This window comes from Mesorhizobium sp. BHscii (assembly GCF_053848065.1).
The window spans coordinates 166,853-222,805 of record NZ_JBSPKW010000008.1; the positions used below are offsets into that span (position 1 = coordinate 166,853).

The following is a 55,953-nucleotide window of genomic DNA, read 5'->3' on the forward strand; positions in this document are numbered from 1 at the left end:
CTCGGCGCTCGGCTCGTCGGGCGGGAAGCCGCTCATGCGTGCCGCAGGCCTCGTTCGATCATCTCATAGGCCGCGTTGATCGCCGCTATCCTGCTCGTTGCGATCTTGATGAATTCCTGCGGCAGCCCGCGCGCGATCAGCCGGTCGGGATGGTTGTCCGAAACCAGCTTGCGATAACGCCTCCTGACCTCCTCGAACGTTTTTCCCCGCTCGATGCCAAGCACGACATAGGGATCGGCCGCACCCAGGTCGACGTGCCGGGCCAGAATGCTCTGGTAATGCGCCTCCTCAATCCGGAAGATCTCGGCAATACGATGCAGGAACTGCCCTTCGCGCTCGTGGACCAGCCCGTCGGCCTTGGCGATGTGGAACAGCCCGTCGAGAATGTCCTCCAGCATCTTGCAGTTCGAATGACCGGAGCCGCAAAGCTGCGCCATGCGCGCGGCATAGGTCTCGAACCCGGCAATGTCGCGCTTGGCCAGATCGTAGAGCCGCGCCACATTGCGCGTTTGGTCCTTCGGCACTTCAAATATCTGCTGGAAGGCGCGCACCTCGTCCTGCGTGACGATGCCGTCGGCCTTGGCCATCTTGGCCGACAGCGCGATCATCGCTACCGAGAAGGCGACGCGCCGGCGCAGATCCGGGTCGCCGGAGAAAACCGTGCGCACAGCCTCGACCACGTCGGCGACGCCGGACGAGGTTGAGGACGAAACGCGCGTGATGAAGTCGCCAAGGCGATCCCAAATCGACATGGGCACCTATTAGGGCTAACTGGCCACCGCTATCAAGCGAAGACAATGCCGCAGGGCAGCCGATTTCGCGGCCGCCTGACCAGCTGGCGTAACCGTCGATCATGGAAAATCAGCAGGCGGCAGCAGCGGCCACAGCGAGCGAAACTGCCAGCCTTCGTCGCCTTGCCATTCGGCCCCTTCTGCTGGGCGAAAAAGTAACGGGCGAAACTGCGCTTGCGGCGGCGGCCGCGAGGAGCGTGTCCTGAAGTCAGAAGGCCGGCATAATGCCGGCCTTCTGTTCATCACCTGAGAACTACTGCGCCGGCGCAGCCGGAGCCGGCTCGGCCGGCTTCGTCGCGTCAGGAGCTGGCTGCATCGGCTGTTCGTTCGCCGGCGGATTGGTGCTCTGCGTGGTTGTGGCGTCCCCGCCCGTGCCGCTGTCGCTGCAAGCCGCAACGCCAAGCAGGGCAAGCGCCGAAACCGACGCAAGAATGAGTTTCTTCATGACATCTCTCCTCTAATCACGCCCCCCGCTACCGGGTGACGAGCGAGGACAGAATGCATCAGGCGCTTATGAGTTTCATAACGTTGCGTTTCCGCATGTAACATCATCTGCTTTTGCCGTTGCCGGCGAAGCCCTGGCGAACTAACACCAAGCCATGGCGAATTAACATATTGAATCAATAAAATGCCTGGGAGAGCTACCGTGACCGCCAAATGGGATTTCTGGATTGACCGCGGCGGCACCTTTACCGATGTCATCGGCCGTGATCCGGAAGGCGGGCTGCACCCGCGCAAGCTGCTTTCCGAAAATCCTGAAGCCTATACCGACGCCGCCATCCAGGGCATTCGCGATCTGCTCGAATTAAAATCCGGCGCGCCGATCCCGTCCGGCCTGATCGGCGACATCAAGATGGGCACTACCGTTGCCACCAACGCGCTTCTGGAGCGCAAGGGCGACCGCGTGCTGCTGCTCATCACCAGGGGATTTCGCGACGCGCTGAGGATCGCCTATCAGGCGCGGCCCGACATCTTCGCCAAGGAGATCATTCTTCCCGAACAACTCTACGAGCGCGTCATCGAGGTCGACGAGCGCGTGCGCGCCGACGGCTGCGTCGATCGGCTGCTCGACATCGCCGCCGTGCGCCCAGCCATCGAACAGGCCAAGGCCGACGGCATCGACGCCGTGGCGATCGTCTTCATGCATGCCTGGAAATATCCCGACCACGAAAAGGCGGTTGCAAAAGTCTGCAGAAAACTGCGGTTTCGCCAAGTCTCGGTCAGCCACGAGGTCTCGCCACTCATCAAGCTGGTCGGCCGCGGCGACACCACCGTGGTCGATGCCTATCTGTCGCCGATCCTGTCGCGCTATGTGCAGAGGGTGGCGGAAGAGCTGGGCGTTTTCTCCCCCCTCGAGGGGGAGATGGCCGCGAAGCGGCCAGAGGGGGTCGCCCAAGGCAGCGCGAGGCCTCAAGGAACGTCGAGCACTGCCGCAACGACCCCACCCGGCGGCTTCGCCGCCACCCTCCCATCGAGGGGGAGGGAATCCCCCCGCCTCATGTTCATGATGTCGTCGGGCGGTCTCACCGCCGCCGATATGTTCCAGGGCAAGGACGCGTTGCTGTCCGGTCCGGCCGGCGGCGTCGTCGGCATGGTCGAGACGGCGAAACTCGCTGGTTTCGACAAGGTCATCGGCTTCGACATGGGCGGCACATCCACCGACGTCGCCCATTATGACGGCGACTATGAGCGCGCCTTCGACACCGAGGTTGCCGGCGTGCGCATCCGCGCGCCAATGATGCGCATCCATACCGTCGCCGCCGGCGGCGGCTCAATCCTGCATTACGAGGCCGGCCGCTTCCGCGCCGGGCCAGATTCTGCCGGCGCCAATCCCGGCCCGGCCGCGTACCGGCGCGGCGGCCCGCTGGCCGTCACCGACGCCAATGTCATGCTGGGCAAGCTGCAGCCTGACTTTTTCCCGGCCATTTTTGGACCCGGCCAGAACGAGCCGCTCGACGTGCAAACCGTGCGCGAAAAATTCGCAGCACTCGCCGCCGAAATCGGCGACGGCCACACGCCGGAGGCGGTGGCCGAAGGGTTCGTCACCATCGCCGTCGAAAACATGGCCAACGCGATCAAGAAGATTTCCGTGCAGCGCGGCTACGACGTCACCGAATATCTCTTGAACTGTTTTGGTGGCGCCGGCGGCCAGCACGCCTGCCTCGTTGCCGACGCACTCGGCATGGAAGCGGTGCTGATCCATCCGTTCTCGGGCCTGCTGTCGGCTTATGGCATCGGGTTGTCCTCGACTTTTTCGTCGCGCCAGCAGGCGCTGCTGAAACCCCTGGCGGAAGACTCCAAGCCGGCGATCGACGAGCTTATCGCGACATTGCGCAAAGCCGTCATCGACGAGCTCGCCGCACAAGGCATCGCCGAGGACACCGTCGCCTCGAAACCGGTGCTGCAGGTCCGCTATGACGGCACCGACACCGCACTGCCGGTGAATTTCGAGCACCGCTCGATTTCACGAGCCAAGAGCGATTTCGAAACGGCCCACAAGGCGCAGTTCGGCTTCGTCTATGACAGAAAGCCGATGATCGTCGAATCGGTCGGGGTCGAAGGCACCGACACCGGCGACGCCGGCTGCGAGGAAAGCGATTCAGTTCTTGAGGACATAACCCCAAGCCCTTCGGAGAAACGGCAAATCTTCGCCGACGGCATCTGGCGTCACGCCGGCATCTTTCGCCGCGAGGCGCTCAAGCCGGGGCACAGCGTTGCCGGTCCTGCCCTGGTCATCGAACCGAACCAGACCATCGTCGTCGAACCGGGCTGGCAAGCCGAAATCACCGCCAAGAACCATGTGCTTTTGCGCCGCGTCGAGAAAAAGCGCCGGCAGGCAGCGCTCGGCACCGAAGCCGATCCGGTCATGCTGGAGGTCTTCAACAACCTGTTCATGTCGATCGCCGAGCAGATGGGCGTGACGCTGCAGAACACCGCCTACTCCGTCAACATCAAGGAAAGGCTGGATTTCTCCTGCGCCGTCTTCGACCGCAATGGCGCGCTGGTCGCCAACGCGCCGCACATGCCGGTGCATCTCGGCTCCATGGACCGTTCGGTGGAAACTATCATCCGGCTCAACTCGGGCGACATTCACCCCGGCGACGTCTTTGCATTGAATGCGCCTTATAATGGCGGCACGCATCTGCCTGATATCACCGTGGTGACGCCGGTGTTTGAGGAAGAGCGACCAATCTCCCCCCTTGTGGGGGAGATGTCGGCGAAGCCGACAGAGGGGGGCGCTGCCCCGCCAACGCCTCCAATTGGCGAGGCGGCGTATCGCGAAGCTGAGCGCTCGACGTTGCCCCCCTCTGCCCTGCCGGGCATCTCCCCCCCTGGGGGGGAGATGGGCCAATCGCCAAAAATCCTCTTCTACGTCGCTTCACGCGGTCATCATGCCGACATCGGTGGCACCGCGCCTGGCTCGATGACGCCGCTCGCCACCACGGTCGACGAGGAAGGCGTGCTGTTCGACAATTTCCGCATCGTCGATCGCGGCCGGTTCCGCGAGAAGGAACTGGAGACGCTGCTCACCGACCACCCCTACCCGGCACGCAATCCGCATCAGAACATCGCAGACCTCAAGGCGCAGATTGCCGCTAACGAAAAGGGCGTCGCCGAACTGCGCAAGATGGTCACGCATTTCGGCCTCGACGTAGTTGAGGCCTACATGGGTCACGTCCAGGACAATGCGGCCGAAAGCGTGCGACGTGTACTGGAGCGACTGCCCGACAGTTCCGTATACGAGTATCCGACCGACACCGGCCAAGTCATCAAGGTGAAGATCTCGGTCGACCGGAAAAAGCGTGAGGCGACTGTCGACTTCACCGGTACCTCGCCGGTCATGAAGAACAATTTTAACGCCCCCGAGCCGGTCGCCCGCGCAGCCGTGCTTTATGTCTTCCGCGTCATGGTCGAGGACATGATCCCGATGAATGCCGGGTGTCTGAGACCCATCAACATCATCATTCCCGATGGCTCGATGCTGAAACCCGCCTATCCGGCGGCGGTCGTCGCCGGCAATGTCGAGACCTCCCAGCATGTCACGAATGCGCTGTTCGGCGCCATGGGCGCGATGGCCAACGCGCAAGGCACGATGAACAACCTCACCTTCGGCAACAAGCAGTACCAGTATTACGAGACGATCTGCTCCGGCTCGCCGGCAGGCAGGATGAACTCCGGCCGCGGCTTTGCCGGCACCTCCGGCGTCCACACCCACATGACCAATTCGCGCCTGACCGATCCGGAAGTGCTGGAATTGCGCTTTCCCGTCCTGCTTGAGGATTTCCACATCCGCGAAGGCTCCGGCGGCAAAGGCAAATGGAGTGCCGGCGACGGCACCAAGCGCACCATCCGTTTCCTCGAAAAGATGGAATGCGCCATCCTGTCCTCGCACCGCGATCGCCCGCCGCAAGGCCTGGATGGCGGCGGCGATGGCGAGGCCGGCTCGACCACGGTCCGCCGCAAGAATGGCCGCGTCGAAATCCTGAAGGCGTGCGACCAGACGGTGCTGGAAGCCGGTGAAGCCGTCATTGTGACGACACCGACGCCAGGCGGATTTGGCGAGGCCTGAGCTCATCTCAACAAGCTGTCACCCGCCTGTCATCCACCTGCGCTACCCGCTTGCGCCAGAGCAAACAGGAATCGCCTTGTCATGACGGATCTTTCCGGAGAACTGGTTTTTCGCCGCGGCAAGGAAGTTGGCAAAGCCGTCTACCAGAACCGCCCGCTGTCGAAGGCCGGCCTCTCCGAACGGCTCTTCGCGTTGCTGTTTTCCGGCCTCGTCTATCCGCAGATCTGGGAAGACCCCGATGTCGACATCGACGCGATGCAGCTTGGCCAGGGCCATCGCGTCGTCACTATCGCCTCGGGCGGCTGCAACATCCTCGCCTATCTCACCCGGTCGCCCGAAAGGATCGACGCCGTCGATCTCAACGCCGCCCACATCGCGCTGAACCGGATGAAGCTCGAAGCGGTGCGCCATCTGCCGTCCCAGCGTGACTTGTTCCGTTTCTTCGGCGCCGCCGAGACCCGTCACAATTCGCAAGCCTACGACCGCTTCATCGCGCCGCATCTCGACCCGGTCAGCCGCCATTATTGGGAACATCACAACTGGCTCGGCCGTCGCCGCATCGCCGTCTTCGACCGTAATTTCTACCAGACCGGGCTGCTCGGGCTGTTTATCGCCATGGGTCACCGCACCGCCAAATTCTTCGGTGTCGATCCGGCTGGCATCATGCAAGCCAAAAGCCTCGCCGACCAGCGCCGCTTCTTCGACGAGAAACTGGCGCCGGTCTTCGAAAAGCCGTTGCTGAAATGGGCCACCTCCCGAAAAGTCTCGCTGTTCGGCCTCGGCATTCCGCCGGCCCAGTACGATTCGCTGATCACCTCGGGCGACGGCACCATGGCCAGCGTCCTGAAGGCCCGGCTGGAAAAGCTCGCCTGCGATTTTCCGCTACAGAACAACTATTTCGCCTGGCAGGCTTTTGCCCGCCGCTATCCCAACCCCGGCGAGGCGGCGCTGCCCGCCTATCTCGAAAAGCGCAACTACAAGACGATCCGCGACAATGTCGACCGCGTCGCCATTCGCCATGCTAATCTGATCGAATTCCTCGCCGGCAAGGATGCCGGTTCGGTCGACCGCTTCGTCCTGCTCGACGCACAGGATTGGATGACCGACGACCAGCTCAATGCGCTGTGGGCCGAGATCACCCGGACCGCGTCGACTGATGCCCGCGTCATCTTCCGCACCGCGGCCGAACCCAGCCTGTTGCCCGGCCGAGTCTCGAATTCGCTGCTCGACCAGTGGAATTATGCGGACGAGGCGTCGCGCGAATTCTCGGCCCGCGACCGGTCGGCCATCTATGGCGGCTTCCATCTCTATGTGAAGCAGGCCGCATGAGCACGACCGAACTGCCGGCCAGACCCGCCGAACCGCCGGCTAGGCACGCCGAGCTGATGGACGGCGTCTACCGCTGGCAGCGCCACATCTACGACCTGACCCGCAAATATTACCTGCTCGGCCGCGACCGGCTGATCGCAGGGCTTGATGTGCCCGCAGGCGGCGCCGTGCTCGAACTCGGCTGCGGCACCGGCCGCAACATCGTCCTCGCCGCCCGCCGCTATCCCGACGCCCGCTTCTTCGGTCTCGATATTTCGGCCGAAATGCTGGAAACGGCCACTGCTGCCATTGCCCGCGAAGGCCTGTCCGGCCGCGTCAAGCTGGCGCGCGGTGACGCCACCGATTTCGACGCGAAAGCGCTGTTCTCTATCGAAAGTTTCGACCGCATTTTTGTCTCGTATTCGCTGTCGATGATCCCAGGTTGGCAGAAGACGGTTTGCGCGGCTCTTGCAGCCCTGTCACCTGGCGGCTCGCTGCACGTCGTCGATTTCGGCCAACAGGAGGCCCTGCCCCGCTGGTTCCGAACACTGTTGCGCGGCTGGCTGAGAAAATTCCATGTCGAGCCTCGTGAGGCCCTGCGCGCGGTTATGGCATCGGAATCCGAGCGGATCGGTGCAAGCTTTCGATTCAGAACACTGTACCGCGGCTATGCCTGGCTCGCAGTGATTGGACCGCGCAAATAGCAGCTAATGCAGCGCCTTCACCAGCGCTGCCACCATGATCTGCGGCCGATAGCCGAACTTGGCCGGCGTCAGGCCGAGCCGCACCACCACCATCTGCTCCGAGGGAATGATGGCGACCGTCTGTCCGTCATGGCCTTCCATCCAGTAGGTATCCCTTGGCAGGCCCGCAGCGATGCCGGCGCCGGGGCTCTGCTCGTCGCCCGGCGCCTCGATCCACAGCTGGCCCCTGCCGTAGACTTTCGAGGCCGGTGCGGCTTCCCGCATCCAGGCGACGAAGCCGCCAGGCAGGATCTGCTGGCCGTTCCATACACCATCCTGCAGCAGGAACTGCCCGAAGCGCGCCCAGTCGCGCGCGGTGGCGTAGAGATAGGACGAGCCGACGAAGGTGCCGTACTCGTCGGCCTCCAGCACCGCGCTCTGCATGCCCAGCGGGTCGAACAGCGCAACCCTCGGCCACGCCAGCGCCTTGTTCTTGTCGCCGATCGCATCCTGCCAGAGCCGCGACAGCATCACTGCCGTGCCGCTCGAATAGGAAAAAATTTTGCCTACCTCGCCGGTCAGCGACTTGGATCCGGCAAAGCCCGCCATATCAGGCTCGAGGTAGAGCATCCGCGTCACGTCTGTGACGTCGCCATAATCCTCGTTGAACTCCAGCCCGCTCGACATCGCCATCATGTCGGCGAGACTGATGGCGGCGCGGCCGTCCGCTTTCCAGGGTCCGAACAGGCCCTGGTTCGTCATCACCATCTTACCGTCCTTGATCACCGTGCCGACGATCGCGGCATTTACCGTCTTGGTCATCGACCAGCCAAGCAGCGGCGTCTTTTCGGCAAAGCCGTCGCCATAACGCTCGGCGATGATGCGGCCGTTCTTGACTACTACCACCGCCCGCATACCGGCGCCGGTCATTGCAGGGTCGTCGAGGATTTTCGCGATTTCGGGGTTCTGCGAGGCATCGACCCTGTCGCCCTCCGGCCAGAGTGCATCGAGCGGCGGCGCCGGTGTCAGCGCCGGCCCGGCGACTGCTTTGGCCGTGGCGATGTCGCCATCCGGAACCGAAGCACAGCCGAGCCCGTCACGAACAACCGCGACGCTTTTGCCGAACACGCCGAACAGCCCGGCCGAGACGGTGCCCTGCTCCTTGTCGACGGAGACCCTCATCAGCCGCAGCAGCGGATGGCCCGGCGCCTGCACGTCGACGGCGAGCACCTGGTCGGCATCTCGTCCGGCGATAAAGACATTCGAGCAGACGATCTTGGCCGTATAACCCGAGCCGACGCGGATCAGTTCCGGCGGCGCGATGTAAAGCCAGGCGGCGAGTGCTGCGACCGCCAGCACGGCCAGCCCGAGCAGCCATTTCACCAGCCTCAGAACAATCTGCATTTTTCCGACTCCCCCCGGACGCTCATTTATGCCATCGATTTGCCGCCATTGCTTCGGCAAAATCGCGGTTCCTGTCGAGCGCCGTCAACGGAATATCAACCATGATCGGCGATCACTGATGCGTGTCGCCCAAAAGTGCGCAGCGGTTTTGGGATAACGACACGCATAAAAAACGAAGGTTAAAGCGCGTCGAAGCGCGCGCTTTAATATGGGAGCGGTCCTGTGGGGCGATCGCTTGGGGGTACGGTCGAGGGGCCCACCTGCAGCAACAACCCATCAGCGGCCGGCTGAAACCGGTTCAGGAGTAGCGATGCGCCGTTTCGCGGCTTTCTTCATGCTGACGCTGCTGGGCGCCTGCTCGACCGTCGACGATCTTGCGCCGTCGCTGCCGAGCGCCCCGACCGTTACGGTGCGCGCACCCCGTTTTGACGACTCCGACCCCCATAAGTGGGAAAGCGGGGCGCCGTGGAGCTATGCCGTTCACGGCACCGACGTCTCGAAGTACCAGACCTCGGTCGATTGGCCGGCGGCCAGGGCCAGCGGTATTTCCTTCGTTTTCATCAAGGCGACGGAAGGCGGCGATCGCTTCGACGAGTATTTCAACGAGCATTGGAGCCGCACGAAAGCCTCAGGAATCCCCCGCGCGGCCTATCATTTCTACTATTTTTGCACACCGGCCGCCACGCAAGCGCGGTGGTTCATCAAGAACGTGCCCAAAGACCGTTCGGCGATGCCGCCGGTTCTCGACATGGAATGGAACCCGCAATCGCCGACCTGCAAGCTGCGGCCCGATGCGGCCACGGTGCGCAGCGAGATGAGCACATTCCTCGAAATCGTCGAGAAACACTATGGCAAGAAGCCGATCATTTACACCTCGATCGATTTCTTCAACGACAACGGCCTATCGGCCTTCCGTGGCTATCCCTACTGGCTGCGTTCGGTGGCCGGCCACCCGCGCAAGAGATACGGCAGTCACCCGTTCACCTTCTGGCAGTACACCGGAACCGGTATTGTGCCGGGCATCCCCGGCAAGGCCGATATCAACGTGTTCAACGGCACGGAAGCCGCCTGGAACAAGTGGCTGCGGCAGAACACCCGTTGACAGCGGGCCTGCCGCCTGCTTTTCGACACAGCCAAATGAAGGATGCTTGCAACCGCTGGTGATCTTCTTGGGGGATGGCGATGCGATTGCGCTTGGAAATTCTCGCGGCGCTGCTTCTGGCCGCTACGGCGGCGCCGGCGGTGGCACAGCAATGCGGCGGCGATTTCGAGGCATGGAAGCAGGGTGTAGCGGCGGAGGCCAGGAACGCCGGGGTCGGCACTGCCGGCCTCGAGGCGCTGGAAAAGGCCACCGCCGACAAAAAGGTGCTGGCGCGCGACCGCGCCCAGGGCGTCTTTACCCAGACCTTCATCGAGTTCTCGAACCGGATGATTTCGGCTTACCGGCTGAAGCAGGGCGCCGCCAATCTGAAAAAATACGCCGACGTCTTTGCCCGCGCCGACCAGGAATTCGGCGTCCAGCCGCCGATCATCGCCGCCTTCTGGGCGCTGGAAACCGATTTCGGCGCCGTGCAGGGCGATTTCCACACGCTGAACGCGCTGGTCACGCTCTCGCATGACTGCCGCCGCCCGCAACTCTTTCGCCCGCAGATCACGCCGCTGCTGACCCTCATCGATCGCGGCGTCGTACCGGCCGATGTCACCGGCGCCTGGGCGGGGGAAATCGGCCAGACACAGATGCTGCCGTCCGACTATCTCGGCCGCGGCGTCGACGGCGACGGCGACGGCCTGGTCGACCTGCGCAGCAGCGCGCCGGATGTGATCATGACCACGGCCAACAAGATCATGTCGCGCGGCTGGAAACGCGACCAGCCCTGGATCGAGGAAGTCCGCGTGCCCGAGGACATGCCATGGGACCAGACCGGCCGCACCAACAAGCTGCCGCTGACGCAGTGGGCTCAGTGGGGTGTCACCAACCCCAGCGGCACGCCGCTTGTCGACAACGGCCTAAAGGCAGGCCTCGCGCTGCCCATGGGCCGCAAGGGGCCGGCCTTCCTCGTCTACGACAATTTCGACGTCTACCTCGAGTGGAACCAGTCCTTCACCTATGCGCTGACCGCGGCAAATCTCGCCGCGCGGCTGGCGGGTGCGCCGCAATTCGATCCGCGCAATCCCGAACCCGGCCTCAACGGCGATCAGATGAGGGCATTGCAGACAAAGCTCGAGGCCAAAGGCTATGACGTGGGAACGGTCGACGGCATCCTGGGCACCAATACCCGCGAGGCGATCCGCAAGGAGCAGAAGCGGCTAGGCTTGCCGGTCGACGGCTGGCCGACACCGGAGCTTCTGGCGAAGCTTTAAAGCGGGTCATCGCCTGGCAAGCAGGAAATCGATGAAGGCGCGCAAGGCCGGTGGAACATGCCGAGAGCTCGTATGATATAGGTAAAAGCCCGGAAATCGGGGTGACCAGGCTTCGAGAAAACGGATGAGCTTGCCGGCTTCGATCCACGGCCGAACTTGGTAATCCAGCATGTAAGCCACGCCGACCCCATCCAGGGCCGCCCTGATCATCAGTTCCGTGTCGTTGACCGTCAAACCGCCGTTGACGGCTGTTTCCAAAGCGCGTCGGCCTCGCGCGAACTCCCATCGATAGATGTTGCCGCCACCGGGCCACTGGAAATTGATGCAGCGGTGCTGATGCAGCTCTTGCGGATGACGAGGTATGGTCCGGTTCTCGAGATAGGCTGGAGCGGCCACCGCGGCCATTTGCAAATCCTCGCTCAGCTTCACCGCCACCATATCCTTCTCCAGCCGCTCGCCGAGCCGGATTCCGGCATCGAACCGCCCCTCGACAATGTCGGTCAGCATATCGTCGATGATGACGGTCAGCGCGATATCGGGATAGGCGCGCTGAAAATCGCCGAGGATGGGAGCAATGAAACGCATGGCAGCGGTGCGTGGAACGTTGATGCGCAGCGAGCCTGCCGGCCGATCGCGTGATGCATGAGCGTCGGCGACAGCGCCTTCGAGTTCGCTGAATGCCGGAGCGAGGCGGGCAAACAGCGTTTCGCCTGCTGCGGTCGGCGACACGCTGCGGGTCGTGCGGTTGAGCAGCCGGACACCGACACGCTCTTCGAGCCCGCGGATCGTCTGGCTGAGCGCCGGCGGCGAGATCCTGAGCCTGGCCGCGGCGCGGACAAAGCTGCCCTCCTCGACGATCGCTGCAAACGCCTTGAGCTCGGAAAACTCGGTTCCTCGCATTATGTACCTTCAGCTTAACGAGTTACTTAGATAATAGCCCATTATTTGATCAATAGCATGCTCCTAGCTTTCGACAGATGGAACCGTCGCTCTATTGAAGCGGCCGCAGCACCAGTCGAAAGGAATGCTTCATGTCTCATTCGCTTGAAGGCAAAACCGCGCTCGTGACGGGCAGTTCGCGCGGCATCGGCCGCGCCATCGCCGAGGGGCTAGCTGCAAACGGGGCGACCGTCGTCGTCAACTATGTCGGTAACGAGAAAGCCGCCCAGGAGGCCGTTGCCGCCGTCCGCGAGAGTGGCGGAAAAGCTCTTGCCATTCAGGCCGATATCTCCAGCGTTTCCGAGATCCGCCGGCTGTTCGATGAGACCGAAAAGCAGATGGGGGCAATTGACATCGTTGTCGCCAATGTCGGCGTCGCCGTCATAAAGCCGCTGGTCGAGGCCACCGAAGCCGACTTCGACCACGTCTTCGGCGCCAACGCCAGAGGCACCTTCTTCACGCTTCAGGAAGCGGCGCGCCGCGTGCGCGACGGTGGCCGCATCATCGCCGTCTCCACCGGTGGAACCAAGATGTTCTTCACGCAGACGGCCCTTTATCTCGGCAGCAAAGGAGCCGTCGAGCAGTTCGTCCGCGTCCTCTCGCGCGAACTCGGGCCGCGCCGCGTCACCGTGAATGCGCTATCGCCAGGCTTTACCGACACCGACCTGCTGCCCGAGCGAGATCGCGCGATCGCCGCCGGCATGTCGCCTTTCGGCAGGATCGGAGCGCCGCGCGACGTTGCCGATGTCGCGGTTTTCCTCGCCTCCGACCAAGCCCGCTGGCTGACCGGCGAGAACATTCAGGCCGGCGGCGGAGTGGCCTGACCTACATGGCCTAATCCGCCATCGTCTCCAGGCTGGCAAACCCCTGCGGCGCGTCCCCTTCGTCGAACGGCGTCGTCACTTCGACGAAGGTGTCGGGATAGAAGCCATTGAAGCGTGTCCTCAGCGACAGCGAATAGGCGCCGATATGGCCGATCTCGATCCAGTCACCGGTATCGACCGTTTCCGGCAGCCAGAACGGCCGCGACAGGATATCGACGGAATCGCAGGTCGCGCCGCAGACCTTGAATGGCACAATGGTCTTCTCCTCGCCATTGCGCGAACGGATCGCCGGGTCTGGGATGAAGCGCGCCGGCAGTGTGATCTTGCCGGTCCATGAATCCGACAGCGACGCCCAGATGCCGTCATTGATGTAGAGCCGCTTGCCCTTGCGCAGCAGCACGCGCACGATCAGCGACAGGCAGCGCGCCACGATCACCCGGCCCGGCTCCGCCACCAGCGGCATCTGGTCGAACTGATATTCGTTCAGGTCGCCCGACAGCCGCGACATGATCTGGCCGAGCGACGGCATCTCGATCAGCTTGCGGTTGGGATCATGGCCATATTCGGCGGGAAAACCGCCGCCGACATCGAGCCCGGCAATGTCGAAGCTGACGCGGTTGCGCACCCAGTCGGCCGAGGCCAGCGCCCGCTCATAGGTGTCGGGATCCTCGATCTGGCTGCCGACATGGAAGCACAGCCCGACCTTGTAGCCCGTCCGGTTCAGCCGTTCGGCCAGCTCGACCGCATTGGCCGGTCCGGCGCCGAATTTCTTCGACAGTTCGTAGGCGGCCGATCCTTTCGTCTGGATGCGCACGAACACAGTGATCGCACCCGGATCGATATCGAGCGCCCGCACCACGCGGGTCAGCTTGGTGATCTCGTCCTCATGGTCGAGCGAGATGACCCGGATGCCATATTTCTCCAGCGCCAGCTTGATATCCGACTGTGCCTTGACCGGATGCATGTAGAGCATCTCGGCGTCGGGCGAGACCGCGCGCACGGCGGCGAATTCGCCGGGCGAGGCCACGTCGAAAGCGCCGACGCCGGCCTCAACCAGCGCCTTCAGCACGATCTGCTCGCCGTTGGTCTTGACCGCATAGGCGGTCTTGCCGGGAAACATGCCCATGAACTGCGCGGCGTCCGCCTTCAGCACCTGCGGGCGAAAGCAATAAATCGGATCGTCCGGGCGAAGCGCCAGCGCCGCTTCGCGCGCATTTTCGAATCGCTGCATGGACGAATCCCTTGACCTAGACCGCGCACAATTAATCCAACCTATGCGGGAATGAAAACAATTCTGTGTCTCGCGGCCCGAACGCCGCGGCGCTACGCCAGATGATGGGAATGCTAGCCCACCGATCTGGTTTCGGGTGGCCCTTGCCGTCGAACAGGATATGACCTGAACAGACGCCTGATTGGCTTGATTCAGAGCCATCTGGGAGGACGATCCATGGCAATGCGCGGACCTATGGCCCTGAAAGACTGGGCACAACTTCTGCTGTTAGGTGCGATCTGGGGTGGCTCGTTCTTCTTTGCCCGCATTGCGGTTGCCGAGATTCCCCCGCTGGTGCTGGTGCTGTTTCGCGTCGCCATCGCGGCGCTGGCGCTGCATCTCTATCTCGGCCAGCGCGGTCCGTCGTTCCGCCTCGCCTTGCCGCATGCCGGTCTGTTCTTCCTGCTGGCGCTCGTCAACAACGTCATTCCCTTCTCGCTGATCTTCGCCGGCCAGACCGAACTTGGCGCCGGTGTCGCCTCGGTGCTCAATTCGACGACGCCGTTCTGGACGTTAATCCTCGCCAACGCGCTGACATCAGACGAAAAACTCTCCTGGAACAAGCTTGCCGGGATCGCGCTCGGCATCGTCGGCACGGCGGTGATGATCGGTCCCGGCCTGCTTGCCGGGCTGGGCGGACCGGTCTGGGCGAAATTCGCGCTGGTCGGTGCGTCGCTGTCCTATGCGGTCGCCCTGATGATTGCCCGCCGCTTCAAGGGCGTGCCTTCATCGGTCATCGCCACGGGACAATTGACCGCCTCGACCATTATCATGATCCCGATCGTGCTGCTTAGCCACGGCACTGCCAACCTGTTTTCGGCCTCGCCGCCGGTGTGGGCAGCGGTGTTGGCGCTGGCTTTGCTGTCCACCGCCTTCGCCTACATCCTTTATTTCAACCTCGTCGCCTCGGCCGGCGCCACCAACGCCTCGCTGGTCACGCTGATCGTGCCGGCCAGTGCCATCCTGCTCGGCTTTCTGTTCCTGGGCGAACGGCTCGAATTTTTCGAGCTCGGCGGCATGGCACTAATCGCGCTCGGCCTCGTCACCATCGACGGCCGCCTGTTCGGCCGCTGGCCCTAGAGCTTCGCATCCAATTGGACGCGCAAACCACGCTCTAACTCGTTGAATCCTCGCATCGACCCGAAAATCGATTCCGATTTTCGGCGGCGGTAGCGCTGCCATAACCCATCGCTGCCCCAGCTTCGTCACATTTTATGCACAGGTCCGAAGCGGGATTTTGCCGAAGAGTTTCAATGCCTAACGGCAAAGAGCCGGTCGTAGATTCCACAATGTCGTCGCATTGCAACATATTTTCCGCTTGCCTGTGGCACAAATGACCCTAGACTCTGGCCATAGCTCTTTAAGAGGAGGCTATGACGTGGGACTCACGAGGCCAATCAACGCATTGATGATCTGTGCTGCGTTTGCATTCATCGGAGCCCTCATTATGGGCTTTCTTCCGTAGACCCGCCAAAGCAACGGAAGATCAGCACCGAATAGTCCAAGTCATTGAAAAGGCCGGGTTTTTACCCGGCCTTTTTTGCATTTCCAAAGACTCGATCGAGACTTACGCCGCAGCAGACCCCGCAGCTTCAGCCTCATGCGAGCGGATGCCGATCATGTGGCAGACGGCGAAGACCAGATCGGCCCGGTTCATCGTGTAGAAATGGAAATCACCGACGCCGCGCTCGACAAGGTCCAGCACCTGCTCGGCCGCCACCGCGGACGCCACCAGCGCATGCGTCTGCGGGTCCGTCTGCAGCCCGTCGAAGCGCTCGGCCAGCCATGCCGGCACCAGCGCGCCGCAGCGCGACGAGAAATTGGCGACCTGGGTGAAATTGTGGACCGGCAATATGCCCGGCACGATCGGGATGTAGATGCCGGCCCGCCGTGCCCGCTCGACATAGCGCTCGTAGAGATCATTGTCGAAGAAGAACTGGGTGATCGCCCGCGTCGCGCCATTGTCGACCTTGCGCTTCAGCATGTCGATGTCGGTGGCGAAATCCGGGCTCTCCGGATGCTTTTCCGGATAGGCGGAGACCGAGATGTCGAAATCGCCGACACTCTTCAGCGCCCCCACCAGTTCGGCGCCATTGGCATAGCCGTCCGGATGCGGACGATAGGCGGCGCCGACGCCCTCGGCCGGGTCGCCGCGCAAGGCGACGAAGCGGGTGACACCCATGTCGGCGAATTCCTGAATGACCTCATCGACCTCGTGACGGGCCGCATCGACGCACGTCATGTGCGCCGCCGGCGTCAGCGCCGTTTCGTTGAGGATGCGCTTGACCGTGCGTGCCGTGCGCTCGCGCGTCGAGCCGCCGGCGCCATAGGTAACGGAGACGAATTTCGGCTTGAGCGGCTGCAGCCGGGTAACTGTGTCCCACAGCCGTGCTTCCATTTCATCGCTCTTCGGTGGGAAGAACTCGAACGAAACCCGGATCTTGTCGCCAATGTCAGGGCGGCGGGAAAAGCGGAACTGGTTCATCAGGCGGTTTCCCCTATCGGATAGGCATTGGCCGGTTGTGCGTGGTTGGAAGGATCGGCGATCAGCATGCGCTGGTCACGGCCGAGCCACAGTTTTACGGTGAGCCTGGCCTCGTTGCCGCCGCGCGGCTCGAATTCCTGGCTGTCCTCGAGGTCGAGCCCAGCATCGGAAAACCACTCGGTGATCTGCCGGTCGGAAAAGCCGAGCCGCACATGCGCGTGCGCGTCGCGCAGGAATTCCAGCGCGTGCGGAGCGAAATCGACGATCACCAGCCGGCCTGCCGGGCGCAGCAGCCTTGCTGCCTCGCGGATGGCGCGGGCGGGATCGTCGAGATAGTGCAGCACCTGGTGGATTGTAACGAGATCGAAGGCATCGCGCTCGACCGGCGGCGCAAAAATGTCGCCCTGGCGGACCTGCGCATTCGAAATGCCGGCTTTGTCGAGATTGGCGCGCGCCACCGTCAGCATCTCGCGCGACATGTCGATGCCGATGCCGCGCCGGTAGAGCGGCGAAAAGATCTCGAGCAGCCGCCCGGTGCCGGTGCCGAGATCGAGCATCGACTGGAACGGCCGCCTGCCGACGAGCTTGAGCAGCGCCGCCTCCACGGCGCGGTCCGGCACATGCAGCGAGCGGATATGGTCCCAGCTTGCGGCGTTTACGGAGAAATATTCGGCGGCGCGATCCTGCCGCTTGCGCTTGACCGCCGCCAACCGCTCGAGGTCACGCTCGACCTGCGGATCGGCAGCCCGGATGCCGGAGACCAGCCTGAGCACGAAATCCCGCGCCGCATCCGAATCCGACAGCCGGAAGAAGGCCCATGAGCCCTCCTGGTAACGGCCGATCAGTCCCGCCTCCAGCAAAAGCTTCAGGTGGCGCGAGACGCGCGGCTGCGACTGGCCGAGTATTTCGGTGAGATCGGAAACAGTCAGGTCGCCGCGCGACAGCAACGCCAGGATGCGCAACCGGCTAGATTCGGCCGCCGCCTTCAATGTATCTACCATGGTGTCGAGTGCGACATGCATGCGAGCATTCTCTTTGAAAAGATATAAACATATGTTTATGTCGATTTTGATAGGCTTGCAAGCGCTATGTCGCTTCCGGACAAGAATATGACGCATGCGCGGTGGATCGCGCAAAGCCAGAAGCATGATCGGGGCGGAAACCATGTTCGAGACGCGCAGCGGCGAAAAGCTTCTGGAAAACGATCCGGCAGATATGCCGCCGGATGGCCATGTGGTCTTCATCGGTCGCATCGCCTCGCCCTGGACCGCGCGGGAAACTTGCCCCAAGAACATGAAATCCGCGCGGGAAACGGGACAGCCGGCGGTTCTCACGATCGACCAGCCCTATCGTAACGGCCTGCTCGGCCTGGAGCGCGCCAGCCACATCATCATCCTGTCCTGGCTGCACCATGCACCGCGGACCCTGATTGTCCAGAACCCCCGCCATGCGGCTGAACCGAAAGGCGTTTTTTCGCTGCGCTCCCCTGCCCGGCCGAACCCTGTCGGGTTGCATATCGCCAAGCTCGTCGCCCTCGACATCGACACGGGCCGTATCGATATCGATGCGATCGACGTGCTCGACGGCACGCCGGTCATCGACATCAAGCCTTACTTCGCGTCGACCGATGCCTTTGCGGACGCCACCATTGCCGGGCGGGACGAGCCCGGACAGGACGGGAGATGAGCGCGCCGACCGGCCGTCGCCGCGCCATCGCCAAGGCGCTGACGGCGCTATTACCGCTGGCGCCCTATGCTGACATGGAAAAGATCCGCGCCGACGCCGGCGCGGTGCATATGAAGAGCTTGCCGCCGACGATCGCCGTGTGGCTGGCGACCATCGCGCATATCCGTCATGTGCATACCGACTACGAAAAGCTCCTGGCCGAAGGCTACGACCGCGACTCGGCGCGCTTCTTCGTCATGGAACAGACCAACATCGTCCTGACCCGCTGGCGCGCCACGCGTCTGCTCGAGGATGACGATGAGGACTAACAACTTCTCTCGATGGCCCAGCGGCAAGCCCAGCCTGTGTCTTGTACTCTGCGGCTCTATCCCACCATCTGATCGGCGAAAAACGATCTGACGGAGGACGTGATGAGCAAGCCGGCCGATCGGCACACTAAACCACTGCCCTCGCTCTCCGCCCATCACATAGACCCGCACTCCTATCCGGAAGGCGTTGCCTTCCTGGACGGGCAATACCTGCCGATGTCGCAAGCCAAGATCTCGGTGCTGGATTGGGGCTTCCTGCATTCCGACGCCACCTACGACACGGTGCATGTCTGGGACGGCCGCTTCTTCCGCCTCGACCTGCATCTCGATCGCTTCTTCGGCGGGCTGGAAAAGCTGCGCATGACGATCCCGTTCGACCGCGAAGGCGTCGCCGAAATCCTCCACAATTGCGTGGCGCTGTCGGGTCATCGCGCCGCTTATGTCGAGATGCTGTGCACGCGCGGCGCCTCGCCGACCTTCAGCCGCGACCCGCGCGACGCGGTCAACCGCTTCATGGCTTTCGCCGTTCCCTTCGGCTCGGTCGCCAATGCCGAACAATTGCAGCGCGGCCTGCATGTGGCGATCAGCGACAAGGTGCGCATCCCACCGGCTTCGATCGACCCGGCGATCAAGAACTATCATTGGCTTGATCTGGTGCGAGGCCTCTACGACGCCTATGAGCGCGGCGCCGAGACCGCGCTGGTCCTCGATTTCAACGGCAATGTCGCGGAAGGCCCCGGCTTCAACGTCTTTTGCGTGGATGACGGTAAACTGTCGACCCCGGCTGTCGGCGTGCTGCCCGGCATCACCCGCCGCACCGTCTTCGATCTCTGCGCGGAGGCCGGGCTTGCCGTCACAGCGGCCGATGTCAGCGTCGCTGCGCTGCGTCAGGCCGACGAGGTCTTCATCACCTCGACTGCCGGCGGCATCATGCCGGTGACGATGATCGACGGTATTCCGGTCGCGGACGGTAAGGTCGGCGCGATTACCAGGCGCCTCACGGCGATCTATTGGCAAAAGCACGAGGACCCGGCCTGGTCCAGCTTGGTGCGCTATCCCTGACCCGAGCGTGGCTACGCGCGGTAAATCCACTGCTCGGGCACACGCACCGAAATCTCCTCGCCGGTCGTGATGCGGCCTGGTCTTTCGACCCAGGCGACGAGGCCGCGCAACCGCTTTGCCGCCTTTGGGAACAGCAAAGCGCCGCCCTCGTGGTCGGCCATTCCGGCATTTTCGGCGACCGATCGCCCGGCGATGCGGCAAGGCCCGTTCTGCGCGTCGACCTTGATGGTGACGCCGGCCTTGAAGAACAGCAGCGTGCCGGACGGCAGCATCGAGAGATGGGGCAGGCCATCGATCAAGAGATTGGCGCCGATCCACTCCGGCTTGATATCGGCGATGCCCATCCGCTGGGCGACGATCGCCAGCTCGTCCGCCGCCACGATCGAAAGCTGCCGCTCGTTGCGTATCTCGGTGCCGCGTGGATACCAGGGCTCGCGCCCGCCCGAGCGCCGCGTCGCGCCAGCGTGGAAATCGCCGTCGATGCCGTTGAAGCCGAGCCGCAATTCATCCACCGCGCGTGTCTCGAAATGATCTGATGGCGCGACGTAAAGCGCGGCCACCTGCGCGGCAAGCTTCCGCGCCGGGATGATTTCGACCGGGTTTTCGGTCTCGGGGAAGAGATGCAGCATAAGGCTTCGCTCCGTGCGTGATGCCAGGCAATTAGCCGCAGTGAGCTCACCAGGTCCAGTCTAAAGCACTGATGCTCCAATCGAGCAGACTGATGCGATTACAAACCGGCGCCCGCTAATGCTGGTGCCGTTCGCGCCAAGACAAATCAGAGCATGCGCAATAGCGCCCCGCCAATCGAATAGCCGGCGCCGAAGGCGCAGACCAGGCCATAGTCGCCGGCCTTCATGTCGGCGTGGTTCTCCGACAGGGCGACGATCGCGCCTGCGCCTGCGGTATTGCCGAGGCGCTCCAGCACCATCGGCGCACGGTCATGGCCGACCTCGTGGCCGAACGACAGCTTCAGGATCATGGCGTTCATCCGGGCATTGGCCTGATGCAGCCAGAAGCGCCGGATCGCCTGCGGCGTCAGCCCGTGCTCGGCCAGGAACTCGACGATGAACTTGTGCCCGGCGACGGTGACTTCCTTGAACACCTTGTTGCCGACCTGCTTGATCAGATTGCCTTCCAGATTGATCATATATGGATCGTCCTGGGCGGTGCGCGTGTAATAGCCGAGATTGGTGCGAATGTTGTTGGACATCTGCGTCCAGGTCCGCGTGTCGAGCACCTCAAAGCGTCCCGGCCGCTTGTCGCCCTGGGCAAGCCCCTCGACGATCATCGAGACAGAAGCATCGCCGAAGATGAAATGCGTCTGCCGGTCGCGGAAATTGAGATGGCCGGTGATGATCTCGGGCGTCGTGACCAGCACGCGCCTGTGTGCGCCGGCCCGTACCAGATTGACCGCAATGTGCAATGCCGCCGCCGCCGATGAGCAGCCAAGGCCCATATCGAAACCAGCGCCCTTCGTGCCCATCGCCTGCTGCATCTCGATGGCGATCGCCGGATAGGGCCGCTGGTGATGCGAGGCCGAGCAGATTACCAGGTCGATATCCCCAGGCTCCAGGCCGGCATGGTCGAGCGCTTTCCTGGCGGACGCGATGCCGAACTCGGCCTCCAGCGACAACGCATCGTCCGGCCGCGCCGGAATGCGCGGCGCCATGCGGGTCGGGTCGAGAATGCCTTCGCGCTCGATCACATGGCGGGTCTGCACGCCCGAAGCATGGACGATGAAGGCACTGTCCGACTTCTGCAGCAGTGTCTCGCCCGAAGCTTCGCGGCGGACATTCTCCATGTCGACCCAGGCATTGAAGCTGTCGACCAGTTCTTCATTGGTGATTGAAGGCTCGGGGATTTCAACGCCGATGCCGCTGATGATGACGCGATGCATTTTTCAGTTCGTCCCCATGCGCAGCGTTGCGGCTTGATGTGGGCGCCGCGAAGACTGGGCGCAACTGTTTTTCCTACCTGGTGGGCGTTTACACCGGCTTAAATCAAGTGCCTGAGACAAAAGACCACGACCTTGCGTGGCTGAAATGCGCATGGTGGTGAAACCGGGTCAAGCGCCGCCAGGCACTGCCTCTCGGTGTGGCTCCGTTTCTAAGCGGATCGCCGCGCAACGATGAACAGGCGCGGGAAACGCAGCAGCACCTTGCCGTTCGCCGTGTTCGGATAGGCCTCGGCTATCCTGGCTATGTAGCGCGTGAGAAAAAGCCGGCGCTCGGCCTCGTCGAGCGGATCGAGGAACGGCTTCAGCCCGGTCGACTTCAGCCACTCGACGATTGCTTCGGCACCGGCCAGCGGATGATTGTAGGCGGTGTGCCAGATGTCGAGCCGGTCAGAGCACGGCGACAAAAGATCGTAGTAGAACGACACCGGCGGCAGCGGCCCGCGCGCAGCACCCGCGAGCTTTTCGGCAAACGGCATTTCGGCCGCCGTCTCCCGCATCAGCCGGTGCGAGGGCTCGCTCATATTGTCGGGCATCTGCACGGCAAGCGCGCCGCCCGGCGCCAAAAATCCCATCAGCCGCTGGAAGATCGCCGGATGCTCCGGCAGCCACTGGAACACTGCGTTGGCGAAGATCACGTCGACAGGCTCCGCCGGCTGCCACGCCGCCGCATCGGCCAACTCGAAGGTTACATCAGGCAAGCGTGCCCTCGCCTTGTCGATCATGTCAGGCGAGGTGTCGAAACCGCTGACCTGCGCGCTCGGCCAGCGCTCGACCAGCAATTCGGTGGAATTGCCCGGCCCGCAGCCGATGTCGACCACCCGGCGCGGTGCCTCCACCGGCACCTGCGCGACGAGATCGCGCGACGGCCGCGTGCGCTCGTCCTCGAATTTGAGATATTGGGCGGCGGACCAGTCGGCCATTTCAGCTCCTCAGATCACTTGAGAATTCGCCGCCCTAAAATAAGATCCCTATCGCGTCAGCCGCTTGTACGTCATGCGGTGCGGGTTGACGGCGTCAGGGCCGAGCCGGCGGATCTTGTCCTGCTCGTAATCCTCGAAATTGCCCTCGAACCATTCGACATGGCTGTCGCCCTCGAAGGCAAGGATATGTGTCGCCAACCGGTCGAGGAACATGCGGTCGTGCGAGATGATGACGGCGCAGCCGGCGAAGTTTTCCAGCGCGTCTTCGAGTGCCGCCAGCGTTTCCGTATCGAGATCGTTGGTCGGTTCGTCGAGCAGCAGCACATTGCCACCGGTCTTCAGCATCTTGGCCAGGTGCACACGGTTGCGCTGGCCGCCGGACAAATTGCCGACCTTCTGCTGCTGATCGCCGCCACGGAAATTGAACGACGCGCAGTAGGCGCGGGTGTTGGCCTCGAACTTGCCAAGCTTCACCACCTCGGCGCCGCCCGAGATTTCTTCCCACACGGTCTTGGTTGGGTCGAGTGCGTCGCGGCTCTGATCGACGTAACCGAGCTTGACCGTCTCGCCGACGCGGATCGTGCCGGCATCCGGCTTTTCCTGGCCGGTGATCATGCGAAACAGCGTCGTCTTGCCGGCGCCGTTCGGGCCGATGACGCCGACGATGCCGCCGGGCGGCAGCTTGAATTCGAGATCATCGATCAACAGCGTGTCGCCAAAGCCCTTCGACAGGCCCTCGACCTCGATCACCACATTGCCGAGCCGCTCGCCATGCGGAATGACAATCTGCGAGTCGGTCGGGCGCCGCTTGTCGGCCGCATCCAGCAGATCCTGGAACGCCTGGATGCGCGCTTTCGACTTGGTCTGCCGGGCTTTTGGGCTGGACTGGATCCACTCGCGCTCGCGGCCGATCGCCCGCTGGCGCGCGTCGTCCTCGCGGCCTTCCTGCTTGAGCCGCTTGGCTTTGGCTTCGAGATATTTGGTGTAGTTGCCCTCATAGGGAATACCACGGCCGCGATCGAGCTCCAGGATCCAGCCGGTGACATTGTCGAGGAAGTAGCGATCGTGGGTGATGATCATCACCGCGCCCGGATAGGCGCGCAGATGCTTTTCCAGCCAGGCCGTCGTCTCGGCGTCGAGATGGTTGGTCGGCTCGTCGAGCAGCAAGAGGTCGGGCTGGCGCAGCAGGAGCTGGCATAGCGCGACGCGCCGGCGCTCGCCGCCCGACAGCTTGGTGACGTCGGCTTCCTTGGGCGGGCAGCCCAGCGCTTCCATCGCCATTTCGACCTGCTGTTCGAGATCCCACAGGTTCAGCCGGTCCATCTCGTCCTGGAGCTTGGCCGACTCGTCGGCCGTCTCGTCGGAATAGTTCATCATCAATTCGTTGTAGCGCTCGATGATCGCGGTCTTGGCGGCGACGCCTTCCATGACGTTCTCGAACACAGTCTTGCTCGGATCGAGTGCCGGCTCTTGCGCCAGGTAGCCGACGGTGGCGCCTTCGGCCAGCCACGCCTCGCCGCTCCACTCCTTGTCGATGCCGGCCATGATCTTGAGGATGGTCGACTTGCCCGCGCCGTTCGGCCCGAGGATGCCGATCTTCGCGTCCGGGTAGAAGGAGAGGTGGATGTTCTCGAGCACCTTCTTGGTGCCATAGGCCTTGTTGAGGCCGGCCATGTGATAGATGAACTGGCGTGCCACGCGCTTTCCCTGAAAAGTCGACTGTAATGTCGGATTGAATGGAAGTTGGGCGCTATGTAGGCGATGCCGCGCCGAACGGCAAACTGTTTTGGCGCCTCACGCCTGATTCGGGCCGAAGACGCTCATTGAACTGGCGCCGCTTTCGGTTCGCTGGACAGTCCGGCGAAATCTGCGGTTAACCATTCCGCGTCAGAAAGGTGTTGGATGGGGAATCGCCGGCAAGCCGCGATTTCTGCAGAGAAAGATCGGATCGACGGCGTTGCTGAACAGTTTCCTGCTCCTTGCCGAAGCGGTTCTCTACTTCGGCGTCATGGTCACGCTTTTCCGTTTCAGGCACCGCATCGGCCTCGGCGTGTTTGTCTGCGCCCTCGGCGTCATGCATTTTCTCGAAACCTACCTCGCCAGCGTCTTCTATGTCGCGCTGCCGTTCGGCATGGTTTCGCCCGGGTCCGCGGTGCTGTTTTCCGGCAAGCTGGTGATGCTGCTGCTGCTCTACATCAAGGAGGACGCGGCAACCGTCCGGCAGCCGATCTACGGCCTGCTGCTCGGCAATGCCCTGATGATCGGACTTGTGCTGGTCCTGCGCCTGCACGAGATCGCACCGCTTCCCAACGGCAGACGTCCCGACATCGGCTTCATCGACCAGATGGGCTGGCTGATGGTGTGGGGCACGACGCTGCTCTTCCTCGACGCCATCCTGATCATCCTGCTTTACGAAAAGCTCGGGCGTTATCTCCGCAAGGCGCTGTTCTCTCGCATCCTGATCTCCGTCGCTTGCGTGCTCACTTTCGACCAGGCTGGATTTTTCACCGCGCTGCACTTCGTCACCGGTGCGCCGATCGCGGTTTTCTTCGGCGGCTGGTTCGCCAAGATGGGGGCGGCGCTTGCCTACAGCATCATGCTGGTCGCTTATATCAGATGGTTCGAGGCGCGGCAGATCCCGGCGCCGCGTGGACTATCCGACATCTTCGACACGTTGACCTATCGCGAGCGCTATGAGGCGCTGGTCGAGCATGTCGGCCGCGACGGCCTTACCGGTCTGCTGCACAGAGGACGCTTCGACAGCGACGGCGAAGCCGCTGTTGCGGCCAGCCTGCGGACGGCCAAGCCGCTCAGCCTCTTGGTCATCGATGTCGACCACTTCAAATCGATCAACGACCGCTTCGGCCACGCCGAGGGCGACAGGGTGCTGAAATCCGTCGCCGCCCTGCTTGGCGAGATTGTCGGTCCAGAGGATCAGGTGTTCAGAATTGGCGGCGAGGAATTCGCCATCCTCTGCTCACGTTCGCATTCGGTCGCCAGGCTGCTTGGCGAAAGCATCAGGCACGCGGTCAAGGCATCCGCAAGCACGAGCCGGTTCGACATCACCGTCAGCGCCGGCATCTCCACTGTCAGCGAGACGACCCGCTGCCTTGCCGATGTTTTTGCGCTGGCCGATCAGCGCCTCTACAAAGCCAAATCGACCGGACGCGACCGCGTCGTCGGCGAACCGGGCGGCCACGAGGCTGACAGCCTCACCGCGTGGACCAGATCAGGACGCGGCATCGGCGCATAGCATCCAGACCGGCTCGGCGTGTCACTGGAACTCGATCGGATCGACGGTGCCTTTCGGACAGCCGGCATTGTTCGTCGGCACCGATGCCAGCAACAGCTCACTGAGCGAAGGGTTTGGACCGATCGGGCCGGCCAGGCCGAGCGTCAGTTCGCCGATCAGCCGCCTGCCGCTCGAATGGTCGTTCAGACAGGAGACGCGAACCCGCTCGCCCGCGCCGGGACCGAAAGCACTATCGAAGGCGCTGCGGATCTGGTCGGAGGTCAGATCCCGGCCAACGTTTTGTGTGAAAAGATCACGCACCGGTGAAGCATTCACCGCGCGCGTCAGGTTCAGCGCATCGGAAAAATACTCCTGCTGGCTTTTGCCGTAACAGGTGCCATGCTTGATCCACTCATGCCTGTCGAGATCAGATGCGGTGCCTGGCATCACCTGATCGAGCTCCGACCGCGTGTTCGGCTCGAGCTTGACCGGCGGCAGGTCCCGCCAGTGCGCCGGATTGTCGTTCGCCCTGTCGGCCGCTGCCACCTCGCAATAGAAATTTCCGTTCGGCTGCGGCCACAGCCCATGCAAGGAGAAATGCCTCGCTTCGAAACCGGCCGCGGTCTGCGCCTTGCATTCGGTCTTGCTGGGCTTGGTTTCGCAAAACGCCGGCTGCCAGCTCAGCGCGAGGACATATTCGGGCCTTCCCGAGATCGGCGCAGCGGACTTCTCCCGGTCGACCGGCGCGGGTGCTGCCGGTTCCGTGGATGCGCTGCCACCCGAAACATGGCCGCAGTCGATCCTCACCCAGCGGCGCTCCGGATCGGCCCCCGGCACGCGGATCAGATAGTGCGTGGGAGCATGCCTGTTGCCGGCCAGAAGCTCGTAGCTCTGTCCCGCATCAGTCGCGATATTGCCGGGATTCTTGCCGTTCTTGATGGCCTGTGTCGCTGGACAGGTGGCGTCGGCCACGAAGGAGCCGCTCATCGTCACCTCGGCCCGAGCAGCACCCGTTAGCAACGCGCCGACAAGCGCAAATTCGAAAACCAGACCTGTCCGCGTATGCATGAAAGTACCCCGGGGAAAAATGCTGCGGCAACAGACTGCCGCCCTCTCTTGGTATAAAATTCTTCATGTCAGAATTGCGATACCGCGTTGCGACGCAAGAACAGCACTGCGGAAAACAAGGCCAACGGATTGACGCAAAACCGGCGTCGGCGCACACAAACGTCCGCAGGCGTGAAAGACGCGTTGGAGACGAAGCGACAATGTCATTCAGCCAGCAGCGCGTGCTCCGATCGCCGACCGGCGCCGAGCTCAACCTTTATGTGAAACGTGCCGAGGGCCGCCCGCGCGCGGTCGTCCAGATTAATCACGGGCTGGCCGAACACGCCGCGCGCTATGTCCGCTTCGCTACCTTTCTGGGTGAGCGCGGCTTCCATGTCTACGCCCATGATCATCGCGGCCATGGCGGAACCAAGGCGCCCGATGCCCCACTCGGCAGGTTCGCTCAAAAACACGGCGGCGCCAAGGTCGTCGCCGATGTCGCGGCTGTGCACGACCTGATCGCCGGCGACCACCCCGGCCTGCCCGTCATCGCCTTCGGCCATTCCATGGGCGGCCTCGTCGCGCTGAATTTCATGCTTCATCATTCGAGCCGCCTGCACGCCGCCGCCATCTGGAACGCTAATTTTTCCGCCGGGCTCGCCAGCCGTGCCGCGCAAATCATCCTGGCCTGGGAAAAATTCCGGCTCGGCTCCGACATGCCGTCGCGTATGCTGCCGCGACTGACCTTCCAGGCCTGGGGCAAAGCCGTCCCCGATCACCGCACGCCGTTCGACTGGCTGTCGCGCGACGCAGCCGAAGTCGACAAGTATATCGCCGATCCGCTATGCGGTTGGGATGCCTCCGTGTCGATGTGGCGCGACCTGTTCGGGTTCGTCTTCGACGGTGCCGACGACACTAATTTTTCCGGTGTCCGCAAGGCCCTGCCGATCTGCCTGGTCGGCGGCCAAAATGACCCCGCCACCGACGGCGGCAGGGCGGTCAGCCATCTCGCTGGCCGCCTGCACAGGATGGGTTTTTCGAATCTCGTTTCAAAGGTTTACGCCGAGACCCGCCACGAAAATCTGAACGAGGTGAATCGAGATAAAATCATGGACGATTTCGCCGCATGGGCCGACAGCGTGCTGAAACAACCATGATCGACATCGACAAGATCGGGTTTGGCCCATTGCAAGAACCGTGACAGCATCACGCGGGATTGATACAGGCTGCGTTTCCGATCAATCACGGTGATCCATGACTGAGCCTCCGCTGAAAGGTGTCCGCGTAATCGAACTCGCCCGCATCCTGGCCGGACCGTGGGCGGGGCAGCTGCTTGCCGATCTCGGCGCCGACGTCATCAAGGTCGAGAGCCCGGATGGCGGCGACGACACCCGCAAATGGGGTCCGCCCTTCGTCATGAGCCATGACGGCGAAAACCTCTCGGCCGCCTACTATCATTCCTGCAATCGCGGCAAGCGCTCCATCGCCATCGATTTCTCGACGCCCGAAGGCGCCGAGACAGTGCGCCGGCTGGTCGCCACATCGGACGTTCTGATCGAAAACTTCAAGGTCGGCGGCCTGAAGAAATACGGCCTCGACTATGAGAGCCTCAGGGAAATAAACCCGCGGCTGATCTATTGCTCGATCACCGGCTTCGGCCAGGACGGGCCCTATGCGCCGCGCGCCGGCTATGACTTCATCATCCAGGGCATGGCCGGCATGATGTCGATCACCGGCGAGGCCGGCCGCGAGCCGCAAAAGGCCGGTGTCGCCGTCTCCGACATTTTCACCGGCTTGTATTCGGTGATTGCCATCCAGGCCGCACTGCGCCATGCCGACACGACCGGCGAAGGCCAGCATATCGACATGGCGCTCTACGACACCCAGATCTCGGCGCTCGGCAACCAGAACCTCAATTATCTGGTCTCCGGAAAATCGCCGGTGCAGATGGGCAACGCGCATATGAACATTGCGCCTTACGAAGTGGTGCCGGTGAAGGACGGCCATATCATCCTGGCGATCGGCAATGACGGCCAGTTCGCTAAATTCTGCGCGGCCATCGGCTTGGACGATCTGCCATCGAACCCCGATTTCGCCACCAATCCCGCCCGGGTCGCCAACCGGGCGAAGCTGCGCGAGCATATAATCGAGGCGCTGAAAACCTTCGATCGCGATCCGCTGCTGGCTAAACTGGAGGCGGCAAGTGTGCCTGCCAGCCCGATCAACACGATCGGGCAGATGTTCGCCGACCCGCAGACCATCGCGCGCGGCATGCGGCTCGACCTCGACGACGGCCACGGCAATCTCTTGCCCTCGGTGCGCGCGCCGATGGTCATGTCGGGCACGCCGCTCGTCTATGAGCGGCCCTCGCCGCGTCTCGGCGAACACACCGAAGAAATCCTTGCCGAACTGGAGAGGTCAGGAAAATGAAGACCGGCGGACAACTGATCGTCGATGCGCTCGAAGCCAACGGCACCGACCGCATCTATTGCGTGCCCGGGGAATCCTATCTTGCGGTGCTCGACGCGCTGCACGATTCGACGATCCGCACCATCGTCTGCCGCCAGGAAGGCGGTGCTGCAATGATGGCCGACTGCCATGGCCGCCTGACCGGCAAGCCCGGCATCTGCTTCGTCACCCGCGGACCCGGCGCCACCAACGCCTCGGCCGGCATCCACATCGCCATGCAGGATTCGGTTCCCGTCATCCTGTTCATCGGCCAGGTCGCCAGCCATGCCAAGGGGCGCGAGGCTTTTCAAGAGGTCGACTATGTCAGGTTCTTCGGCGATATCGCCAAATGGGTGGTCGAGATCGACGATGCCTCGCGCATTCCCGAATTCGTCACGCGCGCCTTCGCGGTGGCGACGTCCGGCCGCCCCGGCCCGGTCGTCATCTCGCTGCCGGAAGACATGCTGACCAGCCTTGCCGAGGCGCCAGAAGCCCTGCCCCACACGGCGGTCGAAACGCGGCCGGGCGAGGCCGAGCTCGATGCTCTCGAAAAGCTCCTCAACAAGGCGCAGCGCCCTTTCGTTATCCTAGGCGGCACGCGCTGGGATGCGGAGGCCGTCGCGCGAATGCGGACGATCGCCGAAGCCTGGTCGCTGCCAGTCGGCTGCTCCTTCCGCCGCCAGATGCTGTTCGATCATCTCCACCCGAACTATGCCGGCGATGTGGGCATTGGCATCAACCCGAAGCTGGCCACCGCGATCAAGCAGGCCGACCTCGTGCTGCTGATCGGCGGCCGCATGGGCGAGATGCCGTCCTCCGACTACACGCTGCTCAAGAGCCCCTACCCCGACCAGATGCTGGTCCATATCCACGCCGATGCCAGCGAGCTCGGCCGCGTCTACCGGCCGACGCTGGCGATCAACGCCTCGCCTTCCGCCTTCGTCGAAGCCTTCGCCGGGCGCAAGCCGGCCGCCACGCCGGTCTGGGCGGATGAAACACCGAAGCTGCACGCGGCCTATCTCGACTGGTCGACTCCGCCCGACAGTGGTCCCGGCTCCGTCCAGATGGGGCCGATCATGAACTATCTCGAAACGATGCTGCCCGACGACGCGATCCTCACCAACGGCGCCGGCAACTACGCCACCTGGGTGCACCGTTTCCACCGGTCCCGGCGCTTTGCCACGCAGGCCGCCCCCACCTCCGGCTCGATGGGCTATGGCACGCCGGCAGCGGTCGCAGCCAAGGAATTGTTCCCCGAGCGCGATGTGATAGCCTTTGCCGGCGACGGCTGCTTCCTGATGAACGGGCAGGAGTTCGCCACCGCCGTGCAATACGATCTGCCGATCATCGTCATCGTCGTCAACAACGGCATCTACGGCACCATCCGCATGCATCAGGAGCGCGAGTATCCGGGCCGTGTCGTCGCCACCGATCTGCGAAATCCCGACTTTGCGGCTTTGGCCCGCGCCTATGGCGGCCATGGCGAAACGGTCGAGAAGACGGCCGATTTCGCGCCGGCCTTCGAACGCGCGCGTGCCAGCGGCAAGCCGTCGATTGTCGAGATCAGGCTCGACCCCGAGGCCATCACGCCAACCCGCACGATGACCCAGATAAGAGACAGGTCGTGATCCGATAGGAAGGGGGGCGCAAGACTTGGCTACATCGTCGCCGCCTTCTCGATCTGTCCGCGGATCTCGCCGTCCTTGTGGGCCGCCGTATGGATGTTGATGTAGTATTTGCCGGCCATCAGGTCGGCAGCCTGCGCGTCGGTCAGAATCGCCGCCCCCTTGAACGGGCTTTTCGGAGCGCCCTTGAACGGGACGGCGACGCCGGCATTTTCACCCTTTGCCGCCGGACCGTGAATATGTCCGGCCGTCGCCGGGCCGCTGAGACCTGAATACGTCACGTTCCAGGTCAGCTGTTTCGTGGCGGTGTCGAAGACGAGAGCGGCGGTACCCTTGCCCTCCGTGGTGATGGGCGGATTCTGCTGAGCGCCATCGAGCGTCGCCTTCATCTTCATCATGTCGGCCAAAGCCGGTGAAGCGCATAGGACGGAAGCCGAAACGGCCAGCGCCGAAAGCTTCGGCGAGAAGGATTGCATGCGCATGGGAATCTCCGTTGTGGCGGTGACATCCGCTGAAGCTGGATGCACTGGAACAACGGTTGTGGCGAGCGGATGTTTCCACCGGTAACGGCTATTTTACATCCCAGCAAAAAGGGACGGTCGCCCGCCCCTTTCCGAATTGCAGGCTGCAGAGGCCAGGTTGATCGCCTCTACCCGACCGCCCTATTGATGGCCCTGCCCTACTTGATCGCCTTGTCGGTGATGGCGGTCGTGTAGGCGCCGGTCGGCTCCTTGGTGATGATCTTCTGGTCGAGCAGCGCCTTGGCGGTGCGCGCGTAGGTCGCCGGGTCGAGCTTGCCGTCGGCATTGTCGATCAGCTTGGCGACTTCGCCCATCATGCGCTTTTGGTGGTTCTCGTCCTGGCCGCCATTGTCCATGACGATGCCGGCCGCCTCGTCGGAATTGTCGACGGCGTATTTCCAGCCCTTCATCGAGGCGCGCACGAAACGCACCATCTTGTCCTCGAAGGCCGGATCCTTGAGCTTGTCCTCCAGGGCATAGAGCCCGTCCTCAAGCAGGTCGTTGCCCATGGCGGAGTAGTTGAACACGATCAGCTCTTCCGGCTTGTAGCCGGCATCGATGAGCTGCCAATATTCGTTGTAGGTCATGACCGAAATGCAATCCGCCTGCTTCTGGATCAGCGGCTGCACGTCGAAACTCTGCTTCAGCACGGTGACGCCGTCCGGGCCGCCGTCGGTCTTCAGGCCGAGTTTGTTCATCCAGGCGTAGAACGGATATTCGTTGCCGAAGAACCAGACGCCGAGCGTATGGCCCTTGAAGTCGGCTTCGGTCTTGACCGGGCCATCCTTCGGACAGACCAGCTGCATGCCGGCCTTCTTGAATGGTTGGGCGATATTGACCAGCGGCACACCCTTTTCGCGCGCGGCGAGCGCGCCGCCCATCCAGTCAACGATGACGTCGGCGCCGCCGCCGGCGATCACCTGCTCCGGCGCGATATCGGGGCCGCCCGGCTTGATCTCGACGTCGAGGCCCTCGGCCTCATAGAACCCCTTGTCCTTGGCGACGTAGTAGCCGGCGAACTGGGCCTGCGTGACCCATTTCAGCTGCAGCGTCACCTTGTCCGCGGCCATCGCCTGGAACGCGGCAAGCGACATCGCGCCGGCCAGCATCGAAATAACAAGTCTTTTCATGTTTTTACCCTCTGAAGTTAAGTGTTCACCCTTTAGGATCAGGACCTTCAATGCGCTCCTGATTCCAAACCCGCCACCGCTCTATCCACCACGGACGGAGGGATGCCAAAACGTAACGGCTCTCTCGAAAAGAGCGACCACGCCATAAAAGACCGAACCCGCAAGTGCTGCAACTGCGATTTCGGCCCAGACCATATCGATGTTCATCCGCCCGACTTCGGTCGAAATCCGGAATCCCATGCCGACCACCGGCGTGCCGAAGAACTCCGCGACAATGGCGCCGATCAGCGCCAGCGTCGAATTGATTTTCAGCGCGTTGAAGATGAAGGGGGCTGCCGCCGGCAACCGCAACTTGAACAGCGTCTGCCAGTAACTCGACGCATAGGTGCGCATCAGGTCGCGCTCCATGTGGCCGGAGGCGGCAAGGCCTGCGACCGTATTCACCAGCATCGGGAAGAAGGTCATGATGATGACGACGGCGGCCTTCGACTGCCAGTCGAAGCCGAACCACATGACCATGATCGGCGCCACGCCGATGATCGGCAGCGCCGACACCATGTTGCCGATCGGCAAAAGCCCGCGCCGCAGGAACGGCACGCGGTCGGCCGCGATGGCGGCGAGGAAGCCGGCGCCGCTGCCAACCACATAGCCGAAGATCACCGCCTTGAAGATGGTCTGCCGCACGTCGGCGGCCAGCACCGGCAGCGAATTGGCGATGCGCACGCCGATGGCGCTTGGCGGCGGCAGCAGAATGAAGGGGATGCCCGCGCCGCGCGTCACCGCCTCCCAGATGATCAGGATCCAGGCGCCGAAGATAGCCGGAATGATCAGCCTCAAAGCGGTCGCCGCCCAGCGCGAGGTCGGGCGAAGCGCGGACAGGGCTGTCACGCAGCGCCAGGCCAGAAGCCATGCCGCGGCAAGCAGCAGATAGAACGATGCGCGAGCGGTGCCTTCGTTGCCGGTTATGCCGGCGAGCAGCAGCCACGCCGCGCCATGCGCGCTAAGGAAGAGCAACACCACCCCAATTGCCGGTGGGAAATTATCGGCCTCGATTGCCAGAAGCAGCAACAAGAAAATCAAAGCAGCGATGGCGACGCCATAACCGGGCGCCGCATCAACAAGCGGCCAAAGAAGGATCGCCCCAGCAAGAAGCGCAAGCGCTGCATACCCCTGCCACGAGCGGGGCGTGATCGACGAAAGGCTGAGGAGATCGCTCATGCCGGCCTCCCGCCCATGGCGCGGTCGACGATGCGCCCCGCCATGCCGACCACCATAACCAGCAGGGCTGCCACGACCGAGCCGGCAACCAGCGCCGACCAGATGTCGATGGTCTGGCTGTAATAGGCGCCGGCAAGCAGCTTGGCGCCGATGCCGGCGACGGCGCCGGTCGGCAGTTCGCCGACGATGGCGCCGACCAGGCTGGCGGCGACCGCCACCTTCATCGAGGTGAACAGGAACGGCACCGACGCCGGCACGCGCAATTTCCAAAAGGTCTGCGAGGGGCTGGCATTGTAGGTGTGCATCAGGTCGAGATGGGTGAGCTCGGGCGAACGCAAACCCTTGACCATGCCGACAGCCACCGGGAAGAATGACAGATAGGTCGAGATCAGCGCCTTCGGGATCAGCCCGGTCACGCCGATCGCCGCCAGCACGACGATGATCATCGGCGCCACCGCCAGGATCGGAATGGTCTGCGAGGCGATTATCCACGGCATCAGGCTGCGGTCGAGCGTCGCCACATGCACGATACCGACGGCAATCACGATGCCGAGCGCCGTTCCGAAGGCAAAGCCGAGCAGCGTCGAGGACAACGTCACCCAGGCATTATAGACAAGGCTGCGGTTGCTGGTGACGCTGCGCAGAAACGTGTTCTCGAAGAAATTCACAGCCACCTGATGCGGCGCCGGCAGCGTCGGCTTCGGCTGCGACATCGTCTTGCCGATGAATTCCACAACCCCCGGCGTCTCGCCGGCACGTCGGTCGAGATCGCGCTGGAACGGCGCGTTGAGGATGACGGCGAAAACATACCAGACGACGACCACGCCAGCGAGGATCGAGGTCACCGGAACGATCTTGTCGCGAAAGGAGTCCATCAGCGGCGTCCCTCTCCTCTCCCCAACGGGGAGAGGGTGGCCGGAGCGAAGCGGAGGCCGGGTGACTTCGGCTGCAACGCCGCCAACCACCCTCTGCTGGCAGCGCTGCCGCGTATGTGGCCATGCCTGTTCTTCGTTATCCTAGGGCGGAGCCGGAAAGCGGCGTGCGTAGAGGGAGCGGCCAACCACGCCTTCGTCATCCTAGGGCGAAGCAAGGAGCGACGCGACGCGGCGCAGACCCTAGGATCCATGCCGTAACTTTCGCGCTCTGCAACGGTGCGGAACAATGCTCCCGACCTGAAGAAAACGTCAGCCGTCGTCGCCTGCGTGGCGGACATTCTGAACCGTTTGGGCCTTTCGGCCGAAGTCACGGAATGGATCCTAGGGTCTGCGCACGCCGCTTCGCGGCGGCTCCGCCCTAGGATGACGAAAGCACGGTTAGCGTCTGCCTCGCTAGGGCGATGCACCTCCTGCGTTGAAGGCGCAAGCCAGTGCCGCTTCACCTCAATCATCATAGCTGTGTCCTGCCCTGAGCCCGTCGCGCACGCGTGCCGCGATCGCCAGGAACTCCGGCGTCTCGCGGATGTCGAGCGGTCGCTGCTTGGGCAGCGTCGATTCGATGACGTCGCTGACGCGGCCCGGACGCGGCGACATGACGATGATCCGCGTCGAGAGGTAGACCGCCTCGGGAATGGAATGGGTGACGAAGCAGATGGTCTTGTTGGTCCGCTCCCAAAGCTCCAGAAGCTGTTGGTTGAGATGGTCGCGCACGATCTCGTCCAGCGCGCCGAACGGCTCGTCCATCAACAGGAGATCGGCGTCGAAGGCCAGCGCCCGTGCGATCGAGGCGCGCTGCTGCATGCCGCCGGAAAGCTGCCACGGGTATTTCTGCTCGAAGCCGCCCAGGTTGACGAGGTCGAGCGTGCGCTTGATCCGTGCCGCCTGCTCAGTCTTCGACAGGCCCATGATTTCCAGCGGCAGCGCCACGTTGCGCTCGATCGTACGCCACGGATAAAGCGCCGCCGCCTGGAAGACATAGCCATAGGCGCGGCTCTGGCGCGCCTGCTCCGGCGTCATGCCGTTGACGGAGATGCTTCCCGATGTCGGTTTTTCCAGATCGGCGATGACCCGCAGCAGGGTCGTCTTGCCGCAGCCGGACGGCCCGATGAAGGAGACGAATTCACCTTTGCCGATGGTCAGGTCGACATTCGACAGCGCCTGCACTGGGCCGTCATTGGTCTGGAAGGTCAGGCCGAGCTTGCTTGCCGAAACGACGGCTGGCGATGTTCCCGTCATAGGCCGCAGCCTGCCTTTTCGCGCCGCTGCTGCGCCGGGCGGAATCCGGTTGATTTTGCCGCGATGTTGCTTTCCACTCGCCCCGTCCTATCCGACTGAGAGTTCCCACTCGATCGAGAGCCTCCCAGATGTCGTCCAAACCCACTTGTCATCTTATCCGCCCTGAAAGCTCTTATGAAGGCAAGCAGGGACTGAGTTATTTCACCGGTATCGCCGCCGAGACGGTCGGCTCGACCGGCATCTGCATGCACCTGCTGACCATGCCGCCCGGTGCCCGCGCCAAGGCGCATATGCACGAAAGTCATGAAACCGCGATCTATGTGCTCTCCGGCGAGGTTCATACCTGGTATGGCGACCGACTCGAACAGCAGATCGTGGTCAAGGCCGGCGACCTCTTCTACATTCCTGCCGGGGTGCCGCATCTGCCGGCCAATCTGAGCGACAGTTCGGCCTCTGCGGTCATCGCCCGCACCGATCCCAACGAACAGGAAAGTGTCGTCCTGCTGCCGGAACTGGATGGGCTGGTCGCCTGAGGTCGGCATCGACGGAGAGGCCATCATCGGCACCGTCACGAACATGATTTCAACGGCCCTATCTCTTCAAGGCCGGGAATGGTCACGAAGAAACCGTCAGCTCCCTTGTTGGTGACCTTGACGATCTCAGTCGTCGTTCCCTCCTCGCCTTCAGCGAAACAGGTCGAGCTCAACGACTGCGTACCAGGCGCCGTCACCAGTTGCCGCGCGAACCGGCAGCCGCTGCCATAGGTTTCGACGCCGTCGGCGGTCAGCACGACATAGGCATCGCTGTCCTGATAGCCGAGCCATACACCGGCACAACCGACATCATTGCCATAGGAACCGGCAAGAACCTCAGCCGCTGCCGGTACGCCGGTAATGCTCGCCACAACCAGTGAGGCGATCGCTGCCGAACGCGCCAAGCTCACACCCCGGTCGCCGGAATGCCGGTGCGTTCCACCTTGCGCGGTGCGGAAATTTCCTTCCAGGTCGACAGGGCCCGGTTGACCGCTGCATTCGGCTCGCGAGCGACGAATTCCCCATGGCCGGGCTTCGCCTTGACCTCAGCTTCCTGGATCGACAGTTCGCCGCGCGAGAAGACAAAGCGCGGCAGGCCGGTCACCTCAAAACCTTCGAAGACGTTATAGTCGATCACCGACTGCTGCTTTTTGGCCGTGATCTTCTTCTTGCGCTTCGGGTCCCAGACGAGGATGTCGGCGTCCGCACCTTCAACGATGGCGCCCTTCTTCGGATACATGTTGAGGATCTTGGCGATGTTGGTCGAGGTCACCGCGACGAATTCGTTCATCGTCAGCCGGCCGGTGTTGACGCCGGTGGTCCACAGCACCGGTAAGCGGTCCTCGAGCCCGCCGGTGCCGTTCGGGATCTTGGTGAAATCGCCGAGGCCGTTGCGCTTTTGGCTGGTGGTGAAGGCGCAATGGTCGGTCGCCACCACTTGCAGCGATCCGGCCTGCAGGCCGGCCCACAGCGAATCCTGATGCAATTTGTTGCGGAAGGGCGGGCTCATCACCCGGCGCGCCGCGTGGTCCCAGTCCTTGTTGAAATATTCGCTCTCGTCGAGTGTCAAATGCTGGATCAGCGGCTCGCCGAAGACGCGCATGCCTTTCTGCCGCGCCCGCCGAATAGCTTCGTGAGCCTGCTCGCAGGAGACATGCACGACATAGAGCGGCACGCCGGCCATGTCGGCGATCATGATGGCGCGGTTAGTCGCCTCGCCTTCGACCTCCGGCGGGCGCGAATAGGCATGCCCCTCCGGGCCGTTGTTGCCGGCAGCTAGAAGCTTCTGCGAAAGCGCCGCCACCACATCGCCATTCTCGGCATGAACCAACGGCAGCGCGCCAAGATCGGCGCAGCGCTGGAACGACGAATACATCTCGTCGTCGTCGACCATCAGCGCGCCCTTGTAGGCCATGAAGTGCTTGAACGAGGTGATGCCCTTGTCGACGACGGTGGCCATCTCGTCGAACACCTGCTTGCCCCACCAGGTGATCGCCATATGGAAGGAATAGTCGCAGGACGCCTTCGAGGTTTTATTGTCCCACATCTGCAAGGCCTCGAGCAGCGACTGTTGCGGCGCCGGCAGGCAGAAATCGACAACCATGGTGGTGCCGCCGGCAAGGGCGGCGCGCGTGCCGCTCTCGAAATCGTCGGCCGAATAGGTGCCCATGAACGGCATTTCGAGATGGGTGTGCGGATCGATGCCGCCCGGCATCACATAGCAGCCGGTGGCGTCGAACTCGTGGTCGCCATGCAGGTCCGGGCCGATGGCGATGATCTTGCCGTGCTTGAACAGCACGTCGGCCTTCCAGCTTCGGTCGGCGGTGACGATGGTGCCGTTCTTGATGACTTTGGACATTTTTTTGTTCCCTTGGATGTCCGCGTTAGCAGGCTCAAGCTTTCTTCGATCTTGTGGTTCCTGCGTCCTGACTGCTCAAAATTTCCCAGGCGGAATCGAATTGGGGCCGAAGCTTGCCAATGTCTGACATGGTTTCGTCAAGCGATCGAAGAATCCCGTCAAGCTCCACCCAGAGATCCTGATTTTCCATCCAGAACTCAGGAGAAATTTTGAGGCAGTTGCTAAGTAGATCGCCATGGTAGAACGTCACCCTGATCAACGGGTTTTCAATCAGGATGGATATCGCTTTGGGAACCACATATTCCAGCCCGAATCCTTGGCTGACCAGCAGCCTTATTTGCTCCCCCGTTAGGTTCCGCAGTGGCGTTGCCAGCGCGATACTGCACTGTTCGACAAGCGAGGTTTGAAACGGAGGCTGATCGGCCTTCCAGCCCAGAAGCACGTTGAGCGTCCGATCTTCGTCAAGATTGCGCCGCGGCTTCATTCGACAATCACCGCTGTTTCCACCACCGCGTGGAACAGCACGTCGGCGCCGGCCGCCGCCCATTCCTTGGTGATTTCCTCGGCCTCATTGTGCGACAGCCCGTCGACGCACGGGCACATCACCATTGCGGTGGGCGCGACGCGGTTGATCCAGCAGGCGTCGTGGCCGGCGCCGGAGACGATGTTGCGATGCGTATAACCCAGGCGTTCCGCCGCATCCCGCACAGCCTTGACGCAGCCCGCATCGAAAGCGACCGGATCGAAATGGCCGACCTGCTCGATTTGATATTTGATATCGAGCGCCTCGCAGATCGTGTCGATGCCTTCGCGGATGCGCGCGTCCATCGCGTCGAGCACCTCCTTTTCCGGAGAGCGGATGTCGATGGTGAAGACGGTGCGTCCGGCGATGATGTTGCGCGAGTTCGGATAGACTTCCATGTGGCCGACCGCGCCTACGGCATCGGGCTGGTAGTCCATGGCGATCTCGTGCACCAGCTCGATCACCCGCGCCATGCCGAGCCCGGCGTTGCGGCGCTTCGGCATCGGCGTCGAGCCGGTATGCGCCTCCCTGCCGGTCAACGTCACCTGCAGCCATTTCAATCCCTGGCCATGGGTGACGACGCCGATGTCGATGCCTTCGTCCTCGAGGATCGGACCTTGCTCGATATGCAGCTCGAAGAAGGCGTGGATTTGGCGCGCGCCGACTTTCTCGGTGCCCTTCCAGCCGATGCGTTCGAGCTCCTCGCCAAACTTCTTGCCGTCCTTGTCGACATGCGAGTAGACGTCGGCCTGATCGAGCACGCCGGCGAAGACGCCGGACGCCATCATGGCTGGCGCAAAGCGCGCGCCTTCCTCGTTCGTCCAGTTGGTGACGACAATCGGATGTTTTGTCTTGATGCCGAGTTCGTTGAGCGAGCGCACGATCTCCAGCCCGCCGAGTACGCCGAGCACGCCGTCATACTTGCCGCCGGTCGGCTGAGTATCGAGATGGCTGCCGACATAGACCGGCGGCAGATCAGGGTCAGTGCCTTCGCGGCGGGCAAACATCGTGCCCATCTCGTCGAGGCCCATTTCGAGGCCGGCTGCCTCGCACCAGCGCTTGAACAGACGCCGCCCCTCGCCGTCCTCGTCGGTCAACGTCTGGCGATTGTTGCCGCCGGCAATGCCGGGGCCGATCTTCGCCATCTCCATTATCGAATCCCACAAACGGTCTGAATTGATTCGCAGATTCTCGCCCGGAGCGGCCATTCAAGTTCCTCTCATCTATTCACGTATAGGGCGACGGTTCCCCTCGCCGCCCTATACGTTGTGGAGTATCTAGTCCACCGCCCTCAGCACTTCACGCACATGGTCGATCAATTCGTTGATCTGGCCCTTGGTGATGATCAGCGGCGGCGACAGCGCGATGATGTCGCCGGTGGTGCGGATCAGGGCGCCGCGCTCGAACGCCTTGACGAAGGTCGAGAAGGCACGCTTTGTCGGACTGCCGGGAATGGGTGCCAGCTCGATCGCGCCGATCAGGCCGATGTTGCGGATATCGATGACGTTCGGCTCGCCCTTCAGCGAATGCAGCGCGTCTTCCCAATACGGCGCCAGTTCCTCGCCGCGGGTCAGCAGGCCCTCTTCCTTGTAGGTGTCCAGCGTGCCGAGCGCAGCCGCACAGGCGATCGGATTGCCCGAATAGGTGTAGCCGTGGAAGAATTCGATCATATGCTCGGGGCCGGCCATGAAGGCGTCGTGGATCTCCTTCTTGACGAACACCGCGCCCATCGGGATGACGCCATTGGAGACGCCCTTGGCGGTCGTCATAATATCGGGGGTGACGCCGAAATAGTCGGCGGCAAACGGCGTGCCGAGACGGCCGAAGCCGGTGATGACCTCGTCGAAGATCAACAGCATGCCGTGCTTGGTGCAAATCTCGCGTAGCCTCTCGAGATAGCCCTTCGGCGGCAGGATGACGCCGGTGGAACCGGCCACCGGCTCGACGATGACGGCCGCGATGGTCGAGGCATCATGCAGCGCAACGATGCGCTCCAACTCGTTGGCCAATTCCGCGCCATGCTCGGGCACGCCCTTGGTGAACGAATTCTTCTCGGGAAGATGTGTGTGCGGCATGTGGTCGACGCCACCGAGCAGCGTGCCGAACATCTTGCGATTGGTGACGATACCGCCGACCGAGATGCCGCCGAAATTGACGCCGTGATAGCCGCGCTCGCGGCCGATCAGGCGGGTGCGTGAGCCCTCACCTTTGGCGCGATGGTAGGCGATCGCCATCTTCAGCGCGGTCTCCACCGATTCCGATCCGGAATTGGTGAAGAACACGTGGTCCATGCCCTTCGGCGCGAGGTCGACCAAACGGTTCGCCAGTTCGAAGACGATCGGGTGGCCCATCTGAAAGGCAGGCGCATAGTCGAGTTCGGCTGCCTGTTGCTGGATCGCCTCGGTGATCTTCGGCCGGCAGTGGCCGGCATTGACGCACCACAGGCCGGCGGTGCCGTCGAGAACCTTGCGCCCGTCGCTGGTCGTGTAATGCATGTCCTTGGCGGACACCATCATGCGAGGCGCCTGTTTGAATTGCCGGTTCGCCGTGAACGGCATCCAGAATGCGCTGAGATCGTTCGGCGTGACTTTCAGCCGGTTGGACATGACCAAGACTTCCCCTTGTAACCTGTTTCGGTGCGGCTAACGCTTGGTCTTCCCGACACTTGGTCTCTACTGCGTTTTCGTGCTACGCAAATTTTTGACCGATTGGACAAACGTTAGCACCGCCCTGTCGGCGGTCAAGGGATTACTAGCGGAAATGCGGCAGCTGAGGCGCGCTCCACAGGCCGGAGAAAAACTGGTCCAGAGAATTGGTCCAGATGACCCTCGCGGCAATGTCCTGCGGGGATGACGACAGGCATGGACACCCCTGCCCCGCGCCGCACCCGCATCCAGCAGGAAAAGCGCGAGCTCATCCTGGAGGCGGCGCTCGAGGTCTTCTCAACCAACGGCTTTCGCGGCTCGACCATCGACCAGATCGCTGAAGCCGCCGGCATGTCGAAGCCGAATCTGCTCTACTATTTCCGCCGCAAGGAGGACATCCACGAGACGCTGATGCAGCGGCTTCTGGACACCTGGCTGGCGCCGTTACGCGAACTGGACGACATCGGCGATCCCCTAACCGAATTGCGCAGTTACATCAGGCGCAAACTCGAAATGGCGCGCGATTTTCCTAGGGAAAGCCGGCTGTTCGCCAACGAGATCCTGCAGGGCGCGCCGCGCATCATGCCGATGCTTGAAGGCGAGCTGAAGACGCTGGTCGACGAGAAGGCCGCCATCATCAAGGGTTGGATGCGCGCCGGCAAGATCGCCCGCACCGACCCCTGGCACCTGATCTTCTCGATCTGGGCGACGACGCAGCACTATGCCGATTTCGACGTTCAGGTCCGCGCCGTGCTCGGCCCCAACCGCGGCGGCGACGGCCGCTTCGAGGATGCGGCAAGGTTTCTCGAGCAATTGTTCGTCGACGGGCTGAAGCCAAAAAGCTGACTCTCGGGTATCGTGGAGATTGGCCGAAGCGCTCTTCGTTTCGTCATCCTGGGCGCAGCAAGGAGCGGAGCGACGCAGCGCAGACCCCAAGATCCATACCGTGACCTCACAGCGCCGCTGAGGGGCAGAATTCTACTCCGCGGCATTCCTCGTTGATGTCACGGCATAGATGCCCCGGTCTTCGCGACGCCGCTTCGCTGCTGCCACCATCGGCGGAATGCGTCGGGGACCCATCGGCGTCATTAGCAGTATCGATACCAGGATAAAGTTTGGCCTGTTTGACGCGTGCCGGACGTCCCATCTTCCACTCAGAGCAACGACACGGAGGCTCTCCAAGCATGGAACTGAAAGACAAGACCGTCCTCATCACCGGATCGACCGACGGCGTCGGCCGCTTGGTCGCGCAAAGGCTCGGCGCCGGCGGCGCGCGGCTCCTGGTGCATGGTCGCGATGCGACACGGGGCCAGGCGGCGGTCGCCGAGATCGAAGCCGCTGGTGGCAAGGCCGAGCTTCTCGTCGCCGACCTCTCGTCCCTGGTCGAGGTCCGCCGCCTCGCCGAGGCCGTGCGCGCCAGGACTGACCGGCTCGACATTCTCATCAACAACGCCGGCATTGGCACCGCAGGCACCAAACGACAGGTCAGCGCCGACGGCTACGAACTGCGCTTTGCCGTCAACTATCTCGCCGGCTTCCTGCTCACATCGGAGCTTCTGCCGCTGCTCAAGGCGAGCGCGCCGGCGCGCATCGTCAATGTCGCCTCGGCCGGCCAGCAGGCGATCGATTTCGACGATGTCATGCTGACCCGCAACTACGATGGCGTCCGCGCCTACTGCCAGAGCAAGCTGGCGCAGATCATGTTCACCATCGACCTGGCGCAGGAGCTGAAGAACACCGGTGTCACCGCTAACAGCCTGCATCCTGCAAGCTACATGAACACCACCATGGTCCGGCAAGCCGGCGTCACGCCGTGGAGTTCGGTCGAGACCGGCGCTGACGCCATCCTCAACCTTGCGACGTCGCCCGCGCTCGAAGGGCGGAGCGGCCTCTATTTCGACGGCCAGAGAGAATCTCGCGCCAATGCGCAAGCCTATGACGCAAAGGCAAGACAGCAATTGCGGACATTGAGCCTCGACCTCGTCGGGCGTCAGTCAGCCACCTTAACATCGAGATAACGTTCACGAGCGAGAAACCCTCACATGCCGTGATCGTCGGCGGCTCTTCCGCATCGGCCGCGCGGCGCGGAAGCTGGCTGTCGCTAAAGACCGTGGCGGCGGCCTCCACGAGGCGGCCATCCAAACTCGTCAAAGCGGCTGCGCCGCTAGCGCCAGGAACCCTCCGGTCAACGCCACATTGCCGACAAAGCCATTGATGCGGGACGCGCGCTCGAGCCCCTGATGATCCCAGAAATTGTGGAACACCGGGGTGGCGACAATTAGGAACAGCGCCAGGCACAGAGCGGCGGCAGCGGTCCAGACACCCGATATCACCAGAACTCCGGCGACGATCTGCAGGACGATCCCCAGCCACAGCATCAGCCGCGCCTGCGGCACGCCGCGTGTCGTCATCAACTGGGTGAGGAAGGTTGCGTTCTGGACGTTGCGCAGGCCGGCAAAGACGAACGCGCCGCCAAGCAACAGGCGGGCGGCAAGAAGAATCTCATTCTCAAAATTCGACAACATGTTCTTGATCCCCCAGCAAAAAGGGTACGCGGCGCAAGGCCGCGCGCCGGTTCGACCGCTCAGGCGGCGTTCGCCGCCGGCATCGGATGAATGGCCTGGAACGGGATGCAAAGCCGGTTCCAGGTGTTGATCATGCCAAGCGCGACAGACAGCTTTACCAATTCCTCTTCCGAGAAATGCTCGAGCGTCCGCGCATAGAGTTCGTCCGAAACACCGTTATCGGCGATCTTCGTCACCGTTTCGGTCCAGGCGAAGGCAGCGCGTTCGCGCTCGGAAAACAGCGGCGATTCCTTCCAGGCGGAGACGAGGTAAAGCCGCTGTTCGGTCTCGCCATCATGGCGCGCCTCGCGGCTGTGCATTTCGACGCAATACGAACAGCCATTGATCTGCGACGCCCGCAGCTTGATCAGGTGCAGCAGGCTTGCCTCCAACCCGCATTCATCGACTGCCTTGTTGAGCGCCGATACCGCTTTCATGATTTCCGGCGCCGCGCCGAAGAATTGCAGCCTCTGTTTCATCGCCATTACCTTTCACGCTTGCTTGGTTGAACTCGATTTCTGCGGTCGCTGATGGCGCTTGACAAAGGCGCAGTTCGCGGCGACCGAACGGGGATCGGCATCGCTCACGTACTCCGCCACGATGTCGGACAGCCGGGTATCGGCAAGAGCGGCGCGATAGGCGCCCTCGGCCTTCAGCATCGCGACGCTGATGCCGCAGGGTTTGACATAGGCCGCGGCATCGAGCCTGGCCGGCCCGCGCTGACGGATTTCGCCGCAGCGGAAGGCCGGTTCGTGTCCTTCGACGGCGAGCACGATGTCGAGCAGCGTTATGCGCTCGGCCGGCCGCGCCAACCGGTAACCGCCCGATGGCCCGGGCACTGATTCCAGGATGCCCGAGGCCGTCAGCGCGTTGAGATGCTTGAGAAGATAGCTCGGCGACAGGCCGAACGCTTCGGCCATGGCAGCACCCGGCATGGTCGCTGCGCCTTCGACGCCGGCAAGCATCGCGGCGCAGTGGATGGCCGCTTCGATACCATCGCCAAGCTTCATCGTGCTGATCTCCAATTCATGGATACAGTTTATCGTGGATAGTTTTTATCCGCAATATGAAAATGAAAATCTCTACGTGTTTGCGATGGCCGCGAAAGAGAGATTGCCGATGAGCGAACGTCTGGCGGCTTTCGACACGCAGCACGCGACTTCTGTTCCTCGCCCCCGCAGAGCGGGGGAGAGGTGGCCCGGCGAAGCCGGGACGGAGAGGGGGACAACATTTGCGACGACAGAAACGGTGAAGGATGAGGCGCAGGATAAAAGGCCATCAGGGAGCCATTACCAGTCGCCCCGAAGACCCCTCTCCGTCCCGGATTCGCCGGGCCACCTCTCCCCACTTCGTGGGGCGAGGAACTCCGGCTGAAGCGAGCCCTACTCCGCCGCCACCTTGGCCATCGGGTTGTTTGGATGCGTCGTCCAGTTGGCGTAGACCGGCGACACCGGTCTGCCGGTGCGCTGGTCCATCACGCCGGCCGCCAGCGGCTCCATGGTGATGCAGTTCTCGACCGGGCAGACATTGACGCAGAGATTGCAGCCGACGCATTCGGCCTCGATCACCTCGAAATGTCTGACGCCATCAACCATGCTGGTGATCGCCTGGTGCGAGGTGTCCTCGCAGGCGATGTGGCAGCGGCCGCATTTGATGCAGGCCTCCTGGTCGATATGCGCCTTGGCGACGTAATTGAGGTTGAGATATTGCCAGTCGGTGACATTGGGCGTGGCGCGGCCGATGATGTCGTCGAGCGAGGCATGGCCCTTCTCGTCCATCCAGTTCTCCAGGCCGGCGATCATCTCCTGCACGATCTTAAAGCCATAGGTCATCGCCGCCGTGCAGACCTGCACATTGCCGGCGCCGAGCGCCATGAACTCGGCAGCGTCGCGCCACGTGGTGATGCCGCCGATACCGGAGATCGGCAGGCCATGCGTTTCCGGATCGCGGGCGATCTCGGCCACCATGTTCATGGCGATCGGCTTCACCGCCGGGCCGCAATAGCCGCCATGCGAACCCTTGCCGTCGATCGTCGGCTCCGGCGCGAAACTATCGAGATTGACGCCGGTGATCGAATTGATGGTGTTGATCAGCGACACCGCGTCGGTGCCGCCGGCAAGAGCGGCACGCGCCGGCTTGCGTATGTCGGTGATGTTGGGCGTCAGCTTGGTGATAACCGGCATGCGGGTGTTGGCCTTGCACCAGCGCACCACCATTTCGATGTATTCCGGCACCTGGCCGACGGCGGCGCCCATGCCGCGTTCCGACATGCCATGCGGACAGCCGAAATTGAGCTCGATGCCGTCGGCCCCCGTCTCCTCGACCACCGGCAGGATCGCCTTCCACGCATGCTCCTCGCAAGGCACCATCAGCGAGACGACGATGGCGCGGTCGGGCCAGTCCATCTTGACCTGCTTGATCTCGCGCAGATTGACCTGCAGGTCGCGGTCGGTGATCAGCTCGATGTTGTTCAAGCCGAGCAGGCGGCGGTCGGCGCCCCAGATCGCGCCGTAGCGCGGACCGTTGACGTTGACCACCGGCGGCCCCTCTTCGCCGAGCGTCTTCCACACCACGCCGCCCCAGCCCGCCTTGAAGGCGCGGATGACGTTGTAGGCCTTGTCGGTCGGCGGGGCCGAGGCCAGCCAGAACGGATTCGGCGATTTGATGCCGACGAAATTGTTTCTGATATCTGCCATGCTCATGCCCTCCCGTTTGAGGTCAGTGCCCGGTGGATCGATTCCGCCGCGTCGCGGCCTTGCGCCACGGCCGAGACGGTCAGGTCATCGCCGCCATAGATACAGTCGCCGCCGGCCCAGACATTCGCCAGCGAGGTGCGGCCTTCGGCATCGACCTTGATGCGGCCGGCTTCCAGGGCCAACAAGGCACCGCTGCCGTTGAGCGCAGCCGGGACGAAGCTCTGGCCGATCGCCTTGAACACCTGGTCCGCGACCAGTGTCAGGCGCTCGCCGGTGCCGACGAGCTTGTCGCCATCCATCGCCGTGTATTCGAGTTCGATGCCCGACACCTTGCCGCCTTCGGCAATGACCCGCTTCGGTTGCAGCCAGTGACGGATGACGACGCCGTTGGCGGCAGCCAGATCCTGCTCGAATTCGGAAGCGTTCATGTGCTCCTGGCCGCGCCGGTAGCAGATCGTCACCTCTTCGGCGCCGAGCAGCTTCGACTGCACCGCCGCATCGATCGCCGTCATGCCGCCGCCGATGACGACGACACGCCGGCCGACCGGCAGGCTGGCAAGATCACTGGCCTGGCGAAGCTCGGCGATGAACTCCACCGCATTGGTGACGCCTTGCGCCTCCTCGCCGTCGGCGCGCAGCGCGTTAACGCCGCCAAGCCCCATGCCGAGAAACACCGCGTCATAATTCCTAGTCAGGTCCCACAATTGGTAGTCGCGGCCGAGCGCCTTGCCATTCTGGATGTCGATGCCGCCGATCGACAGGACATAATCGACCTCGGCCTGGGCAAAATTGTCGATGCTCTTGTAGGCGGCGATGCCGTATTCATTGAGACCGCCGGCTTTCGGACGGGCTTCCAGGATGGTCACCTCATGACCATGGCGGGCAAGCCGATGGGCGGCGGCAAGACCTGCCGGTCCGGCGCCGACCACGGCGACCGTCTTGCCGGTCGGCGCGGCGCGCGCATAAAACTGCTTATTCTCAGCCATGGCGACATCGGTTGCATAACGCTGCAGGCGGCCGATCTGCACCGGCTTGCCTTCCGCCACTTCGCGCACGCAGACCTCTTCGCACAGCGTCTCGGTCGGACAGACGCGGGCGCACATGCCGCCCAAAATGTTCTGGTCGAAAATCGTCTTGGCCGAGCCGATCGGATTGCCTGTCGAGATCTGGCGGATGAACAACGGGATGTCGATCGAGGTCGGGCATGCGTTCATGCACGGCGCGTCGTAGCAGAAATAGCAGCGATCGGACTCGACCAGCGCCTCGTGATGATCGAGCGGCGGATGCAGGTCGGAAAAATTATCGGCATATTGTTCGGGCGAAAGCCGGCCGCCGGCAATGCCCTGCTTGAAATGACCAGTCGCCATTCCGCTTCCCCATTCTTGTGGTTTTGAGGAAGGCTAACACGTTTTATTTTTTTATCAATTGGTCAATTTTCGACGCAAGCCGCTGAAAACCCACAATAAAAACATGATAAACAAACTCATGTTATCGAGATTTCACGCGCGATCACTGTGCGGACCCGAGGCCCATTCCGGGGGTGCGGCCATGGATCGACCTGATCTCGTCCGCGACCAGTTCCTGCAGCCGCCACAAATTGCGGTCACGAATGCCGAATTCTTCCAGGTGACTCACGGTGTTGTAGAGGTATTCGGCGCCGGACCCGACATGCCCGCATGCCCTGGCCAGCACCCGCGCCACATTTTCCAAGGGCTGATTGAGCGAGGCGCCCCTGCCGGTTACGCCGACCCAGAAGCCCAGCGCCCTGAGCGTGCCTTGAGCCGTACGCACCGGAAGCCACCTGACCGAGCCGACACTCTCGTGATCGTCGATCTCGCGCCGCAACAATCTTTCGATCTGCAGCGGCTTTTCCCCCTCCGGCAAGCGGTAGATCACACCATCGCATCGGCCACCTCGTTCGAGCGCCATCATCAGTCCCGGCTGCGCAGCGCTGCCGCGCCAGCGGGCAATGTCGAGACAGAAGGACCGGTGCCAGCCGAAAGCGGTAGCGCGCTGTCGTTCGACGGACTCGAAAGCCGGCTTCCAGATCAGCGAGCCATAGGCGAACACCCACAAGGGGCCCGCGTCTGCTTCGCTCGATAGCCGCGACGCGAGGGTCTGGAAATCCTCATCGTTCAGTTGCGTCCAGCTTCCATCGGGACCGGGATCGGCCTCCTCCCGATGGCATAGCGCGACAAGCTCTGAAGTGAGCGACATCCGGCGCATGGACCAACACCCCTCGTTGACTAAAGGAAAGGCGAAAACCGCGAAGTACGCAAGACTTGAACGGCGGTGCCTTGCCTCGGTCGATTCTTGACCCAGGTGTCGGATTCACGTCGCGAAGATCGTCCTAGGATGGATCGCACACGATCAACGACAGAAACGCAAGGAGCACGACGATGCCAGAATCCCCCATGCCCTTCTTCTGGTACGAGCTAATGACCACCGATCTCGACGCTGCCGAGGCGTTCTACACGAATGTGGTCGGCTGGAAAGCGCAGGTTTTCGACGGGGCGCCAGGCATGCCTCGTTACATGGTCATGAATGTCGGCGAGCGCGGCGTTGCCGGGCTAATGGCGCAGCCAGAAGAAGTGCGCAAGACGGGCATGCCGCCGGCCTGGGTCGGCTACATCCATACCAGGGATGTCGACGCTGCGACGAAGTCGTTGAAGGCGGCGGGCGGCACTGTTCACCGCGAACCCGACGACATCCCCGGTGTCGGTCGTTTTGCCGTCGTCGCCGATCCGCAAGGCGCGGTGTTCAATTTCCTGCAGCCCGACGGTCCGGACCAACCTGCCCTGCCGGCCAACACTCCTGGCAGTATCGGCTGGCATGAGCTCTATACATCAGACTGGAAGGCGGCCCTCGATTTCTACTCCGACCAGTTCGGCTGGGAATCGGGCGATGCCATGGATATGGGGCCGATGGGCACCTACCAGCTCTTTACCGCCGGCGGCGAACCTATTGGCGGCATGATGAACAAGCCCGAGCAGATTCCCGTGCCGGTCTGGCAGTTCTATTTCAATGTACCTAGCATCGACGCGGCGGCCAAGCGCGTGACCGACAATGGCGGTCAAATCCTGGTGGGCCCGATGGAGGTCCCGGGTGGAAGCTGGATCGTAATGTGCACGGACCCGCAAGGCGCCCATTTCGCGCTAACGGCGCCGGTGCGGTAACAACGTCGGCAGCAGTGGCCGATCTCCCCCAATTGGGGGAGATGTCCGGTAGGACAAGGAGGAGCCCTGTCCTTCCGGCCCCTTCGAGAATTACTCCGGCGTCAGCACAGCGACCTTGAGGGTCTCTTTTTTCGCGCCGCTGAACTGCACGGTGGCCGGACCGGCGGCCAGCTTGAAGCGCACGCTCTTGCGAATCCCCGGACAGGTCTTCATACGACTGAAAGCCGCCGACTTCACGGCTCTGCCGTCCTGAACGACATCGACCCAGGCCTCATCAGACAGGCTGATCTGGAGCTCTCCCTCAGGGGGCACGGCCACGCTTGCCGTCGCGCCGAATGTACCGGCTGCCGGCGCGCGTTCCGGCGGAATTGTGAAGCTGATCGTGTCGACCGGCGCCAACGCCACATCTGCAGCCTCGCCGACCGAAAGGTCAGCCCCGGACTGCGCGGCGGGCGCTGCCGCAAACAGGGCCTGCTCGCGCGTCACCGGCCATTTGAAAGCAGCACAGCTGGCGTCGTCGGCTATGGCGACGCTCGTGCCTGCAAGGATTGCGAATAGGCTGACGACGACTTTTTTCATGGCAAAGGTAACCCGAATGGTTTGAAGCTACACATCAATACAACCACAGAGATATCAATGCAACCATAGAGAGAAAAAATAAATGAGGTAAACCATTTCCAACCACCGATTGTTGATGGCAGGCCATGGCAAGTGAGTGGTCCATGGCCTGGCCATAATTTATGGCCGTTCCCGAGGAGTGAATGGAGCTTTTGATGAAGTTTTTTGACGGTCTCGCCAGATACCAGCCGCAGGCTCTCGCGGCATTGCGCATCATGACGGCGCTGCAGTTTATGGAGCACGGCACCCAGAAACTGTTCAATTTCCCGGTCAACGATCATGCCGGCACCCTGAGCGGCCTATCGCTCACGCGGGCGTGCTCGAATTCGTCGGCGGCATCCTGCTAGTTTTGGGGCTGTTCACCAAGCCGGTCGCGTTCCTTCTCAGCGGCCAGATGGCGATCGCCTATTTCATGGCCCACATGCCGCATGATTTCTTCCCGGTCAACAATGGCGGCGATGCGGCAATCTCCTTCTGCTTCATCTTCCTCTATCTTGTGTTCGCCGGTCCCGGCGCCTTGGCGCTGGACAACCGCCGCAGCGCTTGAGCCGCCACCAGCGGCGCCTTTACCCCCGCATCCGCTCGAGATTCGCGTCGAACAGCGGTGTCGGCTGCACGCGCGCGGGAAAGCGCTTGCCCAACAGCTCAATCTGGAAACCGCCGGCCTCGTCGGCGATTTCCTTCGGGACATAGCCCATGGCCACAGACGTCTCCGAATGGTGCGCGTAGCCGCCTGACGTGACCCAGCCGCGCACGGCCCCGTCGAACCAGATCGGCTCGTCGCCGATGACGTCGGCGTCCGCCGCATCGACGACAAAGGCGCGCAGCCGTAGCTGGCCGCCTTGCTGGCGCTCGGCCACTGCAGCCTCCTTGCCGATGAAATCGGCCTCCTTGCCATAGGCGACGAAACGGTCGAGGCCGGCTTCGAGCGGCCCGTAGATCGGCCGGTATTCGCGCGCCCACGAGCCGTAGTTCTTCTCAAGCCGCAGCGCGTTGAGCGCGCGTGAGCCGAACAGGCCGATGCCGAACTCTTCGCCCGCCGCCATCAAGGTCTGGTACGCGGCACGCTGATACTCCGGTGCCACCCAGATCTCGTAGCCGAGATCGCCGGTGTAGCTGACGCGGCCGACCAGGCACGGCGCCATGCCGACATCCATCTTGGCCGTAGCCATGAACGGAAACGCCGCATTCGACACATCCGCCCGCGTAACTCTGGCCAACACGTCCCGCGCCCTGGGTCCTGCGATCGACAGGCCCGTCAGCTTCGCCCCCAGCGCCTCGATACGGACCGATCCATCTTGCGGCAGATGCGCCTCGAACCAGCGCATGTGATACTGCTCGGCAATGCCGGAGCCGGCGAGGAACCAGTCCTCCCCGTTGGAATTGGGACTGCCGAGATTGGCCAGCGAAAAGTCGCCGATCAGCCTGCCGTCTCCCTTCAGCATCGGCGCCAGCGTCATGCGGCCGGGTTTTGGCAGCTTGCAGGCAAGCAGGCGGTCGAGCCAGCCCGCCGCGCCCTCGCCCGTCACCCTGTATTTGGCGAATGACGAGATTTCCGACAGGCCGACACGTGTCCGCACCGTCTTCACCTCTTTTGCGACATGCTGGAAATCGCTCGAGCGCCGCCACGAGAACTCGTCCTTGACGCCCTCGGGCGCATACCACAGCGGCACTTCCAGCCCATAGGCCACGCCCCATTGCGCGCCCTTGGCCGACAAAAGGTCATAGACCGGCGTGGTCTTGAGCGGCCGCCCGGCAGGCAGCTCCTCATTGGGGAAGCGGATGGAAAAACGCCGCGAATAATTCTCACGCACCTTGGCGTTGGTGTAGGCCATCGTCGCCCAGTCGCCGTAGCGCGAGACATCCATCGCCCAGATGTCGGCGCCGGGATCGCCCTCGATCATCCAGTTCGCCAGCGCCAGGCCGACGCCGCCGCCCTGTGAGAACCCCGCCATGACGCCGCAGGCGACCCAGAAACCCGGCAGGCCGCGCACCGGTCCGACCAGCGGGTTGCCGTCCGGCGCGAAGGTGAAGGGACCGTTGATGATCTGCTTGATGCCGGTGTTCTGGAAGGCCGGGAAATGCCTGAAGCCGACTTCCAGCGACGGCGCGATGCGGTCGATGTCGGGCTCCAGCAGTTCGTGGCCGAAATTCCACGGCGTGGAAAATTCGGACCATGGCTTATTGGCCTTCTCATAGGTACCCATCAGCATGCCGCCGCGCTCCTGGCGCAGATAGAGCTCGCCGTCGAAATCGACCGCGTGGATGATCTCCGTGCCGGTCTTCTGGTTCCAGGCGGCGACTTCCGGCATGTCCTCGGTGATCAGGTACATGTGCTCCATGGCCAGCACCGGCAGTTCCAGCCCGATCATGCGGCCGACCTCGCGCGCCCATAGACCGCCGGCGTTGACGACATGCTCGGCCACCACGTCACCCTTGTTGGTGATGACGCGCCACAGCCCGTCGGGGCGGCGCACGATGCCCTCGACCTTGGTGAAGCGCTCAACCTCGGCGCCAAGTTTTCTCGCAGCCTTGGCATAGGCATGGGTGACGCCCGATGGATCGAGATGACCGTCCTCCTTGTTGCGGACTGCGCCGACGAACTGCTTCGGATCGAGCAGCGGCATCAGTTCGGCCGCTTCGTTCGGCGAAATCTCCTCGAGGTCGATGCCGAGATAGCGTCCCTTGGCGACGACGCCGCGCAGCCAATCGAGCCGCGCCTCGGTCGCCGCCAAAAGCACGCCGCCGGTCAGATGCACGCCGGTCGCCTGGCCGGACAGCTCCTCGATCTCCTTATAGAGCGAGATCGTGTATTTCTGCAGCTTGGCGACGTTGGGATCGCCATTGATCGTATGCATGCCGCCGGCCGCATGCCAGGTCGAGCCGGCGGTCAGCTCGTCACGCTCCAGAAGCAAAATGTCGGTCCAGCCGTGACGGGCGAGATGGAACAGCACGGAACAGCCGACGACGCCTCCGCCAATGACCACGACCTTTGCATGCGATTTCATGGATTTTCTCGTTTATTTCAGTGGGTTGGACGGGTGACGTGAATCGGGATGGAAGGAGCTAAATCACCCCCCTCTGGCCGGCAGGCCAGAGGGGGGTTCTCGAGGACGCACGACACAACATCACGGCTCGCCCTGCCCGATCGCTTCCTTGCGCTTTGCCACATACGCCTCCAGCGCCTCGCGTACAGAAATATCCATCGCCGGCTCGACATAATCTTCCAGCGCTTTCTTCCACAGCCGCGTCGCCCGCGCGGTGGCGTCGAGCCCGCCGGCCTCCTGCCAGGCCTCGTAATTCTGCCAATTGGAGAGCATCGGCTGATAGAAGGCGGTGGCGTAGCGCTCCAGCGTGTGCGGCTCGCCGAAGAAATGGCCGCCGGTCGGCACCGCCCCCAATGCCTCGACGGCGAGTTCGGCCTCGTTGACTTCGATCGGGCGCAAAAACTCCATCATGTGCTGGATCATCTCGACGTCGATGATGAACTTTTCGAACGACGCGGTCAGCCCGCCCTCCTGCCAGCCGGCGGCGTGGTAGACGAGGTTGCCGTGGCCGAGCACCGCGCCCCACAGCGCCATCAGCGTCTCATAGGCGCCTTGCGCGTCGGCGGCGTTGGAGGCCGAGCCCGGCGTCGTCCGGTAGGGCAGTCCATAGCGCCGCGCCAGCTGCCCGGAGGCGATGTTGGCTTTGGTGTTCTCCGGCGTGCCGAACGCCGGTGCACCGGACTTCATGTCGACATTGGAGGTGAAGGCGCCATACATGACCGGGGCGCCAGGGCGGACAAGCTGCGTCAAGAGCACGCCGAACAGCGCCTCGGCGTTCTGTTGGGCGAGCGCGCCGGCAAGCGTCACCGGGCTCATCGCCCCCATCAGCGTGAACGGCGTCACCGCGACCGATTGGCCGAACTCGGCCATGGTCATCAGCCCTTCGGCCATCATCTCGTCGAACCGGCGCGGCGAGTTGACCGAAATGATGGTGGTGATGCCGGGATCGTCGCGCATCTCATCAAGCGTCAATCCGCGCGCGATTGCCATCATTTCGATGCCGTCGAGCGCCCTGCCGCGGCCGATCGCCGAGACGTGAAAACTTTTGTCGGCCAGCGTCAGATTGGCGAAATAGGTGTCGAGGTGGCGTGAATTGGCCGGCAGTTCCACCGGGGCGCAGACCTGGTTGCCCAGCATGTGGATGCAGTTGAAATGCTGCGCCAGCCGGGTGAGATCGCAATAGTCGCGCAGGTTTCCGGCGCGGCGGCCGCGTTCCATGTCATGCACATTGGGCGGCCCGGCAACCAGGGTGAAGTTGATCGTGTTGCCGCCGAGGTGGACGGCACGGGCCGGGTTGCGCGGCGTCAGCGTGTAGCTCGACTGCGTCGTCTTCAGTGCCTCTTCGATCATGCCGCGGTCGATGCGGGCAGTCATCGACGCTTGATCGACCTTGGCCCCGGCATTCTCGAACAGCGAAAGCGCCCGCCGGCTCATCACCTCGATGCCGAAATTCTCCAGAATGTGCATCGACGCCTGGTGGATAGCCTCGATCTGGTCGGCCGAGAGCATCGCCATTGGCGGATAGGGATTTGTCACGCGTCGCAACGGCAGTTGCGGAATGGCGGCCAGTCCCCGGTTGCTGGTTCGCTCGGCGCCGCGCTTGCGTCTCGGTTCGTTCATGCGGGGCATCAAAGCGCCGGCACGAGGATCGGGCTGTCAGAAATCCGCCACCCGCGGGCGTGATTTTAGCCAAGGCGGCATATCGGGAATTTCACGCCGACAAAAGCGACATAATACGTCGGAATATCTATCCTCGCTCTGCCGCGACCAAAGCGGCCGATGGGCCGTTAAGGAACGCAGCAAGATTCCTTTTATGTTTTCGGCCTAATCCTGTTCCGATGGGTAGGTCGAGTTTTAGTAAAATTATAGCTGTTACCGTGTTGCTGGCGCTGTCGGCCTGCGCGACGCCGCCACGCCATATCAACGATGTCTGCGCCGTGTTCGACCAGAATGACGGTTGGTTCGACAACTGGCAGGCGGCGGCCGAACGCGCCGAACAGAAGCACGGCGTGCCGGTTCCCGTGCTGATGGCGACGGTGCGGAAGGAATCCGGTTTCAAGAGCAACGCCAGGCCGCCCCGCACCAAGCTTCTCGGCTTCATTCCCTGGAAACGTGTCTCCAGCGCCACCGGCTTCTCGCAGGCGCTTGACGGCACCTGGGCGCAGTATCAAAGCGAGACCGGCAGCTGGGCGGCGCGCCGCACCAGCTTTGCCGATGCCGTCGATTTCGTCGGCTGGTATCATTCCAAGACGTCAGACACGCTCGGCGTCGCCCGCAACGACACCTACAACCTCTATCTGGCCTATTATCTCGGCTGGACGGCCTATGGCCGC

Annotated in this window: 51 protein-coding genes and 1 pseudogene (2 of these 52 only partly in view); 20 read left to right on the forward strand and 32 right to left on the reverse strand. The window is 62.8% G+C overall.

Annotated elements, in window-relative coordinates:
* From ACWTU7_RS14095 to ACWTU7_RS14105, 3 genes are all read right to left on the reverse strand, one after another.
* On the reverse strand, positions 1–36 hold the 5' end (the start) of the coding sequence (locus tag ACWTU7_RS14095) for an N-acetylmuramoyl-L-alanine amidase (protein WP_455840296.1). The gene continues 726 nt to the left of window position 1, outside the view; only the first 36 of its 762 coding nucleotides appear in the window; its start codon is at positions 34–36; the stop codon falls past the left edge of the window.
* Positions 33–752: a J domain-containing protein gene (locus ACWTU7_RS14100; RefSeq protein ID WP_095518665.1), complete on the reverse strand. Its 720-nt coding sequence runs from the start codon at positions 750–752 to the stop codon at positions 33–35. Before ACWTU7_RS14100 ends, ACWTU7_RS14095 begins: the two co-directional genes overlap by 4 nt.
* A gap of 292 nt (positions 753–1,044) precedes the next feature.
* Positions 1,045–1,236, reverse strand: coding sequence for a hypothetical protein (locus ACWTU7_RS14105; protein ID WP_029351485.1), 192 nt, complete (start codon positions 1,234–1,236; stop codon positions 1,045–1,047).
* A 201-nt stretch (positions 1,237–1,437) separates the two neighbouring features.
* Between ACWTU7_RS14105 and ACWTU7_RS14110 the strand changes: the two genes are divergently transcribed.
* The 3 genes from ACWTU7_RS14110 (at position 1,438) to ACWTU7_RS14120 (ending at position 7,373) form a co-directional block, all read left to right on the forward strand.
* Entirely contained in the window at positions 1,438–5,361 is a 3,924-nt protein-coding gene (locus ACWTU7_RS14110; protein WP_455840295.1) for a hydantoinase B/oxoprolinase family protein, read from the forward strand.
* Positions 5,362–5,442: 81 nt separating this feature from the next.
* Complete coding sequence (locus tag ACWTU7_RS14115) at positions 5,443–6,690, forward strand: DUF3419 family protein (protein WP_455840294.1); 1,248 nt, start codon at positions 5,443–5,445, stop codon at positions 6,688–6,690.
* Positions 6,687–7,373, forward strand: a complete 687-nt coding sequence (locus tag ACWTU7_RS14120; RefSeq protein WP_455840293.1) for a class I SAM-dependent methyltransferase — start codon at positions 6,687–6,689, stop codon at positions 7,371–7,373. Before ACWTU7_RS14115 ends, ACWTU7_RS14120 begins: the two co-directional genes overlap by 4 nt.
* Before the next feature lie 3 nt (positions 7,374–7,376).
* Here ACWTU7_RS14120 and ACWTU7_RS14125 read toward each other — a convergent pair whose 3' ends face one another.
* On the reverse strand, positions 7,377–8,756 hold the full coding sequence (locus tag ACWTU7_RS14125; RefSeq protein WP_455840292.1) for a serine hydrolase domain-containing protein: 1,380 nt from the start codon (positions 8,754–8,756) through the stop codon (positions 7,377–7,379).
* 310 nt (positions 8,757–9,066) lie between these two features.
* Here ACWTU7_RS14125 and ACWTU7_RS14130 point away from each other — a divergent pair, with 310 nt between their 5' ends.
* Positions 9,067–9,858 carry a glycoside hydrolase family 25 protein gene (locus ACWTU7_RS14130; protein ID WP_455840291.1) on the forward strand — a complete coding sequence of 264 codons (792 nt, stop codon included), beginning with the start codon at positions 9,067–9,069 and terminating at the stop codon, positions 9,856–9,858.
* Between the two features lie 80 nt (positions 9,859–9,938).
* Complete coding sequence (locus ACWTU7_RS14135; protein WP_455840290.1) at positions 9,939–11,117, forward strand: lytic murein transglycosylase; 1,179 nt, start codon at positions 9,939–9,941, stop codon at positions 11,115–11,117.
* A 6-nt stretch (positions 11,118–11,123) separates the two neighbouring features.
* Here the strand turns inward: ACWTU7_RS14135 and ACWTU7_RS14140 are convergent, their stop codons facing one another.
* A complete protein-coding gene (locus ACWTU7_RS14140) occupies positions 11,124–12,017 on the reverse strand; it encodes a LysR family transcriptional regulator (protein ID WP_455840289.1) in 894 nt (297 codons plus the stop codon).
* Positions 12,018–12,148: 131 nt separating this feature from the next.
* On the opposite strand from ACWTU7_RS14140, the gene ACWTU7_RS14145 reads away from it, so the two are divergent.
* On the forward strand, positions 12,149–12,880 hold the full coding sequence (locus ACWTU7_RS14145) for an SDR family oxidoreductase (RefSeq protein WP_455840288.1): 732 nt from the start codon (positions 12,149–12,151) through the stop codon (positions 12,878–12,880).
* 10 nt (positions 12,881–12,890) lie between these two features.
* Here ACWTU7_RS14145 and ACWTU7_RS14150 read toward each other — a convergent pair whose 3' ends face one another.
* The gene (locus ACWTU7_RS14150; RefSeq protein ID WP_455840287.1) at positions 12,891–14,111 is read right to left on the reverse strand and encodes an alanine racemase; all 1,221 of its coding nucleotides are present in this window, start codon (positions 14,109–14,111) and stop codon (positions 12,891–12,893) included.
* Positions 14,112–14,327: 216 nt separating this feature from the next.
* Here ACWTU7_RS14150 and ACWTU7_RS14155 point away from each other — a divergent pair, with 216 nt between their 5' ends.
* Positions 14,328–15,230, forward strand: coding sequence for a DMT family transporter (locus ACWTU7_RS14155; RefSeq protein ID WP_455840286.1), 903 nt, complete (start codon positions 14,328–14,330; stop codon positions 15,228–15,230).
* Positions 15,231–15,717: 487 nt separating this feature from the next.
* Here the strand turns inward: ACWTU7_RS14155 and metF are convergent, their stop codons facing one another.
* The gene (metF, locus tag ACWTU7_RS14160) at positions 15,718–16,635 is read right to left on the reverse strand and encodes a methylenetetrahydrofolate reductase [NAD(P)H] (protein ID WP_455841316.1); all 918 of its coding nucleotides are present in this window, start codon (positions 16,633–16,635) and stop codon (positions 15,718–15,720) included.
* Complete coding sequence (locus ACWTU7_RS14165; RefSeq protein ID WP_455841315.1) at positions 16,635–17,657, reverse strand: ArsR/SmtB family transcription factor; 1,023 nt, start codon at positions 17,655–17,657, stop codon at positions 16,635–16,637. Before ACWTU7_RS14165 ends, metF begins: the two co-directional genes overlap by 1 nt.
* Positions 17,658–17,799: 142 nt before the next feature.
* Here ACWTU7_RS14165 and tsaA point away from each other — a divergent pair, with 142 nt between their 5' ends.
* The 3 genes from tsaA to ACWTU7_RS14180 all read left to right on the forward strand — a co-directional run bounded on the left by tsaA (position 17,800) and on the right by ACWTU7_RS14180 (position 19,691).
* The gene (tsaA, locus tag ACWTU7_RS14170; RefSeq protein ID WP_455841317.1) at positions 17,800–18,321 is read left to right on the forward strand and encodes a tRNA (N6-threonylcarbamoyladenosine(37)-N6)-methyltransferase TrmO; all 522 of its coding nucleotides are present in this window, start codon (positions 17,800–17,802) and stop codon (positions 18,319–18,321) included.
* Entirely contained in the window at positions 18,318–18,629 is a 312-nt protein-coding gene (locus tag ACWTU7_RS14175; protein WP_455841314.1) for a DUF2293 domain-containing protein, read from the forward strand. The genes tsaA and ACWTU7_RS14175 overlap by 4 nt, the downstream gene beginning before the upstream one ends.
* 102 nt (positions 18,630–18,731) lie before the next feature.
* Entirely contained in the window at positions 18,732–19,691 is a 960-nt protein-coding gene (locus tag ACWTU7_RS14180; RefSeq protein WP_455841313.1) for a D-amino acid aminotransferase, read from the forward strand.
* Between the two features lie 11 nt (positions 19,692–19,702).
* Here ACWTU7_RS14180 and ACWTU7_RS14185 read toward each other — a convergent pair whose 3' ends face one another.
* The 4 genes from ACWTU7_RS14185 to ettA form a co-directional block, all read right to left on the reverse strand.
* Entirely contained in the window at positions 19,703–20,320 is a 618-nt protein-coding gene (locus ACWTU7_RS14185) for an MOSC domain-containing protein (RefSeq protein WP_455841312.1), read from the reverse strand.
* Positions 20,321–20,466: 146 nt separating this feature from the next.
* Positions 20,467–21,588 (reverse strand): beta-ketoacyl-ACP synthase III, encoded by a 1,122-nt coding sequence (locus ACWTU7_RS14190; protein WP_455841311.1) that lies wholly within the window; start codon positions 21,586–21,588, stop codon positions 20,467–20,469.
* 209 nt (positions 21,589–21,797) lie between these two features.
* Positions 21,798–22,568, reverse strand: coding sequence for a trans-aconitate 2-methyltransferase (gene tam / locus ACWTU7_RS14195; protein WP_455841310.1), 771 nt, complete (start codon positions 22,566–22,568; stop codon positions 21,798–21,800).
* A 48-nt stretch (positions 22,569–22,616) separates the two neighbouring features.
* On the reverse strand, positions 22,617–24,266 hold the full coding sequence (gene ettA, locus ACWTU7_RS14200) for an energy-dependent translational throttle protein EttA (protein ID WP_287093410.1): 1,650 nt from the start codon (positions 24,264–24,266) through the stop codon (positions 22,617–22,619).
* Between the two features lie 259 nt (positions 24,267–24,525).
* Between ettA and ACWTU7_RS14205 the strand changes: the two genes are divergently transcribed.
* Positions 24,526–25,821 carry a diguanylate cyclase gene (locus ACWTU7_RS14205; RefSeq protein ID WP_455841309.1) on the forward strand — a complete coding sequence of 432 codons (1,296 nt, stop codon included), beginning with the start codon at positions 24,526–24,528 and terminating at the stop codon, positions 25,819–25,821.
* A 21-nt stretch (positions 25,822–25,842) separates the two neighbouring features.
* Here ACWTU7_RS14205 and ACWTU7_RS14210 read toward each other — a convergent pair whose 3' ends face one another.
* Positions 25,843–26,868, reverse strand: coding sequence for a ribonuclease T2 family protein (locus ACWTU7_RS14210; protein ID WP_455841308.1), 1,026 nt, complete (start codon positions 26,866–26,868; stop codon positions 25,843–25,845).
* A gap of 200 nt (positions 26,869–27,068) precedes the next feature.
* Between ACWTU7_RS14210 and ACWTU7_RS14215 the strand changes: the two genes are divergently transcribed.
* The 3 genes from ACWTU7_RS14215 (at position 27,069) to ACWTU7_RS14225 (ending at position 30,923) form a co-directional block, all read left to right on the forward strand.
* Complete coding sequence (locus ACWTU7_RS14215) at positions 27,069–28,004, forward strand: alpha/beta fold hydrolase (RefSeq protein ID WP_455841307.1); 936 nt, start codon at positions 27,069–27,071, stop codon at positions 28,002–28,004.
* Between the two features lie 97 nt (positions 28,005–28,101).
* Complete coding sequence (locus tag ACWTU7_RS14220; RefSeq protein WP_455841306.1) at positions 28,102–29,277, forward strand: CaiB/BaiF CoA transferase family protein; 1,176 nt, start codon at positions 28,102–28,104, stop codon at positions 29,275–29,277.
* Positions 29,274–30,923, forward strand: a complete 1,650-nt coding sequence (locus tag ACWTU7_RS14225; RefSeq protein ID WP_455841305.1) for a thiamine pyrophosphate-binding protein — start codon at positions 29,274–29,276, stop codon at positions 30,921–30,923. Before ACWTU7_RS14220 ends, ACWTU7_RS14225 begins: the two co-directional genes overlap by 4 nt.
* A 29-nt stretch (positions 30,924–30,952) precedes the next feature.
* Here the strand turns inward: ACWTU7_RS14225 and ACWTU7_RS14230 are convergent, their stop codons facing one another.
* From ACWTU7_RS14230 to ACWTU7_RS14250, 5 genes are all read right to left on the reverse strand, one after another.
* Complete coding sequence (locus ACWTU7_RS14230) at positions 30,953–31,402, reverse strand: CHRD domain-containing protein (RefSeq protein ID WP_065009914.1); 450 nt, start codon at positions 31,400–31,402, stop codon at positions 30,953–30,955.
* A gap of 197 nt (positions 31,403–31,599) precedes the next feature.
* Complete coding sequence (locus ACWTU7_RS14235; protein WP_029351531.1) at positions 31,600–32,571, reverse strand: ABC transporter substrate-binding protein; 972 nt, start codon at positions 32,569–32,571, stop codon at positions 31,600–31,602.
* An 81-nt stretch (positions 32,572–32,652) separates the two neighbouring features.
* Complete coding sequence (locus ACWTU7_RS14240) at positions 32,653–33,789, reverse strand: ABC transporter permease (protein ID WP_455841304.1); 1,137 nt, start codon at positions 33,787–33,789, stop codon at positions 32,653–32,655.
* Positions 33,786–34,664, reverse strand: a complete 879-nt coding sequence (locus ACWTU7_RS14245) for an ABC transporter permease (RefSeq protein WP_287086897.1) — start codon at positions 34,662–34,664, stop codon at positions 33,786–33,788. Before ACWTU7_RS14245 ends, ACWTU7_RS14240 begins: the two co-directional genes overlap by 4 nt.
* 504 nt (positions 34,665–35,168) lie before the next feature.
* Positions 35,169–35,960 carry an ABC transporter ATP-binding protein gene (locus ACWTU7_RS14250; RefSeq protein ID WP_095518685.1) on the reverse strand — a complete coding sequence of 264 codons (792 nt, stop codon included), beginning with the start codon at positions 35,958–35,960 and terminating at the stop codon, positions 35,169–35,171.
* A gap of 128 nt (positions 35,961–36,088) precedes the next feature.
* On the opposite strand from ACWTU7_RS14250, the gene ACWTU7_RS14255 reads away from it, so the two are divergent.
* A complete protein-coding gene (locus tag ACWTU7_RS14255) occupies positions 36,089–36,493 on the forward strand; it encodes a cupin domain-containing protein (protein ID WP_029351539.1) in 405 nt (134 codons plus the stop codon).
* Positions 36,494–36,528: 35 nt separating this feature from the next.
* On the opposite strand, the gene ACWTU7_RS14260 is transcribed toward ACWTU7_RS14255, so the two are convergent.
* The 5 genes from ACWTU7_RS14260 to ACWTU7_RS14280 form a co-directional block, all read right to left on the reverse strand.
* Positions 36,529–36,903, reverse strand: coding sequence for a hypothetical protein (locus tag ACWTU7_RS14260; RefSeq protein WP_455841303.1), 375 nt, complete (start codon positions 36,901–36,903; stop codon positions 36,529–36,531).
* Positions 36,900–38,351 (reverse strand): dihydropyrimidinase, encoded by a 1,452-nt coding sequence (hydA, locus tag ACWTU7_RS14265; RefSeq protein ID WP_455841302.1) that lies wholly within the window; start codon positions 38,349–38,351, stop codon positions 36,900–36,902. The genes ACWTU7_RS14260 and hydA overlap by 4 nt, the downstream gene beginning before the upstream one ends.
* Positions 38,352–38,385: 34 nt before the next feature.
* A complete protein-coding gene (locus ACWTU7_RS14270; protein WP_455841301.1) occupies positions 38,386–38,835 on the reverse strand; it encodes a contact-dependent growth inhibition system immunity protein in 450 nt (149 codons plus the stop codon).
* Positions 38,832–40,082, reverse strand: a complete 1,251-nt coding sequence (locus tag ACWTU7_RS14275; protein ID WP_065009907.1) for a Zn-dependent hydrolase — start codon at positions 40,080–40,082, stop codon at positions 38,832–38,834. Before ACWTU7_RS14275 ends, ACWTU7_RS14270 begins: the two co-directional genes overlap by 4 nt.
* 69 nt (positions 40,083–40,151) lie before the next feature.
* Positions 40,152–41,480 carry an aminotransferase class III-fold pyridoxal phosphate-dependent enzyme gene (locus ACWTU7_RS14280; RefSeq protein WP_455841300.1) on the reverse strand — a complete coding sequence of 443 codons (1,329 nt, stop codon included), beginning with the start codon at positions 41,478–41,480 and terminating at the stop codon, positions 40,152–40,154.
* Positions 41,481–41,735: 255 nt separating this feature from the next.
* On the opposite strand from ACWTU7_RS14280, the gene ACWTU7_RS14285 reads away from it, so the two are divergent.
* Both ACWTU7_RS14285 and ACWTU7_RS14290 read left to right on the forward strand, forming a co-directional pair.
* On the forward strand, positions 41,736–42,365 hold the full coding sequence (locus ACWTU7_RS14285) for a TetR family transcriptional regulator C-terminal domain-containing protein (RefSeq protein WP_455841299.1): 630 nt from the start codon (positions 41,736–41,738) through the stop codon (positions 42,363–42,365).
* Positions 42,366–42,703: 338 nt separating this feature from the next.
* On the forward strand, positions 42,704–43,537 hold the full coding sequence (locus tag ACWTU7_RS14290) for an SDR family NAD(P)-dependent oxidoreductase (RefSeq protein WP_455841298.1): 834 nt from the start codon (positions 42,704–42,706) through the stop codon (positions 43,535–43,537).
* A gap of 129 nt (positions 43,538–43,666) precedes the next feature.
* Here ACWTU7_RS14290 and ACWTU7_RS14295 read toward each other — a convergent pair whose 3' ends face one another.
* The 6 genes from ACWTU7_RS14295 to ACWTU7_RS14320 form a co-directional block, all read right to left on the reverse strand.
* Positions 43,667–44,044 (reverse strand): DoxX family protein, encoded by a 378-nt coding sequence (locus tag ACWTU7_RS14295; RefSeq protein ID WP_455841297.1) that lies wholly within the window; start codon positions 44,042–44,044, stop codon positions 43,667–43,669.
* Positions 44,045–44,103: 59 nt separating this feature from the next.
* Positions 44,104–44,562 carry a carboxymuconolactone decarboxylase family protein gene (locus ACWTU7_RS14300; RefSeq protein ID WP_455841296.1) on the reverse strand — a complete coding sequence of 153 codons (459 nt, stop codon included), beginning with the start codon at positions 44,560–44,562 and terminating at the stop codon, positions 44,104–44,106.
* A 12-nt stretch (positions 44,563–44,574) separates the two neighbouring features.
* Positions 44,575–45,093, reverse strand: coding sequence for an RrF2 family transcriptional regulator (locus ACWTU7_RS14305; protein ID WP_455841295.1), 519 nt, complete (start codon positions 45,091–45,093; stop codon positions 44,575–44,577).
* A 372-nt stretch (positions 45,094–45,465) separates the two neighbouring features.
* The gene (gene preA, locus ACWTU7_RS14310) at positions 45,466–46,779 is read right to left on the reverse strand and encodes an NAD-dependent dihydropyrimidine dehydrogenase subunit PreA (RefSeq protein WP_455841294.1); all 1,314 of its coding nucleotides are present in this window, start codon (positions 46,777–46,779) and stop codon (positions 45,466–45,468) included.
* 2 nt (positions 46,780–46,781) lie between these two features.
* Positions 46,782–48,146 (reverse strand): NAD(P)-dependent oxidoreductase, encoded by a 1,365-nt coding sequence (locus ACWTU7_RS14315; protein ID WP_455841293.1) that lies wholly within the window; start codon positions 48,144–48,146, stop codon positions 46,782–46,784.
* Between the two features lie 142 nt (positions 48,147–48,288).
* Positions 48,289–49,005 (reverse strand): gamma-glutamylcyclotransferase, encoded by a 717-nt coding sequence (locus tag ACWTU7_RS14320; RefSeq protein ID WP_455841292.1) that lies wholly within the window; start codon positions 49,003–49,005, stop codon positions 48,289–48,291.
* A gap of 173 nt (positions 49,006–49,178) precedes the next feature.
* Between ACWTU7_RS14320 and ACWTU7_RS14325 the strand changes: the two genes are divergently transcribed.
* Positions 49,179–49,955, forward strand: a complete 777-nt coding sequence (locus ACWTU7_RS14325) for a VOC family protein (RefSeq protein ID WP_455841291.1) — start codon at positions 49,179–49,181, stop codon at positions 49,953–49,955.
* A 90-nt stretch (positions 49,956–50,045) separates the two neighbouring features.
* On the opposite strand, the gene ACWTU7_RS14330 is transcribed toward ACWTU7_RS14325, so the two are convergent.
* Positions 50,046–50,534 carry a hypothetical protein gene (locus ACWTU7_RS14330; RefSeq protein ID WP_455841290.1) on the reverse strand — a complete coding sequence of 163 codons (489 nt, stop codon included), beginning with the start codon at positions 50,532–50,534 and terminating at the stop codon, positions 50,046–50,048.
* A 194-nt stretch (positions 50,535–50,728) separates the two neighbouring features.
* Between ACWTU7_RS14330 and ACWTU7_RS14335 the strand changes: the two are divergent.
* Positions 50,729–51,120: pseudogene (locus tag ACWTU7_RS14335) on the forward strand (DoxX family protein).
* A 19-nt stretch (positions 51,121–51,139) separates the two neighbouring features.
* Here ACWTU7_RS14335 and ACWTU7_RS14340 read toward each other — a convergent pair.
* On the reverse strand, positions 51,140–53,581 hold the full coding sequence (locus ACWTU7_RS14340; RefSeq protein ID WP_455841289.1) for a GcvT family protein: 2,442 nt from the start codon (positions 53,579–53,581) through the stop codon (positions 51,140–51,142).
* 120 nt (positions 53,582–53,701) lie between these two features.
* A complete protein-coding gene (locus ACWTU7_RS14345; protein ID WP_455841288.1) occupies positions 53,702–55,240 on the reverse strand; it encodes a trimethylamine methyltransferase family protein in 1,539 nt (512 codons plus the stop codon).
* A 218-nt stretch (positions 55,241–55,458) separates the two neighbouring features.
* On the opposite strand from ACWTU7_RS14345, the gene ACWTU7_RS14350 reads away from it, so the two are divergent.
* Positions 55,459–55,953, forward strand: the 5' portion of a protein-coding gene (locus ACWTU7_RS14350) for a transglycosylase SLT domain-containing protein (protein ID WP_455841287.1). Its footprint extends 96 nt past the window's final position; 495 of the gene's 591 nt are visible here — the first part of the coding sequence; the start codon lies at positions 55,459–55,461; its stop codon lies beyond the right edge, outside the window.

What these genes read in the sequence shown, in the direction of transcription:
- ACWTU7_RS14100 (WP_095518665.1), bottom strand. Translation starts at nt 752, where the DNA reads ATGTCGATTTGGGATCGCCTTGGCGACTTCATCACGCGCGTTTCGTCC.
- ACWTU7_RS14105 (WP_029351485.1), bottom strand. Translation starts at nt 1,236, where the DNA reads ATGAAGAAACTCATTCTTGCGTCGGTTTCGGCGCTTGCCCTGCTTGGC.
- ACWTU7_RS14115 (WP_455840294.1), top strand. Translation starts at nt 5,443, where the DNA reads ATGACGGATCTTTCCGGAGAACTGGTTTTTCGCCGCGGCAAGGAAGTT.
- ACWTU7_RS14120 (WP_455840293.1), top strand. Translation starts at nt 6,687, where the DNA reads ATGAGCACGACCGAACTGCCGGCCAGACCCGCCGAACCGCCGGCTAGG.
- ACWTU7_RS14125 (WP_455840292.1), bottom strand. Translation starts at nt 8,756, where the DNA reads ATGCAGATTGTTCTGAGGCTGGTGAAATGGCTGCTCGGGCTGGCCGTG.
- ACWTU7_RS14130 (WP_455840291.1), top strand. Translation starts at nt 9,067, where the DNA reads ATGCGCCGTTTCGCGGCTTTCTTCATGCTGACGCTGCTGGGCGCCTGC.
- ACWTU7_RS14135 (WP_455840290.1), top strand. Translation starts at nt 9,939, where the DNA reads ATGCGATTGCGCTTGGAAATTCTCGCGGCGCTGCTTCTGGCCGCTACG.
- ACWTU7_RS14140 (WP_455840289.1), bottom strand. Translation starts at nt 12,017, where the DNA reads ATGCGAGGAACCGAGTTTTCCGAGCTCAAGGCGTTTGCAGCGATCGTC.
- ACWTU7_RS14145 (WP_455840288.1), top strand. Translation starts at nt 12,149, where the DNA reads ATGTCTCATTCGCTTGAAGGCAAAACCGCGCTCGTGACGGGCAGTTCG.
- ACWTU7_RS14150 (WP_455840287.1), bottom strand. Translation starts at nt 14,111, where the DNA reads ATGCAGCGATTCGAAAATGCGCGCGAAGCGGCGCTGGCGCTTCGCCCG.
- ACWTU7_RS14155 (WP_455840286.1), top strand. Translation starts at nt 14,328, where the DNA reads ATGGCAATGCGCGGACCTATGGCCCTGAAAGACTGGGCACAACTTCTG.
- metF (WP_455841316.1), bottom strand. Translation starts at nt 16,635, where the DNA reads ATGAACCAGTTCCGCTTTTCCCGCCGCCCTGACATTGGCGACAAGATC.
- ACWTU7_RS14165 (WP_455841315.1), bottom strand. Translation starts at nt 17,657, where the DNA reads ATGCATGTCGCACTCGACACCATGGTAGATACATTGAAGGCGGCGGCC.
- tsaA (WP_455841317.1), top strand. Translation starts at nt 17,800, where the DNA reads ATGTTCGAGACGCGCAGCGGCGAAAAGCTTCTGGAAAACGATCCGGCA.
- ACWTU7_RS14175 (WP_455841314.1), top strand. Translation starts at nt 18,318, where the DNA reads ATGAGCGCGCCGACCGGCCGTCGCCGCGCCATCGCCAAGGCGCTGACG.
- ACWTU7_RS14180 (WP_455841313.1), top strand. Translation starts at nt 18,732, where the DNA reads ATGAGCAAGCCGGCCGATCGGCACACTAAACCACTGCCCTCGCTCTCC.
- ACWTU7_RS14185 (WP_455841312.1), bottom strand. Translation starts at nt 20,320, where the DNA reads ATGCTGCATCTCTTCCCCGAGACCGAAAACCCGGTCGAAATCATCCCG.
- ACWTU7_RS14190 (WP_455841311.1), bottom strand. Translation starts at nt 21,588, where the DNA reads ATGCATCGCGTCATCATCAGCGGCATCGGCGTTGAAATCCCCGAGCCT.
- tam (WP_455841310.1), bottom strand. Translation starts at nt 22,568, where the DNA reads ATGGCCGACTGGTCCGCCGCCCAATATCTCAAATTCGAGGACGAGCGC.
- ACWTU7_RS14210 (WP_455841308.1), bottom strand. Translation starts at nt 26,868, where the DNA reads ATGCATACGCGGACAGGTCTGGTTTTCGAATTTGCGCTTGTCGGCGCG.
- ACWTU7_RS14215 (WP_455841307.1), top strand. Translation starts at nt 27,069, where the DNA reads ATGTCATTCAGCCAGCAGCGCGTGCTCCGATCGCCGACCGGCGCCGAG.
- ACWTU7_RS14220 (WP_455841306.1), top strand. Translation starts at nt 28,102, where the DNA reads ATGACTGAGCCTCCGCTGAAAGGTGTCCGCGTAATCGAACTCGCCCGC.
- ACWTU7_RS14225 (WP_455841305.1), top strand. Translation starts at nt 29,274, where the DNA reads ATGAAGACCGGCGGACAACTGATCGTCGATGCGCTCGAAGCCAACGGC.
- ACWTU7_RS14230 (WP_065009914.1), bottom strand. Translation starts at nt 31,402, where the DNA reads ATGCGCATGCAATCCTTCTCGCCGAAGCTTTCGGCGCTGGCCGTTTCG.
- ACWTU7_RS14235 (WP_029351531.1), bottom strand. Translation starts at nt 32,571, where the DNA reads ATGAAAAGACTTGTTATTTCGATGCTGGCCGGCGCGATGTCGCTTGCC.
- ACWTU7_RS14240 (WP_455841304.1), bottom strand. Translation starts at nt 33,789, where the DNA reads ATGAGCGATCTCCTCAGCCTTTCGTCGATCACGCCCCGCTCGTGGCAG.
- ACWTU7_RS14245 (WP_287086897.1), bottom strand. Translation starts at nt 34,664, where the DNA reads ATGGACTCCTTTCGCGACAAGATCGTTCCGGTGACCTCGATCCTCGCT.
- ACWTU7_RS14250 (WP_095518685.1), bottom strand. Translation starts at nt 35,960, where the DNA reads ATGACGGGAACATCGCCAGCCGTCGTTTCGGCAAGCAAGCTCGGCCTG.
- ACWTU7_RS14255 (WP_029351539.1), top strand. Translation starts at nt 36,089, where the DNA reads ATGTCGTCCAAACCCACTTGTCATCTTATCCGCCCTGAAAGCTCTTAT.
- hydA (WP_455841302.1), bottom strand. Translation starts at nt 38,351, where the DNA reads ATGTCCAAAGTCATCAAGAACGGCACCATCGTCACCGCCGACCGAAGC.
- ACWTU7_RS14270 (WP_455841301.1), bottom strand. Translation starts at nt 38,835, where the DNA reads ATGAAGCCGCGGCGCAATCTTGACGAAGATCGGACGCTCAACGTGCTT.
- ACWTU7_RS14275 (WP_065009907.1), bottom strand. Translation starts at nt 40,082, where the DNA reads ATGGCCGCTCCGGGCGAGAATCTGCGAATCAATTCAGACCGTTTGTGG.
- ACWTU7_RS14280 (WP_455841300.1), bottom strand. Translation starts at nt 41,480, where the DNA reads ATGTCCAACCGGCTGAAAGTCACGCCGAACGATCTCAGCGCATTCTGG.
- ACWTU7_RS14285 (WP_455841299.1), top strand. Translation starts at nt 41,736, where the DNA reads ATGGACACCCCTGCCCCGCGCCGCACCCGCATCCAGCAGGAAAAGCGC.
- ACWTU7_RS14290 (WP_455841298.1), top strand. Translation starts at nt 42,704, where the DNA reads ATGGAACTGAAAGACAAGACCGTCCTCATCACCGGATCGACCGACGGC.
- ACWTU7_RS14295 (WP_455841297.1), bottom strand. Translation starts at nt 44,044, where the DNA reads ATGTTGTCGAATTTTGAGAATGAGATTCTTCTTGCCGCCCGCCTGTTG.
- ACWTU7_RS14300 (WP_455841296.1), bottom strand. Translation starts at nt 44,562, where the DNA reads ATGAAACAGAGGCTGCAATTCTTCGGCGCGGCGCCGGAAATCATGAAA.
- ACWTU7_RS14305 (WP_455841295.1), bottom strand. Translation starts at nt 45,093, where the DNA reads ATGAAGCTTGGCGATGGTATCGAAGCGGCCATCCACTGCGCCGCGATG.
- preA (WP_455841294.1), bottom strand. Translation starts at nt 46,779, where the DNA reads ATGGCAGATATCAGAAACAATTTCGTCGGCATCAAATCGCCGAATCCG.
- ACWTU7_RS14315 (WP_455841293.1), bottom strand. Translation starts at nt 48,146, where the DNA reads ATGGCGACTGGTCATTTCAAGCAGGGCATTGCCGGCGGCCGGCTTTCG.
- ACWTU7_RS14320 (WP_455841292.1), bottom strand. Translation starts at nt 49,005, where the DNA reads ATGCGCCGGATGTCGCTCACTTCAGAGCTTGTCGCGCTATGCCATCGG.
- ACWTU7_RS14325 (WP_455841291.1), top strand. Translation starts at nt 49,179, where the DNA reads ATGCCAGAATCCCCCATGCCCTTCTTCTGGTACGAGCTAATGACCACC.
- ACWTU7_RS14330 (WP_455841290.1), bottom strand. Translation starts at nt 50,534, where the DNA reads ATGAAAAAAGTCGTCGTCAGCCTATTCGCAATCCTTGCAGGCACGAGC.
- ACWTU7_RS14340 (WP_455841289.1), bottom strand. Translation starts at nt 53,581, where the DNA reads ATGAAATCGCATGCAAAGGTCGTGGTCATTGGCGGAGGCGTCGTCGGC.
- ACWTU7_RS14345 (WP_455841288.1), bottom strand. Translation starts at nt 55,240, where the DNA reads ATGAACGAACCGAGACGCAAGCGCGGCGCCGAGCGAACCAGCAACCGG.